This is a genomic window from Selenobaculum gibii, from assembly GCF_030273445.1.
Taxonomy (GTDB): Bacteria; Bacillota; Negativicutes; order ICN-92133; family ICN-92133; genus Selenobaculum; species Selenobaculum gibii.
In genome coordinates, this window is record NZ_CP120678.1 from 828,186 (window position 1) to 885,856 (window position 57,671).

Sequence of the window (57,671 nt, forward strand, 5' to 3'; positions counted from 1 at the left end):
AAAAGAATTTCACCCATTACAACATGCTTTCTTTTCTAAAATACAACAATTGGAAGAGACTGCCGAAAATCTCTTTGATTTATTGCATGACTCAGATGAGAAGGATATTGCCAAGGTTAAGTCTGTAAGCAAATTAAATAAAGAGGGCTTGCTTATAGTTATTATTAAAGACATCTATGAGATTGTAATAGCGAGTAACGATGAATATAAATTCTTTGATAAAGATTCATTTTTAAAATTATGTCCTAATTTTAAAAATGTTGAAGATGGGAGAAAGATTATTTCTGGGCAATATACAAATTCCTATTTAGATTCCATATTCTATCAGCATATGTTAGAGGCATGTTTATTTACTACTCTATGTAGTTTTATTAATTCAAGTAAACGAAAAGCGGGTTTATCGATTCAAAAGACTCTTGAGGAATATTACCAACCTAAAAGAGATACTGGGGTTAAGTTCAAGCCTGTTATTGAAGAATGTGAAAAAGAAAACATAAGAAAAATGAAACAAAGATTATTTTCGAAAAGGGGTTCATATAATAAACGTTCTGAGTGGTCAGCAATTCCATTGGATTCAGCAAATGAACTTGCATCTACTTATGAGTTGAGGTTTTATGATTTTCTAAAAAAAGAATTTGATAATAGAGAATTACCGGATAAAAAATTAGCAAACGTGTTTAAAAGGATCGGCAATTTAAATAATGAGATAGAAAAAGTGCTTACTCAACCTTATGAGGATTATTCTCACGAGGCGTTGAGCGAAGCACTTAAGAAATTTTTATCAAAAATAAAGAAAATAAGCTACGCAGACTACTTAGCACTTAACAAATATATTTTGTCAAAAATATGTGAAAATAGAGAGAATTACGGTATAAACCTCTACAGATTTGAAAAGAGTTTAAAATTTTATGCGATGATAAATGATGTGAATTTATTATTAAATTGCTCTGATAAAGAAAAAGAAGATATTATTTTCCAGAATATTTTTCATCTAAGAGACATTCCGTTTCCTAAACTGTATCAATGTTTTTGTTATATTGAAAGTCCTGCTAATTTTATTAAATGTCTTAAAGCATTTTACTCTATCAGAGATAATGTAGTGTGGACTAGTCGTTTAGTCCTTGATAAACTCGTTGAAAATGGCCATTTTGGCGATGGCGACAAATGGTATTACTTTTTTCTCGAAATGATAAACAACATGGCAGAACAGATACTTTATGATCCTGCGAAGATTGATTATTCAATTGAACCTGGATCACAAACTAAATTTGAACAAGTGCTATCCGCTCCACTTCGTTACTTTGAGGAGTATGCTAAATGAAGTCGATTTATTAAAGCGTTTGTAATTTTTCATTCAGTAATTGTATGAGGTGAATTTATATATATATATTCTTATATGGTAACGTAACAATCCCCATGCTAACTACGGCATGGGGATTCATTTTATATTAGGGGTTAGGAAATGGTAATAGTAGGACGGTATATCAACGACATTACTATCATAATTCGCTGCTGTATAAAGGAAACTCAAAGATACAAACAAAAAAAGCACTGCTCCCCTTAGTTGGGGTGGGTGCTTTCCTTATTGAAGGTAATAAAAGCTCCGTTCTCAGAGCCTAAATAAGGTGATATTTATTCTTTCCCCAAAAGAACGTTTTATGGAGATTAAAAAAATCCTGTTTAGTATTTGAATTGGGGATTTTTGCATTGTTATAATTTTAGTAGTCTTTATGAAGGGAGGGTAATCGGATGATTAACATTGATTTTGATAATATCAATGATGATCTTGTGTATAAGGTTTTTGGTATTGAAGGTAATGAGGCTGATGCACTTAATGATAGTTACTTGGAATTGTTTGAACTTATCGGACGTGATGCAATGCTTAAACTCTTCAAGCATTTTCGCGGTGATAAGATAGATTGCCCTATGCGCTTATATCGCCCGGAATATATTGCTGACCTTGCTAAGCCGGTATCAGATAGGCGTGAGCGTGCTAAAATTGCTAGAGCTGGTGGATATTCAGCCAAGGTAATAGAAGGGATATTGAACAAACGCAGGAAAGAAAACGAGGCAGAGTCACAAATAAGAGAGGGGTGATGTAGTGGAAACAATAATATTTTTAATTTATGTTGTAATAGCTTGGAATTCAATAAACTATTTACAAAATAGAATTGGTTTAAAATTCTTTATGAATTTGCGAGGTTTTGCGCAACTGCTGTTTTACAAAGTATTTGCAGCCATTCTGTTAGGATGGCTGATCATTCCTATTGCATTGATACATAAAGCAATTAAGCGATAATCAATATAATTTATAAATTTATAGAGGGGCTTGCTAGTCAAAGTAGCCAAGCTCCTATTATTTAGTATCATCAAAATAAATATAATTTAATGTGGAGGCGTAAATATGTTTTGTTCAAAAAGAGTTGAAAATTTAGAAAAAGAAAATGCAGAATTCACCAATAATAAACAAATAAAGAAAAAGAAATTTAATAAATTGAAATTTGTATTATACAGCATAGTTGCTATTGTAGTTATGCTTACTATTGCGGCAAATTGGGAAGGTAGTACAAATTATATAGCTACGGTAGAAAAACATAAACCTCTTTTAGAGAGTCAAGGAATAACGCTTACTTATGCTAATGTATTAAACAAGTATATTGAATCCCCAAAATGGGAATCACGCGAATCAGGGGATATTGGGTATGTTGATATAAGTGGAACAATAAAGGGATCAAATAAAAAAATAGGTGTGAAAATTAAAGTTTCACCTATGGCCAATGACTCAAAACGTGTTTCGATAAAGCCGGAATCTATAACGCTTAACGGCAATTCACCTTCTACTCAAGCAGCAGCTGAACAAATTTTATTATATATGTTTTTAGCAAGTCAACGAGGAGAAGCTGATGTTGCTTATTATTTCGATTAAATCACTAGTTTCTAAAAAATCTATTAAAAATAATTAGGTTCATGCGTATGGGGTTGTGATATAAATTCCATACGCATATTACTTTTCTTATGTAAATATTTTCATTTGTATGGCAATGCAGTTACGTTATAACTAGTATTAAATTATTAATGATTTGATAGAAATACAGTAATCAAAAAGCAATATTATGAAGGGTTTGGTGATTAAATTTGAAACAATTATGTCTAGGATTGTTGACAGCTATTTTAATTTTATGTTCGGCATGTTCAAGTGGCGATAATACCAGTAATTCAATTAATCTTTCCCAAACATATAAAAACGAAACAGAAGGTTTCGCTTTCAAATATCCGAATGAGTGGCAGACTAAGGAACCTAATACTATGCTTGAAATTATCAAGATTCAATCTCCCGATGGAAACGCAAAGTTTTCGGTTATGAAGATAGTAACAGATCCATTTGGAATTCTCACGGAGGATCAGGTATCAGTAGAAAACGCTGTTAATAAAATGCATAAATTTATTACTTTTAGGGAGACAACGATAGGTGAAATACCTGTGAAAGAATTGATATATCAAACAAATGGGCTTAAAGGTGATGATATATCAAAAAATTTCTGGTATGTTCTAGGCGGGGCTGTTTATCAAATAAATTGTTCATTTAAAATGAACCAGAGAGAAATATATGAACCAATTCTTAACGCAATAATGGAAAGTTACACAATTACTCGTTCGGCTAATGAACTAAATAAGGCTTCGAATATAAATTCAGACTTAACGGTGAGTGATGCAAAGCAGATTCTTCAAACATGGATAGATACTCATAAATTCCCAACTTCCGTTTCTATTACGGATGGTGACGGGAATACGCATAAGCGGTCTGGATCAGATGCAGAATACTATGTGTTCCAATTACAAGGATTGCATCGAATTTATGATATTCTAGTAGAGCCAAAAACTGGAGAATTATTTGTGCATGACACTGGTAAGCCCGAAACATTGGAGCCATGGTATCAGAAATATATTGCCCCATATAATAATGCCAATACTACCAAAGAGGATGTCAGTAATTACATTGATAAGAATTTCATATGGATTGAAAAACCTAGAGTAAACAATGGTAATATCATTGGCAAAATAAAAAATATATCCAATGAAGAACGTCGTAAAATTTCTATTAGATTTATTTTATACGATTATCAAGGCAATCAAATTGGTACTACTATTGATGTTAATCCAATTTTAAAGTCAGGAAATACTTGGAGTTTTAAAGCTCAGATACAAAATGCTAAAGTAACTGATTATGCATTTACAGAAATAAATTATCAATAAATTTAAGAAAGAAAACTATATGAGGATATAATGACTAAAACAATCGAACACTTGTATCTTTCAATTATATATTATGAATTTAATATATGGAGAAGGAGGCATTTTATTGTCGAAGAAAAAAATCATTGAGTATATATTAATTGCAGCTTCCGTGATACTTACTACCGTAAAATCTATTATCGAACAAGAAAAATCACAAAAGGATAATGATGAAACTTCATAATTGTCGAAAGAAAGGGCTTCCTGTGCGGAAGTCCTTTCAGTATTTTTAAGAGTTATTTATATTAGGCAACAATAAAATTATATAAAGTTTAAAGGAGATGTTATCAATGTCAGCAAACGTAGAAACAATGTTTTACACGAGGGTAGCCCCTTGGCACGGTCTGGGTATTCGTGTCGAATCAGCTTTAAGCTCAACCGAAGCCATTGAGCAATCGGGACTGAACTGGAATGTCATTCAACGTCCTATCATGACCAGCAACTATACTCCTATCCCCGGCTACAAAGCAAATATCCGGGATATTGATGAAAAAGTTCTCGGCGTGGTCACTGACCGTTATAAAGTTGTTCAGAATTCAGAAGCCTTCGCTTTTACAGACTCTTTATTAGGTGAGGGGGTTCGTTATGAAACGGCTGGGTCTTTGCAGGACGGCCGGAAAATTTGGCTGCTTGCCAAACTTCCAGATAAATATATCATTGAAGGTGAACAAATTGAGCCTTACCTAGTATTCAGCAGTTCTCATGACGGCAACGGCGCGATCAAGGTAGCAATGACTCCGGTGCGTGTAGTCTGCCAAAACACTCTTAATATTGCTCTGTCCACAGCGAAGCGTATTTGGTCAACCGTTCATGTAGGTGACTTGAATCGCAAGATGGATGAAGCGCATAATACGTTATTGTTAGCTGAAAAATATATGGGCAAATTGGGTGCAGAGTTTTCTCGGCTATCTAAAATCAAACTGACCGATGCTAAGGTGATGGAGTACATTGACATGCTGCTGCCGATGAATGACAACCCTACAGATATTCACAAGAAAAATATAATCCGAATCCGGGAGGATATGAAGCTTCGCTATTTCGATGCTCCTGACCTTAAGGGGCATGTTGGCAAGAATGCTTATCGGTTTATCTGCGCGGTCTCAGACTTTGCTACGCATGGCAAGCCGCTTCGGGAGACTAGTAGCTACAGGGAAAACGTGTTCGCCAAAACTGTGGAGGGTAACCCGCTGATTGATAAAGCCTATGAACTCGTGCAAGTAGCGGCATAATACCATCTATAGAAGCAGATTTAGTACAGGGTATGTGGTGAAATTACTGCATACCCTTCATTATGTAAAGTGGGGTGCAAATATATGGCAGTTATTTTAGCGTCAACTGAAAATATGCCCTATGATGAGTGGCTTGACTGGCGCAAAAAAGGTATTGGAGGATCTGATGCTTCTGTAGTCTGTGGAATCAACCGCTACAAATCTCCAGTGGAACTCTGGATGGACAAAACGAATCAGTTACCTTATCAAGAGGCCGGAGAAGCTGCTTATTGGGGAACACAGCTTGAAGATTTAGTAAGAAATGAATTCACTAAACGAACAGGCATTAAAGTTAAGCAGACTAATCAACTTTTACAAAGTGAAGACTATCCATTTATGCTAGCTAATCTTGATGGTGAATGTATTCATCCAGTCTATGGAAAATGTATATTTGAAGCAAAAACAGCTTCGGCATATAAAGCTGGAGAATGGGATGATGCCATACCGGATGAGTACATTTTACAGGTTCAACATTATATGGCTGTTACTGGCTATAAAGGGACTTATATCACTGTTTTGATTGGTGGCAATACCTTCCGCTGGAAATTTATAGAGCGAGATGAAGAGATAATTTCAATGTTGATTCAATTGGAAGGAGACTTTTGGAATTATGTTCAAGCTATGGTTCCTCCTCAGCTGGATGGTTCAGAAGCAGCGGCTAAATTTCTCAGCGAACGTTTTCCCAATAGCGTACCTAAGTCGAAGATTAAATTACCAGATACCGCTGTTGAACTCATCCAACAATATGAAGACGCCTGTGACGATGTCAATCAGTATACCGAACAGAAGCAGGAAGCGGAGAATCTGTTAAAGCAAATGCTAGGGGATAACGAAATCGGTACTGTTGATGATAGGCTTGTCACTTGGAAAAGCGTATCTCAGGAACGCTTGGATGGAAAGACGTTGAAAGCTGAACATCCAACTCTCTATAAAAAATATGCAAATCAAACATCTTATCGTCGCTTCTCCATAAAGACGGCTATGTGAACAGGAGGTTTACATGAATACAGAAAAACTAAAAAACCGACTAGGTGGTAAATTACAGGCCATGCAAGAATCTAAGGAAGAAAGGAAGGTTTTAACTATGCCTAAAACAGCGTTAGCTCCAGTCAATTCTAATTATATCGCGCTAACAAACAATGCACTTGATATTATCCGGGAAAATTTAAAGAATCAGCCATTGTCATTTCAACTCTTCGATATTGTTAAGTCCCCGTCTGGCGGGGCAATAGCCTTTACTGTTCCAGGACTGTCTGGAGATGAAATATATAAAGAATTGACAGGGATTGTGCTTGATTATGCTACACCTCGTGCTTACTGGGATACTCCTGATCCGGTGGAGGGTACGCCTCCGGTATGTTACAGCCCTGATAGTTTGATATCGCATGAGGGAAAACCCTGCAGCCGTTGTCCGTTCAATGATTTTGGCTCAAAAGATGGCGAGTCCAATGCAAAGGCTTGTAAAGAATCCGTGACAATTTTCCTTCTCCGACCAGATAACATTATGCCGATTATTATTCGGGTCCCGGTATCGAGTAAGTTGATCTTCCAGCGGTATATGACAAGGTTAATCGGAAAAATGATGCCGCTCTGTGGTGTAGTTACAAAGATAACGTTAGAGAAAACAACCAATAAAACAGGACAGTCTTATTCGCTGTATAACTTTGAGGCGGTCAGCATTCTCAGCCCAGAAGAAACTACAAAAGCTAGAACTTTTGGTCAGCAATTTATGGATGTAGTTAATGCTGCTGAACTAAATATTCAGGAAGCTGTGTAAGTAAATGAGTCTTGTTTATGTATATCAAAAAATCTGTTCCCATTTTAATTTAAAGAGTAAAATATTGCGGCCGGGAGTTATTACTTCCGGTTGCATACTTCTTGAGACAGGAGAAAAAATTATGTTTGCCAATAAACGATATATTACTTGCGGAATTTCGCACGCAATTACCAAAGAGATCCAACTTGCGCTGTGGACTATGATTGATAACCTTAGAGCTAGCACTGATATCGAAGTAGACTATTTGCATGTTTTTAGGTTATCTATTCAGGGTGGTAAGCAAAAAATAATACACAGGCAAGAACAGCCTGCGTATTGTAATGAAATCCTTGTTGCGTTTATATGGAATCCTGTAGAAAATGCAAAAATATTTGTTATTGATGATGGCACACATTCTACTATGATGTTAGCTGAAGAGTATTAAAAGAAGCCAGCCTTGTAATTCATGGCTGGCAATTTATTTTGTGAGGAGTGTATGAATATGGAAGGAATGAGAACTTTATTAGCTGGTTGTTTGCGAGAAAGTGCCAATGGGTATGTTGTAGATGCGTTGATTGAGAAGTACCCGAATGTTAGCGAATTAATGAACGCCAGCGAAAAAGAAATCACCAGTATTAAGGGGATTGGCCTAGTAAAAGCGAAACAACTTAGCGCGATACTGGAATTTGCTCGTAAGGTATATACGCCAGACAAAAATAAGCGCATTTTTATTAAAAGTCCCAAAGACGTATTTAATTTAGTGCGAGCCGATATGGAATTTTTACAGGTTGAGCATTTTGATGTGATTGGTTTATCGACCAAGAATCACGTTCTTTTCAAAGAAAATATTTCGATTGGTTCATTAAATGCTAGCATCGTACACCCTCGTGAAGCATTTAAGGGTTTGATTCGAAGATCATGCGCTGCTTGTATTTTTGTTCACAACCATCCAAGTTCAGATCCTTTGCCGAGTGATGAAGATATTTTGCTCACGAAGAAATTAGTTGAATGTGGCAAACTTATTGGCATTGAAGTTCTTGACCATATTATTGTAGGTGCTACTGGTGGCGGCTATATTAGCCTTAAGGAGCAGGGCAAGATGTAATTTAAAGATATACTATTATCAAAAAATAGATGGGTTAGTCCCTTCTATTTTTATCTTGGGTTGCCAGTGCCAAATAAAGATCTCTATAAAATTTATTGAGCGGTATAACATAGCTGGCTATTGTTAAAAGTTTTCTGCCTAACTCTACAGGAAGCTTTTTTCCTCGAAATATAATAAATTTCAAAATAACATCCCCCCCAGTAACAATTATTTCCATTTATATCTATCATAATATATTATTTTAGAAGTAAAAGATACGAGGAGATTAAAACTAGGAATAATATTTATTTTGCGGATTATAAAGGTGTGAAATGAACAAAAAAATTTAATCATTTTACCAATAGGGTTGTCCTTAGTAATGACACATGCCAAAAAACCAAAAACAACTCTATTGGGATACTTTTTCAATGTGCCGTTAGGCTGTGACCTAATGGCTTATTTTAATGGAGGGATTTGTATGAAAATAGGATATATTCGTGTAAGTACAGCAGAACAAAATACGATACGGCAAGAGGTTCTGTTAAAAGAGTTTGGCGTTGATGAAATGTTTATTGATAAAGCTAGTGGTAAAAATACCGATAGACCAGAACTGAAAAGGATGCTCACCTATGTTAGGCAGGGAGATATCGTTATTGTTGAATCCATTAGCCGCTTTGCCCGCAATACACGAGACTTACTTGACCTCATTGCTCAGCTGACGGATAAGCAGGTAGAATTTATTTCTAAGAAAGAAGCTATAGATACAACAACACCGACAGGGAGATTTATGCTAACGATTTTTGGAGCCGTAGCAGAATTAGAACGTGAGTACATCCTGCAACGGCAGAATGAAGGAATAGCTATTGCTAAAGAATTAGGAAAATACAAGGGGCGTAAGCCTATTTGTCGCCCAGAATTTGACAAGGTCGTGACTATATGGAAATCTGGCAACATGACGGCGGTTGAGGCTATGCGGAGGCTAAATATGAAACCTTCTACATTTTATAGGAAAGTAAGAGAATCTATTAGATAAGTTCTAACGTAAAATCTTAAAATATTAGGTGTTTGTCGAGATTTTTCCAAATTTGAATCATACTTTAAAATAGAGAGAAAAAATAAAAATTGAAATATAGAGTTTCTTGTTAAAGACAGATTGTAAAATGAAGTGCGACAACCGAACGGGATAAAAATAATAGCCCGTTCGGTTCTTTATAGTACTGCGTTTAAAACAGTTACATCAGGCCGTGGGAAAGAAGTTGATTGCTATGAAGTGAAGTATTCCAAAAAATTTGAGTTTACCACTTTATTGCTTAACAATAGAATTAGAAAATGTTTAGCCTGGAAATTTCCTATTTAAGTTTTTTACACGATGTGTCGCACTTGGATTGATAATCTATCTGAAATAAACAAAATTTTGCAAAAAGTAGTATAATGAAAATAGTTTGTGCTTAGTAAGTGAAATATTTAGTAAAAAAGTGTGTTGTTGATAAATTCTGAAAGATTCATAGCTATGAATCTTTTTCTTGTTATTTTCTTTTTTGATATAAAGAGGATTGTTAACACTATGTGTAGCGCAGCTTTTGCTTCTGATAATACTTGTTAAAACAACCATCAGTTGTAGTAGTGAGTCAAGGTTTAGCTTGCTCTATTAAAATAAATATTAATTTATGTTTTAATGAATAGAAAAGGAGAATATGCAATGAAGGTTGTTGAAACTGGTTATAAGTTAGATTTACACATACACTCGGTCTATTCTAAAGGAAAAGATGGAGATAAAGTGGATTTTAATACTCATGCAAATATCGGCATACTGGCTGAAAAATTGAACGAACAGGGTGTTCAGATGTGTGCGATTACAGATCATGATATTTTTAGCTATGATATGTATATAGCGTTGAAAAAATATGAGCAACAAGATAGTAGTTCTATTGTAAAAGTATTTCCAGGAGTAGAGTTTTCTGTTGAATTTCAAGGAGATGAAGGTTCATCAGTAGTACATGTAATTGCAATATTCAATGATCATCCAGAAGAACAATGCCAAAAGATTTCGGAGGCTCTTCTCGATGAAAATGAAAATATAGCATATGATCGTTGTATGGCCTTTTCGGAAGAAAAATTTCTAGCTATTCTTAGACAAATTAATTTAGATACTATTTTGATTGCCCATCAAAAAAATTCATTGACTAGCAAGCAGGAGAGAAAGAGTGATGCGAATACAGTTGGAGCGAGTAAATTCCACGAATTCATATATACGGATTATTTTGAGGCCTATGAGTTTAAAAATAAGAAAAACGAAGTGTTTAATAAAAATTATTTAGCAAAAACAGGAATGGAGGAATCTGTTCGATTTATTACTGGTTCGGATTGTCATGATTGGCGTGTGTATCCTAAAGAAACAAGTGAAGATAATACTGAGTTCATATATACATATGTAAAATGCTTGCCATCATTTAGAGGGCTTGTTATGGCGATTACTGATTATAGACGAATTAAAACTGTAAATAGTTTCTTCAATCCTTCGGCGATTTATCTTCCATATATTGAAATTGCAATAAATGGAGTGGAAACTAATATTCCTCTTTCTAGAGGCTTGAATGTCATCATTGGCGATAACTCTATTGGAAAATCACTATTACTTCACAAGTTGACTGGGTATAGCAAAAAACAAAGTAGACAAATAAAACAAAATTTAGTTGCAAGCTATGACCGATATCTTCGTAATAATGGAGTCGCTATTCAGACAAGTCTTACAGAGGATCAAATTCTTGGATTTGATATGCAGGGGGAAGTACGAGAAAAATTTGAAGAATCAAAGATTAAATCAGATGAGTTCCTTAGAAAATTTTATCCTGAACCAATTAACCCAGAACCATATCGTCAGGTTGTGCAGAGAGAGCTAAATAAAATTTTTGGTTATCTGGAAGAAAAGTTTATTCTTGATGAGATTGAGAAAAGCATGGGTGCATTACAAATTGTTGATTTAGATGGAATTTTAGCAGAAAGTTTGACATTTGTTGGACAACCATCAAGAGATAATAAAACAGCACAGGGATTAGGAGAAATCAGTAGTAGTGTGAGAACAATCGTCGAATCGGTTAAGACTATTGAAGGAAACCAATGGATTGAAGACTTTGATGTAAAAACCCTGCAGGAAGTAGAATCTGTTTTAGAGGAATTGGCAAAAAAATATGATGGCAAGAAGGCCGTTGTGGATGGTGAGAATGCAAAGATCAGTGCTTTTCAATCGGTAATGAATGATTTCAAACAACGATATTCATCAAATGTTTCAGATTCACAAAAGAGATTATCTTCATATAATGAAGAACTTGAAAGAACGATTGCTCGTGTGGTTGAACTTACTTTGAGAAGAAGGAGAAACTTAAAACCTAATATAGAGCTTGAAAAAAAAGATATTGATATACAAACAAATCGAGTGTTTGAGTATGAATTTAACAGCAGGTTATGTGTTCTAACAGTGGATAATGAATATATTAAATCATTATTTGAACGAGTGTTCAAAAAAGGCACTAATATTTCTCCTGTTGATATGACAATGGAACAGTTAGCTGACTATTTGCTGAGATTTGACGGATCTCCAACTGAGGCATTGCAAAGATTAAAGGACAATATTAAAGAACTACTGGATGATGATTTTAAAGAAAAATACACAATAACACAGCGTGGCACGGATAAAACTCAAGAACTTTCGGCAGGGTTTAATGCAAAGATTTATTTTGATCTTCTTTCATATGAAAGCGATCATTATGGAATTTACTTGATTGATCAGCCAGAAGACAATATATCTCAAAAGGCGATTAAAGAATATCTATTGAATAGATTCAAGGTAATGGGTGAAAAACGGCAAGTGATAATTGTTACGCATAATCCGCAGTTTATTGTAAATCTTGATGTTGACAATGTAATTTATATTGGAAAAACCAATGCTGGTATGGTTGTGCAATCGGGAGCTCTTGAATACACAGATACTGAATATAATGTACTTGATATTATTTCAACCCATATTGATGGCGGACTTGATACATTGAAGAGGAGATGGAAACGATATGAAAAGAATAATCGAATTTCAGATATCTGATGATAAATATGTTTTTTTAGAAAACCAAAAGAATATCTTTGAAATCAGAAATGATGATTTGCAAGTAGATGTAAAGAAATTTTATAATGCTTTCTTTGAAAATAATCTGGATTATTCGGATATTGAATTACATAACTCTAATCCAGGTGATAAAACTGGCGGGAGAGTGTTTGGATGTATTAAACAGCTCATAGATGAAGTTTCGACCCGATTAATCGAAGAGTTTCAAAATCAAAAATGTGAAGATACCGTTGAAACGATTAAATAGACCACATATTATACCAAATTAAATTTCACTTAATGTTTATAATCAACAACATTTGTTTGAATGCAAGGTTAGATTTGGAAGAAAAAATATATCAATATGTTAGATTGATGCGGATGTACTTAGATGTTATGGGCTATACATAGAAACGCTCTGACTGGGGATTTGTTGGTGTTTATGCCGAGATTACCGTCATGAACAGTATGGATTTTAATCGGATTGAGGACTTTATGGTAGGTGGATTTGACAGGATGATCACCAAATCGATCTTCCAATTTGCATATAGTAATGTGTTAAGGATGGTAATGATTTATGCCAAATTATTTAGAATATCAAAAATCTGTCGCCGCTGAGTTTAAAGCATATGAATGTAGAGTGCGTAACCTCATAGATGGTGCAAATTGGGCGGAAGAGGGTCGATATAAAGAGATAATACTGATGAATTATCTCAAAAGAATTCTTCCTCAGAATATTTCCGTGGGAACAGGCTTTGTAAGAAGTGGAGAAAAGATAACAAAACAAATTGATATTATAATCTACGACAATACTTATCCGCTTTTATTTTCTGCAGATGATTTTATTGTTGCTTGCGGAGAAAGTGTACTTGGATTTATTGAGGTAAAAACAGATATAGCTCCTGGTAAAATCGTCGAATATATCGACAAAGCTTGTTTTAACGAAGCAGTTATCAGAGATACTGTTCGACAACCTAGATTCACTTTTAATGGGATCTTTTCTTATAATCTTAGATCGGATATTAAGAGATATTATGATAGATTATCAAAAGTAACTTATCTAAAAGAAGATGATAATTCCTTCAAGTATTCGGTTAATCATATCTGTCTTGGAAATAATTATTTTATCAAGCTTTGGGGCGGTAGACTTGCACGTAACTGTGTTAATGAGCAACCTCGTTATAGTATTTATGAAATGGACCAAGGAAATTCAGGGTTGGCTTTTGCATATTTCTTTTCAAATCTATTAGAAGATGTTTATATAGCTAATAATAATTTTATGAATGGAATACCTACCGAACTTAAAGATTTACTTTATCCTATAGAAGAAGGTAAGGAGGTTACAAAGATTAAAGATATAGATATTAATCCATGAAAAAAGAGGAGTTGCAATCGCGTCAAGATACTTCGAATATTTTTATTGTGAATTTAAAGGGAGATGTATATTAAATTATACAAAATAGCTGCCGATACTGTAGCTAGGAGGTCGTTTTCTTTATCGGCAAAAATATGAGGTGCAAATTTACTGACCAAACATCTATAGGATGTGTTCGTGCCTAAAAATCCAAATATTGTTACACCATTGGCCCAGCGATGATGCATTACCAAGCCAAGAAGATAATGCTATTACTATTCTGAATAATAGCATTATCAGCAAATGACAATTCGAAAGCTTTAAGGAAAATAAGGTATTGTAGTTTGATAGTGCAACAGGTCTGAATTTATTGGATTATCTAATTAAAGAAAATACAGTAGTCATGATGGATGCTGTATTTTTTATGGTATTAATAACTCAAAATCGGTACAATACCACTTGTACCATCTACATCACCATTGCCAGCAAATACATGTTTATCGGTAGTAAGCTCTTGTGTTTGAAACATTAGTGCATTGCATCAATCACAGATAATGAATATCAGGAGTTAATTTACTGTAAAAAGCCATGTTTTATTCATTTCAAGGTTATTCATATTTAATATGAATACAGGGATTACGAATGCTTGTTTGTTGCTATTATTTTCATTATTACATACGCAGTTTCTGGAAATAACCTTTAGATCAAAAATACATCTGAGATACGGATAATTATGCATAGAGACAATGAAATCATGTTTCTATATTTTATATAAATTTAATTTAATTATAATATATAGGCTACTTCATAGTAATGAAGTCTATTACTATGAAATGAGGTGTATTGTATTATATGCATTCTTCGATTGGGATTCATACGGCAAATATTTTCAAGAAAACGACATGGAAAGAATCAACCTCGTTATATGATGATTTTAAGAAATTTGAAAATGAAACAAAAGAGCTTAGGACTCGCCCGCTTCACATAAACGAAATATCCTCTGACTCTGATGAATGTATTAAGCGCCTATATGCCGGCTTACCTAAATATTATAGGATGGAATACGCTCGTAAAGATAAAGGAATAAGATGGGAAATGAGGCGTAACAAAATTTCTCCTGGTTACATCAAAAAAGAGAATGGTGAAGATAAACCATGTAGCATTAAGGCCAAAATAACGCCTAAAGTCCTCAATGGTGAAAATGATTACGTAGCAGCCGCCACTGAAGATATATTTAGAGATGTTGAAAATTCATTCAATATTGAGGCAGAACGGATTTCGCCTTTGTTGGGAAATTTTGATTTGTTTTCCTATAATCGGATTGACTACTGTTTTAACGGCGATACTCAAGAATTAAAGGTTGGCTGTACTGCTGAACAAATGATGAAACTTATAAAAAGGGCTAATATTCCGAGTAGCTTTACTGAACGGGCCAAATATAACAAACGTTCTAATAGAAAAAAGCCAGAAAAGCATAGTTTTTATTTGAAGACTAAGGGCAATTCTGTAGTGATAAACTGTTACTGGAAGGGGGCCCAGTTGGCAGAAGAGTACCCAGATAACCCAAGTTTAGAAGATTCTCGTCATGTTATACGATTTGAGGTTCAATGTAAATATCCTAAAGTCCATTTAATGTCATCAAATATCAAAAGAAGAGCAGGCGACTCTGATTTGATGATAATGAAGGAGATGTGGTCCGATAAAGTTTGTGAGGATGTCGTTACAAAGTACTTTAATAAGGTTGTACGGAAAGGCGATTATTTTACTTTAGCTGGCGCGAGATGGATGGTGGAAGCATATAATTTTAGACAAGATAAAGAAGAACGATTGATTTATGCTTTGGAATTAATCAACGAATGCCGCGGAATCGCTAAAGCTAAATCCAAACTTTTGGGCATAGATTTGCAAGATTTTAAACGATCATTAAAGGATTTGGATGATATATTAGTCAATCCGGTCACAATTCCGCGAGAATGGAATATAGACTATATACCTAACCTTCTTTGGGCATATTATGATTCGATTTATGATGAGCAGTTAATAACTTTAAAGGAGCTTAAGGCTAAGAAATACGTATCTGAATATCTTACAAGACATTGGTCATAAATATTAATCATTGTAAAACTTATTCGCACGAACAGGTTATGGTACCTTTCGTTCATAATAGCAAAAAGGATGGTAATTAGAGACACAACGGGTCGTTACTTAACAGAAATAGCCCGTGGATGCATAGGATAAATTTATGAAAGGATTTCCCGGCTATATTGTCGAAATAATGATTATTATAAAGTCCGAACGAGATTATGAGAGTACGTAGACAATAAATTTCAATTTGACTAGGAAGTGTTAATGTTGAATGTTTTTTCGATTGGTAATGGAAAAGATTATGAGTTAACAAGAGAAAATTTTATACAAAAAACACATAAACAGTTTCCATTTTATCAAGATGCTAAGAAGTATGAAAATCCATATTTTGCAATTTGTCCAGCATGTAATAATCCAATTCAAATAATAAATTTGTTTGGAGCACAGTACAGGGAAGAAACGACAGGGAAAACTAATATGCATGGCAGACATTTTCTGCGAGATATAAAAGGCTTACCAAAGTATAATCAACTAAATTATGATGGTTGTCCATTACATAAACCTACGGCTTTTAAAATAGCTAAAATTAGGGAAAACAAACTCGTTAATGAGGAAATAAAAAAGTTAATTGAAGATAATAGAAGGAAACTTGCATCAGATATTAGAGATATAACGGGAATTCTCTTGAAAAACGAAAGAATCTATCAAATGATAGATGATTATATAGTTGCTAAGGATTACTGCTATACACATACCAATAAATATAATATTCCATATAGTATATTATATACAAGGAAGGCTATTAAGTTATTTGGACAAAGAATTGGTTCGACGGAGTTAGGAGAAAAAATTCATTTGGCTATAAAGGAGAACAGCGAGAATTTTGACGTGAAAGAAAGGCGCATAATTAAAAAGGTAGACGAATTTGTTTTACCGTATTTATTGGTTTCAAATCATAGAATTAATGGTAGTAAACAGTATATGACAATATGTATTGAGGAAAATAGTGAGCATAATGATACTCGTTGTATATTTCGAGAAGAAATAGAAATGAAACAATACATTTACCTATTAAAAAAGGATACAGAATAATAAAACGCTTTTAATCATTGCTTCGGTAATGACTAAAAGCGTTTTAAGTGTTTGCCTTACATGGGGAGTAACTCAGAGGTGGAAGTCCGCTATGGACTTTAGTGGAACCCATTGTTAGAAAATAATAGAGTGAAAGCAGACGTGTAAGCAGGTCGCAAAGCAACAAGATAGGGTTAATCTTAAATTCAATGGTGTAAAGAAATTAGGAATTTTAAAATTGATATTGTTTATTATAATGCATTAATGAAAAGTTCAAAATAAGTACTAGTGTAAACTAATTCAAAAACTAAGGAGAGCTTATATGTATATTTCAAAAATTAATATAAATAATTATCGCTTACTTAAAAGCACAAGTATAGACTGTGAAAGAGAATTGTCACTTATAATCGGAAAAAACAATTGTGGAAAAACATCTCTATTATCTGCATTAAATAAGTGCATTGGCAGTAAATCTGAAAATGGAAATTTTGAATATTTTGATTTCAGCACATCCTTCCAAAATAAACTTTATAATTTGGTGAGTACATCAGGTGAATTTTCAGAGGATGAATTAAAAGGTATACAGGTGGACTTATATATCGTATATGATGAGAATGATAATTTGACTAACATAAGCAAACTCTTGTTGGATTTAGATCCCGATAACAAAACTGTGATTCTTAGGTTTTTATATTCATTAAAGGAAAATATTGATAAATTGAAAGAAGATTTTACTAAATATAATATAGAAAGAAGCAGTTTGAAAGATAAAGAAACGTTTATTAAGTTCATGCAAAAAAAGCATAAACAATATTTTGGGTTTAAAAGATATAGTGTTCTATACGATTATAAGGAAAATAAAGTAAATAATGAAATGTATAAATTTCTTGACAGTAAAGACGTCGATATATCAAAACTTATTGCATTTAATTATATTGGAGCTAAAAGGAGTGTTTCAAATTCAACAGAAACTGAGCTTTCGGCACTTGCCAGCAGCTATTACGATAAATCTAAAAATCCTGATGAAAATGGTTCAACAACTCAACAGTTTGAAAATGCGGTAGACGAAACAGATAGTGCATTTAATTCTATATATGGTAATATTTTCAAACCATTAACCGATAAGATATCTAAATTTGGTGGGATTAGAAAAAATGAAACTACATTAAAAGTTGTTTCTCAGATTCAAGCTATGAAGTTACTAAAAGACAATACGACAGTTGTCTATGATGATCAAACTAACTTTCTACCGGAAAATTATAATGGACTCGGATATTTGAATTTATTTAGCATTATTATGAATATTGAGATTAAACTAAATGATTTTAGAAAGGATTCAAAAAAAGATGAACTACCTGCGGATATAAATATTTTGTTTATTGAAGAACCAGAAGCACATACGCATCCGCAAATGCAATATATATTTATAAAAAATATAAAAGATTTGTTAGAAGAAGGAAAAAAAACTGAAGGTAGTAATAGAAAAATAAACTTACAAACGCTAATGACTACACACTCGTCACACATTGTAGCTGAAAGTAATTTTGATGATATTAAGTATTTTGTCAAAAATATAGATGGTAATGAATATAATATAATATCCAAAAACTTAAAAGAATTGGAAATAATTTATCAAAAAGAAGGCGGAAAGTCTAACAATCGTTTTAAATTTCTTAAACAATATTTGACGTTAAATAGATCTGAGGTGTTTTTTGCAGATAAAATTATTCTAATTGAGGGTGATACTGAAAGAATTTTGCTTCCGGCTATGATCAAAAAATTAGACCAAGAAAACAACTATGAAACACCGCTACTCTCGCAGAATATTTCAATAATTGAGGTTGGAAATTATTCTGAAATTTATTCTGAATTTATTCGTTTTATAGATACTAAAACACTAATTATTACTGATGTTGATACGGAAAAATATTGCGATGCAACCGATAGAGATGGAAACCTCAAAAAAGATAAAGATGGACAAGTAATAAAAGTATTATCTGCATGTCGAGTGATCGATGGAACTCATACAAGTAATAGTTCATTAAAATATTATTTGAAAGAAAAATTGAAAGCTGAAACTGATACTAATACACAAAAAGAGATATTAACAAAATTATCTATTGAAGATAAAACCGTTAAATATGATGATACTAATCCAAAATGGATAGCTGATAAAAATGGTAGGGTCTTAATCGTTTATCAAACAAACCAATCTAATTCTGATGGTATTTCTTATAATGCTAGAAGCTTTGAAGATGCTTTTTTCCATATTAATAAAAAGTTTTTCACACACTTAGGTGGTGCTAATATTGATGACAACAAAAAAATGTGTGCTGAAAAGTTTCAAGGATTAAAAAGTGTTCATCTCTTGTTTGACGATACCCAAGATAGCTATTTTTTAGCTGAAAAGTGTGTTAATAAAAAGCCATCTTTGGCAATGGATATTCTTCTGAATAGTGAAAATATAGAGGGCAAAGATTTTGCCAATTGGGAAACTCCTGCATATATTAGGGAGGGCTTAGAATGGTTACAGAAAAATTAGAAAAAGAAGTAATAGAAGTATTTAAGCTTATAGATGAAAAGAAAAACTTTGTTTTAAGTGGAGGAGCCGGTAGTGGTAAAACATATTCTTTAGTTGCCGTGATTAACGAAATTTATTCAAGAAATCCTGCTGCAAAAATTGCTTGTATAACTTACACAAATGCAGCAGTCCATGAAATTGAAAATAGAGTTGCAAATAACAAACTTAGAATATCAACTATTCATGATTTTTTATGGGATAATATATCTTCTTTTCAAAGTGAATTAAAATCAACTTTAATTGAAGGTATAAACAATTCTGAAGTAAAATATAAAAACATAAAAGTAGAGACGCCATATATCAATACATTTGAAGGTGGAATAAAATACACTGAATATCTTCGCTTGGCAACAGGTAATATATCACATGATGAAGTTATTACATTGGCAAATCAGATGTTTAAAAAATATCCTAAACTCTGTGACATATTAAATAATAAATATGACTACATTTTGGTAGATGAATATCAAGATACTTTTCCTAAAGTAGTAGAAATATTATTGGATTTTTTACCCAGTAGCAAGACAACTACTAAAGGTATAATCGGTTTCTTTGGAGATTCAATGCAATCAATATATGATGATGGTATTGGAGATCTAAATAAATACATAGAATCAAGTTTTGTTGTAGAGATTCAGAAAAAGCAAAACAGGAGAAATCCACAGTCAGTAATTACTTTAAGCAATAAACTTCGTACTGATGGATTAAAACAGGAGCCTTCTAAAGATGGGAAAGCCCCTAATATGGAAAACGATGTAATTAAGCAAGGTAGTATAAAATTTTTATACGGAAGTATTTTTCTTGATGAATTAAAGAATAAAGATTACTTTAAAGGGTGGAATTTTGATAATCCAAAAGAAACAAAAGAACTTCGATTAACACATAATCTAATAGCTGCTACAGCTGGATTTCCCATATTAATGGAAATATATGACAAAGATCCACTTTTAAAACTTAAAGGAGATTTTTTAGCCTATATTAAAAAAGAAGGAATAGAAATTAATGAAGATCAAACCTTTGATGCGGTTATGCTGTCAATTGATTGGAGATTCTCAAATAAAGTAAGAACTGTCGAAAATCGAGGACGAAAGCAAATTGAAGTATTTTTAGAGAATAATGAAAATAGCATACTTTACGATATAATTAAAAACATGGCTTTTTCTGATGTAAAAAGAATATACTTTGATAAAGATAATTTAATTTCAGATAAAAAAGAAATTGATGAAAAAGCTTCGACTCAATCCAAAAGAGATAAATTAATACGGCATTTATTTAAAATTCAATCAGTCATAAAAAGTTATGAGGATAAAGAGTATAATGAATTCTTACGTAAGACTTCATTTAAAATTGGAAATATTGCTGATAAGAGAAAGATAAAACAAAAGCTTGATACTCTTGTCAATATGAAAGAAAATACAATAGCCGAGGTCATATCCTATGCCGATGAAAGTGGCCTATGCTTGAAAGATGATAATATAAATCTGTTTATAAAAGAAAATGAGTATCTTTTTAAGCGAGTTTCTGGAGTTAAATATGATGAATTTATACATTTATATGACTATTTAGAAGGTTTTTCACCTTTGTCTACACAACATAAAATCAAAGGTGCAGAATTTAATAATGTATTAGTTATATTAGATAATGGAAAATGGAATGATTACAATTTTGAGTATTTATTTAATCCTACTCACGAAAAATGTAATAAAAATGTTTTGGCCAGAACAAATAAGCTATTTTATGTTTGCTGTACACGTGCTATGGATAACTTAGTTGTCTATTGTGAAAATCCAAGTAGTCCTATGATTATTACGGCTGAAGATTGGTTTGGTAAAGAGAATTGTATTCCAATGTGAAATGTAATTAAGGTTCATGGAGATAATTCTAATTACTATTTACAATGATTAATTTTTTATATATAGTAAATTACCTAAAAATAGTTTAGATCAGAAACTTAATAAGTTTCGCCTAATGTTTATATCAACAGCATTTTTTTATTAGATAGATCTACTCAATGCCAGTTGTCATATAGATAACATTTGCGAGTGTAGTTAATGGATGCATACATTGGTGAAGCAGTTATAATTTCGCGTGGTATTTAATGTTTTTGGTTGGCTTTCTAAAACAAAGGGTGGCGACGTTTTGAAAACCGAAGCATCCATGATATCATAAATATTAGAAGAAGCATTAAATGCCTTTAGTCATTACTGAAGTAACGACTAAAGGCATTTAAATTATATCCCCCCAATAGGCACAATTAAATTCTGGCTATCAAAGGTTGACAGGCTGTCAGTCGTATAAATAATATATACCGTGAATAAGGAGTTTCCAGCGTTTATCGCTGGAAACTCCTTTCGCTAATGTTTTGGTTGACTATTCGAAGCGTGCAGCTACGAAGTGCTGGTCAACTAATACGAAGTGTATATTAAAAAACGGCCGGAATGGGATTGATATCTATGCTGACGAAGTGCGTTACTGGTACCAATCCAAAAATACGCAGCGATTTTTATCGAATGTTAGACGATTGTCTCTTGGTGAAATTTACATAATTATCAATAAATTCATTTTCGGTTCGTGCGTACACCCTGAGTGTCTGCAGTATGTAAGAATGTTGAAGGATAAAGTGAGAGACGTATACTATGAAAATGAAACACCGACAATTGAAAAGAGTCGAAGATACGGCATTTAGTGTCATAAATTTATTAAACGAAACTGAATGAAAGTATGGGAATGAATAATCTTTGAAAGAAAAAGGGGGAATTTGTGTAAAAGTATAGAATAGTAATATATTAAACATTTTTGATGGTTAGGGAGTTATTTGTTGCCAATGATATTTCTATGATTGAAGATAAAAAATATCAGCGATAGATATTAAAGACAAGTTGCTGAAACATGGCTTTGGAGTTTCTCGGAAACAGCACCACTGGAGCTAAGATTAGGGAAGGCGATAGAGTTTTAATTTATCTTGCTGGTCCAGTTTGAAGAGAGTTTGTTGCTGGTGCTACAATAGCTAATGATGCAGAGAATTTAGTGAGTGGATCTGAGGGGAAAAAGATATTGTCAGTGCATGGAATAGATTTTTAAAATATAAGGTAAAACTCAAAAATGACGTAAATTTTCCTAATGCTATTAAAATTATACACTTGATCGATAAGATTAATTTTATAGTTGGCAAGAAAAATTACGGATTATATCTTCGATTACCGATTGTTCGAATCAATTCGAACGACATTGAATTGATTTTAACTCATGGTGGATTTTGATAATTAATTGGCAATGTAGGTATTTTGGTAATTAAATTGTGCGTGCGATATGTCGGACATATGTTAACCTCCTGGTATAGAAGATATCATTGAATATATTGATTACATGATTCCAAGTAAATTTACTAAAGAAAACACAATAATTCATATGGAGGGTATATCGTGAATATTCAAGAATTAGTTGAAAAATATAAGTCTGACAGAAATACACATATGAAATCTACATACAACGAAACACAATTACGAAATGATTTTATCGATCCCTTTCTTAAGTGTTTAGGGTGGGACGTTGATAATGATAAAGGTAAAACTCATTTTCTAAGAGATGTAATTCAAGAAGAGTATATAGAAGTTGAGGATGAAGATACTAAGAAAAATCCTGATTATACACTTCGTATTAATGGGAGCAGAAAATTATTTGTTGAGGTGAAAAAACCTTCGGTAAAGATATTGAGCTCTGCTAAAGCTGCTTTTCAAACAAGAAGATATGGGTGGAGTGCAAATTTAGGTATATCAATACTAACAAATTTTGAGCATCTCATTATTTATGATTGCAGACATAAACCGGACAGTTCTGATAATGAACATATCGCTAGATATAAAGTATTTTCGTATGAAGATTATGAACAGGCAATCGATGAAATTAATAGTCTAATTTCATATGATGCAGCTAATTCTGGTATATTGGATGGAATGTTTAATGTAGATGAAAGAGAAGGTGAGACCTTCGATGAGTATTTCTTGCAGCAAATAGAAGGCTGGCGTGAAAAATTAGCTGCAAGTGCGATTAGAAATAACACTGAACTCAATGAAGAAGACATAAATTACATTATTCAGAGACTATTGAATAGGATAATCTTTCTAAGAATCTGTGAAGATCGAACAATTGAAAAATATGAAACAATTAAATCCGTTAAAAATTATGATGAGCTAAAAGAACTTTTTCATAAATCAGATAAAAAATTCAACTCAGGGCTTTTCGACTTTATTGAAGACGCGTTATCACTTGAGGTCAATATTGATTCCGATGTGTTAATTGATATTTTTAATGAATTGTATTTCCCACAAAGTCCCTATGATTTTTCTGTAGTTGATCCAACAATATTAAGTCAGATTTATGAACGTTTCTTGGGACGCAAAATAACAATTGATGCTGGTCGGACATTCAATATTATGGAAGCACCAGAAGTTTCAGCATCAGCGGGTGTTGTTCCAACACCAAAGATGATAGTAGAACAAGTAGTAAAGGATACTTTATCACCATTGGTAGAAGGAAAAAATTTTAATGAGTTAAGTCAACTTAGAATTGCAGATATTTGTTGTGGATCAGGTACCTTCTTAATATCTGCATTCGATTTTCTTTTAGAAAAAAAGCTGGTGAAGATTATTGAAGAGGGGATAGAAGACCCCAACTTGGTTTATAATGTTGATGGTGTAGGATTAACTTTTACATTAAGAGGTAAAAGGGATATATTGGAAAATAACCTATATGGGGTGGATATAAACCCTTACGCTGCTGAGGTGACAGAGTTTAGCTTGCTGTTAAAGCTATTAGAAGGAGAAAATGAAGCAACAATTAATAATTTTATTCATCAACATTCCGGTAAAATTCTGCCTAATCTTAAATCAAACATTAAATCCGGGAACTCATTAGTGGATAGCAAATTCTTTAATTTCATGCCTGCCGCTCTAGAGGATGATAAGATTCTCTTTGCTGTTAAACCTTTTGACTGGAATGAGGAGTTTAATGATATAATGGCTAGTGGAGGATTTGATGCGATTATTGGTAATCCACCTTATGTTCGTATACAAAACATGCAGAAATATAGCCCACATGAAATCAAGTACTACCAATCTACGGACTCGCAATATACTGTAGCAAAAAAAGCAACTATCGATAAATATTTTGTCTTTATCCAAAGGGCCATACATCTACTGAATCCAACAGGGATATTAGGGTATATAGTTCCACATAAGTTTTTTCTAACAACAGGAGGAAAAGAACTTAGGAGTTTTATAACAGAAAACCATCAAATATCAAAGATTATTCATTTTGGAGTAACTCAAGTTTTTCCGGAAAGATCAACTTATACTGCGATTTTGATTTTGCAAGCTAATAGAATGGATGAATTTGAGTTTAAGAAGGTAAGCAAGATTTCAGCAGAATCTTTGTCTTCCAATGCTGATACTAGAAAATATAAAACGGATAAATACAATGCTGATCCGTGGGTGTTTTTGTCACCTGAAACAGAAGATATATTTGATAGGTTTAAAGGTGAAGAATATGAAAGACTTGGAGATATTACGGATATAACCGTAGGCTTACAAACAAGTGCCGATAAAATTTACATATTTGCTCCTGAAGAAGAAAATGAGAGTACCTTTGCGTTTACTTATAAAGGGCAAAAATATGAGGTTGAGAAAGAAATATGTAAGCCGGCAATTTACGATTTATCTTTTAGTAGTTTTGAGAGTATTGAAGGAAATGCTCAGATGATATTTCCTTATAAAATTGCAAGTGATGAAGTGAGACTAATTGATGAAGAAACTATGGAAAGAGACTATCCTCTAACATGGAAGTATTTATCTGACAATAAAGTAGTACTTGAGAAAAGAAGTTTACAGGGAAGCACTCCTAAATGGTATCAGTTTGGTCGCTCTCAGAGCCTTGTCAAGTTTCATAATGCTGAAAAACTTGTTTGGTCAGTACTTGCCACTCGGTCGCCATATGTGCTTGATACAAATAATTTATTATTTACAGGTGGAGGAAATGGTCCATACTATGGACTACTAAATAAATCAAATTATTCTTTACTTTACTTTCTGGGAATTCTATCGCATCCTGTAATAGAAAATATGGTCAAAGCAGGTGCAAGTGAATTTATGGGTTCTTATTATTCTCATGGCAAGCAATTTATTGAGAAACTACCAGTTAAAAAAATAGATTTTTCAAATGAAGATGAGTTAGAAAAGTATAATAAGGTTGTCAAAATAGTTAGAAACTTAATCAATACAACTTCACAAGCTAAAGCCGAGAAAAATAGCTCACGTAAGAAGGTCTTAGACCGAAAACTAGGAACTCTATTTAATCAGCTTATTAAAGTGATTAATGATCTTTACCAAATAAATGATGAAGAATTTGCAACAGTAATGAATGATGAAATGTTAACGGGTATGACAGGAGATGAATAATGGGTCAATTGAACGAAACCTTAAGTAAGCAAAAACTAAGGGGTGGTTATTATACACCCCAGGTTATTTCTGACTTTTTATGCAAGTGGAGTATTAATTTGAAAACAAATAGCGTTCTAGAACCGAGTTGCGGAGATGGAAGTTTCATTGAGTCAGCAATAAATAGATATAAGGAATTAAATATTGATGTACGTGAAATTGAAGAAAGAATTACTGGTGTTGAATTAATTGATGAAGAAGCTGGTAAAGCAAAAGAGCGTGCTAAGATTTTAGAACTAAAAAAAAGTCCTATTATTAACGGTGATTTCTTCGGTTTTATAAAGAAAAATAGAGATAAGAAGTATGATGTAGTTATTGGAAATCCGCCGTTTATACGGTATCAAAATTTTCCGGAGGAGCACCGTAAAATAGCCATCGAAATGATGCAAAACTTAGGTTTGAAACCGAATAGGTTAACAAATATCTGGGTTCCATTCCTTGTAGTATCAGCATCATTGCTAAATGAAAACGGAAAGCTAGCAATGGTAATACCAGCGGAATTATTCCAAGTGAAATATGCGGCAGAAACTAGAATATTCTTATCTCAATTCTTCGAACGCATCACAATAGTTACATTCAAAAAATTAGTTTTTGAGAGAATACAACAAGAAGTGGTTTTGTTACTATGCGAAAAAAGAGTAAGTCATGGAAGCGGTATTCGTGTTATTGAATGTGAAAGTTTAGATGATTTAAACACGATTGACTTTGTATCTATTAATGGATCAAATGTAAAACCAGTAGATCATAGCGCAGAAAAATGGACCAAATATTTCTTAAATGAAGAAGAAATACTACTTTTAAGAAGATTGAAAAACGACAGGAGAATTATGGCTTGCAAGGAGATCTTTGATACCGAAGTTGGGTTAGTAACTGGCAGAAATGAATTCTTTATGATGAAAGAAAACCAGACAAAAGAATGGAATTTAGAAGAATACACAATCCCTGTTGTAAGTAAATCAAATCAACTTAAGGGAATTAATTTTTCAGATAAAGATTTCCACGATAATTCTACAGCACAAAAAGCAACTCACCTATTTTTACCACCCGATGAAGACTTTGATCAACTACCAGATGTATGCCAAAAATATATTAAATATGGTGAGGAGAATGGATTCCATCAAGGTTATAAAACTCGGATTAGGAAACGCTGGTATATAACTCCATCAAGATGGGTTCCGGATGCTTTTGCGTTAAGGCAGGTTGGCGAGTATCCGAAAATTATTCTAAATGAAACAGGAGCTTCATCAACAGATACAATTCATAGAGTCAGATTTAAGGAGGGTGTCAACAAAAAGTTAGCAGTTGTTTCATTCTTAAATTCATTAACTTTTGCATTCTCAGAGGTAACTGGTCGAAGTTATGGTGGAGGAGTTATGACATTTGAACCATCTGAAACTGTAGAAATCAGGATTCCAAAATTTGATGGTTTTACAATAGATTTTAATGAGATCGATACTTTAATAAGAAAAAGAGAAATCGAAAAAGTGTTAGATATTGTAGATGAAGCATTGTTGATTAAGCATCATGGCTTTAGTAGAGACGAAGTTGAACAGATGCGTGGAATTTGGAAAAAGTTATCTCAGCGAAGAGCCAATAGAAAAAAATAATAGTTTCTGATATGTTTGTTTCTTTTAATATAAAGAAGTATAGTTGATTTAATGCGAAGCAGTTCAATAAAACTAAAGGCTAGGATAATCAAGAATGGCTGTTAAATAGCTGGTAAAGACGAGTCGCCAATCCAAATTTGGATTGGCGATTTATCTTTTGTCCTGTTTATATTGTAGACGCTGTGTTATAATAAACAACAATACATAACACAAAAGGCTGGTGCGATAAATTGAAGCAATCAAAAGAAAATATACAGCAAATTGCCATCTATTCTCGTAAATCTAAATTTACAGGTAAGGGTGAAAGTATAGAAAATCAAATAGAGCTTTGCAAACAGTATATCCGTACCCATTACCAAAATTGCAACGACGAAGGTATCCTGATATATGAAGATGAAGGATTTTCGGGAAAAAATACAGAGCGTCCTAAGTTTAAAAAGATGATGAGTGATGCAAGGGCAAAGAAGTTTTCTGCGATTGTCTGCTATCGCCTTGACCGTATAAGCCGTAATATTGGTGACTTTGCTAAGTTGATTGAAGAATTGGACGGGTTGAAAGTTTCTTTTGTTTCTATTAAAGAGCAATTTGACACTTCATCACCTATGGGTAGGGCCATGATGTATATTTCCTCTGTGTTTTCACAACTGGAGCGTGAAACGATAGCCGAACGCATACGTGATAATATGCATGAGTTATCCAAAACCGGCCGTTGGCTTGGTGGCGTATCGCCTACAGGTTATGTTTCTGAACAGGTGGAGAATGTAACAATAGACGGGAAAACCAAAAAAGCTTGTAAGTTGAAACTTATTCCCGAAGAAGCAGAAACTGTTCAAGAGATTTACAGAGTGTTTTTGGAAGCCAATTCATTAACGAAAACCGAAACTTACTTTATTCAAAACGGTTATAAAACGAAAAATAAGAAACTATTTACCCGCTTTGCACTCCGTAATATCCTTACCAATCCTGTATATATGATTGCTGACGAGGATGCTCATCATTACTTAATCGAAAATGAGGTAGACTTGTTTTCTGAACAAAAAGATTTTGATGGCAAGCATGGTGTTATGGCATATAACCGTACAATTCAAAAAACAGGTAAGACGAATCAAATACGCCCGATGAACGAGTGGATTGTATCTGTGGGTAAACATATGGGACTGATTAAAGGAGCGGAATGGATAAAGGTGCAGGAATATTTAGATCAAAATCGGTCGAAGTCTTTCCGCAAGCCTCGTAGTAATGTTGCACTTCTTTCTGGCCTTTTATTTTGCACTTGCGGCGACTATATGCGGCCTAAACTTAGCCAACGGAAGAATGCGCAAGGCGAGCTTATTTATTCTTATCTTTGTGCCATGAAAGAAAAGAGCCGTTCTTATGTCTGCCAGATGAAGAACGCCAACGGAAATTTGCTGGATCGAGTTGTTTGTGAAGAAATAAAAAGACTTGGCTCAGATAGTTCAGAATTTATCCATGAACTTGAACTTGGGAAAAAACAATTGGAAGGCAATCGTGAAAAATATGACGATAATCTAGATCGATTGCGTGGTTCAATTGCGGAAGTTGAAAAAGAGATTAACGCATTGGTATCGTCTTTATCCAAAGCGACAGGTACAGCAGCCGAAGGCTATATCGTTAAACAAATTGATGAGCTGCACGGTAAGGGCGAAATTATGAAAAGTCGTATTGCTGAGATGGAGAGTCTCACAGCCAATCATGCTCTATCTGATATTGAGTTTGATATTATTCGTCAGATGCTAACAAATTTTCGGGATACGATAGACGATATGAGCGTTGAACAAAAACGCGCCGCCCTACGCACCTTTGTGAAAAAGGTAGTTTGGGACGGCGAGAATGTTCATGTGTATTTATTTGGTTCTGATGACAGCAGCGGTATCGAATTGCCGCCGGATGACTTCCTTTTAAATCACAACGGAAGTGCCGAAAATGTGGGGAATATTACTGAGCCGTTATGTGAGGATAGCAAATGAGATTTTAATGCATTTGCGTAGCACCAGACGGGTTCGTAGTGAAGTGAGTCTTTATGATCCAATCGGAGTAGATAAAGAGGGTAATGAAATAGTTTTACTTGATATTCTTGGAACAGAAGCTGATGTAGTTGCAGAAACGGTAGAAAATAAATGTGAAAATGAACGACTAGCAAAGCAAATGGATTTGTTAACGAAACGCGAACGGATGGTTTTAAATTTACGGTTTGGTATCCCAAATGGCGCTCGTAAAACGCAGCGTGATATTGCCAAAATGCTTGGAATATCACGTAGCTATGTATCACGTATTGAAAAAAAAGCTGTGGAACGAATTGGGAAACGGTTAAATAATGATGAAAAAGTCTAAAATACATATCGCCTAATGATTAGCGTACTTTAGAGTTCTGACTCATTAGGAGGAAAGATATATTTGGTAAGAGTCTGGATAAATGCGGCTAGGATTCAGATGGAGTAAAAAACTCTACTTGATTTAAGTCTATTTTATCATAACAAGATAAAACAATTTTTTCCAAAGAGGAAAGTTCATTTGTTTATTGACAAATGAACTTTTTTATGTTTAAGTAATAATATAATACCCCACCCCGTGGGGGTATTATATTATTACTTAAACGAGAGCATATTACTAGATAAGAATTATAGGTAAAAAAGGATGAATATGATGAAAAAAATTTTTAATGTCATTGGCATGTCTTGTTCGGCCTGTTCGTCAAGTATAGGGAAGACAGTACGTAGATTAGAAGGGGTAAAAGCGGTCAATGTAAATTTATTAACGAATACAATGCAGGTTGAATTTGATGAAAATGTTATTACAACGGGTGCGATTTGCCAGGCTGTGAAAGAAAGTGGGTATGGAGCAAATCTAGCAGATGGAAAAAAGTCAGCAAAAAATGAGAATACAGAAAAAGATATAGTAGAACAAATGTGGTTTCGATTAAAAAATTCTTTTTTATTCATGATTCCACTTATGTATATTTCTATGCATCATATGTTTACTTACCCACTTCCAGCGATATTTCATGGCACTGAGAATGCAATTACGTATGCATTTTCACAATTTTTATTAACGTTACCAATTCTTTATGTAAATCGTAAATACTATATTGTTGGTTTTAAATCGCTACTAAGTGGACACCCCAATATGGACTCATTAATCGCTATTGGATCAGGTGCAGCATTTATCTATGGAGTTGGAGCAATTTTTGCAATTGGACATGGTCTGGGGATTGGAGATTTTGAATATGTAAAACAATATATGGGGGATTTATACTTTGAATCTGCCGCGATGATTTTGACTTTAATTACTTTAGGAAAATATTTAGAGACAAAATCAAAGCGCAAAACCTCTGAGGCAATTGAAAAACTATTGCAGTTGACACCGAAGCAAGCAACGGTTATTCGGGATGGAAAAGAAGTGGATTTATCTGTAGAGGAAATTATTGTCGGTGATATTGTGATTGTAAAGCCTGGACAAAGTATTGCTGTAGATGGAGTAATAACAAGTGGAACTTCATTTGTCGATGAATCTATGCTTACTGGAGAAAGCCTTCCTGTTGAAAAGAATGTTGGAGACTTAGTAATTGCAGCTACTTTAAATAAATCTGGTGTATTTGAATTTAAAGCAACAAAAGTAGGAAAAGATACAACATTGGCACAGATTATTCAATTGGTTGAGTCTGCGAGTGCAAGCAAAGCGCCTATTGCACGTTTAGCTGATAAAGTAAGCGGGATTTTTGTACCTGTTGTTATTGGTATTGCTATTTTATCCGCAGCAATATGGATTTTAGTTGGTGAGAGTATTACTTTTGCCTTATCGATAGGGATTGCTGTACTCGTTATTTCCTGCCCTTGTGCTTTAGGGCTTGCAACTCCTGTTGCAATTATGGTTGGTACAGGAAAAGGTGCGGAAAATGGAATTTTAATAAAATCAGCAGAAAGCCTTGAATTGGCGCATAAAGTGTGTACAGTTGTACTTGATAAGACGGGGACAATTACGGAAGGAAAGCCCAGTATAACAGATATTGTTACTTTTGGCTTCATGACAAAAATGGATTTATTGACGTTAGCCGCTAGTTTGGAGAAGAATTCAGAGCATCCACTTGCTCGAGCAATTTTAGAGTATGCTGAAGACTGGGCAATGCCGATAAACTCAGTGGAAAACTTCATGGCAATTTCTGGGTATGGTGTGAGTGGAAAAATAAAAGGCAAAATTTTTTATGGAGGAAATTTACGGCTATTGAAAGAAAAAAGTATTTTTCAAGATGCTTTTGCCAAAGAAGGCGAAAAATTTGCTAAACAAGGCAAGACGCCATTATATTTCTTTGATGATCATACGTTATTAGGGATTATTGCAGTTGCAGATGTAGTAAAGCCAAATAGTAAAATGGCAATTGATTCTTTAGTTAAATCGGGAATTGAAGTCATTATGCTGACTGGTGATAATCAATCCACCGCAAAGGCGATTCAGTCGATCGTAGGTGTGCCAAAAGTTATTGCTGAAGTTTTGCCCCAAGATAAGGAAAAAGTAATCCGAGATTTACAAGCGGAAGGAAAAGTTGTCGCAATGGTAGGTGATGGAATCAATGACGCACCTGCACTAACACGTGCTGACGTTGGCATTGCAATTGGTGCGGGGACGGATATTGCCGTAGAGTCGGCAGACATTGTGTTAATGAAAAATGATTTACTTGATGTAGTGAATGCCATTGCGCTGAGTAAAGCGGTAATTAAAAATATTAAACAAAATTTATTTTGGGCGTTTTTCTACAATTGTATTGGAATTCCACTTGCAGCGGGTGTATTTTTCACTTTGTGGGGACTAAAGTTAAATCCAATGTTTGGAGCGGCTGCGATGAGCTTAAGTTCTGTATGTGTAGTAAGTAACGCACTTAGATTAAAATTATTTAAATTTCAGGTAACAGAAAAAATTTCTGTTTATCATATGAAAAATGAAAAGCCACGCGTAAAAAAAGGAGCGATACAAATGAAAAAAGTAATCACAATTGAAGGAATGATGTGCAAACATTGTCAAGGAAAAGTTGAAAAAATTCTCAAAGAAATTGATGGTGTAACAAACGTTGAAGTGAATTTAGAAGAAAAGACAGCGACGGTTATGATGGATAAGGTGATTGATGATCGATTATTGACTGAACCAATTGTCGATGCCGATTATGAAGTTTTAAACATTCAAGAAAAATAAGCAGATTTGGTTTGAGGAGTCAATTATGCAGGCAGATGCAGAGAAAATTATGCGGTTATTGAAAACTGCACGTGGACAAATGGATGGGATTATCCGAATGGTTGAAGAAAATCGTTATTGTGTCGATATTTCTAATCAGGTGTTAGCGACACGAGCTTTGCTCCATACCGTGAATAAAGAAATTGTTAAAGCACATATGGAGCATTGTATAAAACAAGCTTTTCAAACAGACAAAGAAGAAGAAAAGATTGAAGAGTTTTTGGTGATGATGGATAAAATGATGAAGTAATGTGAGTTTTATGGGCAGATGTATTGCGGAGCGATACATCTGTGTTTTTTTAGAAAAAGGCTAAAATAAGTGAGGCATTATTAGTATATATAGGGTATAATGGTAAGGGTTTTGTTTATATTTTTATTAGTGAGAATTATTAAGTACTGGTAAGCTCGTTAATTAAATGAGTAATTTCTAGGGAGGTCGGAAAGTTTGAAAGAAATTATGTTTAAAGGTGCTGGGGTAGCTATTATTACTCCTTTTAATGAAACTGGAATTGATTTTAATGAACTTGCGCGGTTAATTGATTTCAACATTGAAAATGGAACAGATGCTATCATTATTACGGGAACAACGGGTGAGTCAGCAACGATGACCGATGAAGAACATAAAGAGGCCATAAAATTTACTATAAATCATGTAAATAAAAGAATTCCTGTAATCGCTGGTACTGGATCTAATGATACTGCATATGCTATGCAATTATCGAAATATGCTCAGGAAGTTGGTGCAGATGGATTACTTCTTGTAACACCATATTATAATAAATGTTCACAAAAAGGACTAATTAAACACTTCACTTATATTGCGGATCATACAAATATTCCGATTATTTTATATAATGTACCTTCACGTACTGGAGTAAACATCGCGCTTGATACTTATATTGAACTTGCAAAACATCCGCGAATTGTAGCGGTAAAGGAAGCGAGCGGAGATTTATCAGCAATTATTAAAATAAAAGAAGCTTGTGGTGATAATCTTCATATCTATTCTGGTAACGATGATCAGATTGTACCAATTTTATCGATTGGCGGTATAGGCGTTATTTCTGTATTATCTAATGTTATGCCAAAAGAAGCGCATGATATTTGTCAGCTTTATTTTGATGGCAAAGTAAAAGAAAGTGCCGAGTTACAAATTAAATTATTAACGTTAATCAATACACTTTTTATTGAAGTGAATCCTATTCCAGTAAAAACTGCATTAGGTTTAATGGGGTACAAGGTTGGCGATTTGCGGATGCCACTTTGTGAAATGGCAGAAGGAAACCTTGCAAAATTAAAAGAAGTACTTTCTACGCATAAATTGATATAAGGTCTGTAGAGAATCTAAAAAATATTATTAGATGAGTAATATTTTATATAAGATAAATTAACTTTTGTAAAAATTTTTTAGGGGTAGATAAAAAATACCGTAGGTATTGCTTATCTACCCCTATATCGTGATATAATATAAGTTATTATTACTATTTGACAATTTAGTTAATCTAAAGACTAATTCGCTTTAAGTATCCCATTTTCTATAAGTGAGAGCTGTAACTATAGGGCATAGACAAGCGGCTAAGTCTCTAGATAAGGTGGCTTGCATCAGATGGAATAAAACTCCACTTGAGAAAAGTCTAATTTATCAAATTTTTATACTAAATTGTATAGACTAAAACTGGATGGTGAAAAAATGAAAATTACGCGTAATGATGTAGAAAACGTGGCGTTATTATCACGTCTTGAGATTCCTGAGGAACAAGTTGAGAAATACACTGGCCATTTAAATGCGTTTTTAGAATATGCAGATGTGCTTACAAGTCTTGATACTAAAGGGGTACAACCAACAGCACATGTACTTCCATTAAAAAATGTATTCCGTAAAGACGAAGAACATACTTCCCTTGATCGTGAACTTGCTTTATCTAATGCACCAGAAAAAGAAAATGGCTACTTTAAAGTGCCAAAAATTGTAGAAGGTTAGGAGGAAAATTGAGTGAAGTTATACAATCAGCCAGCACACGTGCTTCATGATATGCTAGTGAATAAAGAAATTACGGCAGTAGAATTAGTAGATAGTTTATTTGCTCGTATGGATGAAGTTGAAGGCAAGGTAAAAGCATATTTAACACAAACGAGAGAAACTGCATTAGCAAAGGCGAAAGCAGTGGATGAAAAAATTGCTCGCGGGGAAGAAATTTCATTTTTAGAAGGGATTCCTGGCGCGATTAAAGATAATATTTGTACAAAAGGCACAAAAACAACTTGTGCATCTAAAATGTTAGAAAATTTTGTGCCGCCATATGATGCAACTGTGATGGAAAAATTACAGGCGCAAAATCCTACAATTTTAGGTAAAACGAATATGGATGAGTTTGCAATGGGTGGTTCAACAGAAAATTCCGCGTTCTATCCAACGCATAATCCGTGGAATATAGACTGTGTACCTGGAGGTTCAAGTGGTGGTTCAGCGGCTGCTGTGGGCGCAGGAACTGCGATTTGGGCACTAGGATCAGATACAGGTGGATCTATCCGTCAGCCGGCATCATTTTGTGGTGTTGTAGGCATGAAGCCAACTTATGGACGCGTATCGCGCTATGGTTTAGTTGCGTTTGCATCTTCACTTGATCAAATTGGGCCTGTGACACGCGATGTAACAGACTGTGCGCATTTGATGAATATTATTTCTGGTTATGACAAACGTGATTCTACTTCTATTAATGCAGAAGTTCCTGATTATACGAAATCACTTGTAAAAGATGTAAAAGGCTTAAAAATTGGTTTACCAAAAGAGTACTTTGTTGAAGGTATGGACGAAGATGTTGAAAAAGCTGTACGTGCGGCAATCAAGCAATTTGAAGATTTAGGGGCAGAAGTTGTTGAAGTATCTATGCCACATACGAAGTATGCAGTATCCGCTTATTATTTAATTGCGCCAGCTGAAGCAAGTTCAAACCTTGCGCGTTATGACGGTGTTAGTTATGGTGCTAGAGTAGAAGGTACCGATATTGTAGATATGTATAAGAAAACTCGTAGTGAAAAATTTGGTGAGGAAGTACAGCGTCGTATTATGCTTGGTACATATGCATTAAGTGCAGGTTATTATGATGCTTATTATTTACAGGCACTAAAAGTTCGGACTTTAGTAAAACAAGACTTTGATAAAGCATTTGAAAAAGTAGATGTATTAATTACGCCAACAGCACCAACTCCTGCATATAAAATTGGAGATATGATTAGTGATCCAATGAAAATGTATCTGCAAGATATCTGTACAATTCCTGTAAATTTAGCTGGAGTGCCAGGAATTTCTCTTCCATGTGGATTTAGTAATTCTGGTATGCCAATTGGGCTTCAGATTATCGGTAAACCTTTAGGTGAAGAAACATTGATTCGCGCTGCGTATACTTTTGAACAAAACAATGAATATCATAAGAGTATTGCACCAGTGGGGGAGGCTGAATAATGAGCTACGAAGCAGTCATTGGGCTTGAAGTCCATAGTGAATTAAAAACGAATACAAAAATATTCTGCGGTTGCAGTACAAAATTTGGCGCAGAACAAAATACACAAGTTTGCCCAGTTTGTTTAGGATTACCAGGTGTACTTCCAGTAATTAATGAACGGGTTGTAGAGTTTGCCATTAAAGCAGGACTGGCTTTAAATTGTAAAATTAATAATTTTAGTAAATTTGATAGGAAAAATTATTATTATCCTGACCTACCTAAAAACTTTCAAACTTCACAATATGATTTACCGATTGCGGAACATGGCTATTTAGATATTGAAGTTGATGGAAAAACGAAAAGAATTGGGATTACAAGAATTCATATGGAAGAAGATGCAGGAAAATTAGTACATTCGGGAACAACAATCAATGATTCTGATTCTGCATGTGTAGATTATAACCGTACGGGTGTACCTCTAATTGAAATTGTTTCTGAGCCAGACATGTCTACACCAGAAGAAGCTAGAGCTTATATGGAAAAGATTAAATCTATTTTAGAATATATTGATGTATCTCATTGTAAAATGGAAGAAGGTAATTTAAGAGCTGATGTAAACGTATCTTTACGCAAAGTCGGTGTAAAAGAACTTGGCACAAAGGCGGAGATGAAAAACTTAAATTCCTTTAAGATGATTCAAAGCGCTTTAGAATATGAAATTGAACGCCAAGCGGAAATCTTAGATGATGGTGGTCATATTGTCCAAGAAACTCGCACATGGGATGACGCAAAAGGTATGACTGTTTCTATGCGGACAAAAGAAGCTGCGCATGATTATCGTTATTTGCCTGAGCCTGATTTAGTTCCCATCATTACAAGTGATGAACAAATTGAAGAAATACGTCAATTACTCCCTGAGCTTCCTGATGCTCGTCGCAAACGCATGATGGAAGATTGCGGACTTTCTGCCTATGATGCAGGTGTTTTAACGGCTACACGCCAGATGGCTGAATATTTTGATGAAGCGGTAAAAGATAAAGCTGATGCAAAATTAGTTGCAAATTGGATGATGGGGGATTTAGCGAAAAATCTAAATGCAGAAGGAAAATCCATCACGGAAAGCCCTGTAACTGCTGCAAATTTAGCTGAACTTGTTAATTTAATCAGCAAAGGTACAATTTCCAGTAAAATTGCAAAAACCGTGTTCGAAGAAATGTGGAAAACCGGTAAACAAGCTGAAGTTATCGTAAAAGAAAAAGGATTAGTACAAATTACTGATACAAAAGAGATCGAAGCGATTGTTGATGTTGTACTTGCAGCAAATCAAAAAGCTGTAGATGATTATAAGGGTGGCAATGCAAAAGCCATAGGTGCTTTGGTTGGACAAGTGATGAAACAAAGTAAAGGTAAAGCAAATCCAGGGATGGTAAACGAATTACTTAAGAAAAAATTAGATGCATAAAAAATTAGAACAGAGCTTTTGCTCTGTTCTAATTTTTCCTTGAGAGGGAGGAGAAAAGATGAGAGTTGTACCTTTAATTGAAAATGATGTACCAAACATGTCTTTCTAAATCAAATGGAAAGGAATGCTCTCCATTTGATGTTGCATTTTAAATATGGAGAGGAAACATGTTTAGTATGAAAAATAAATGGTTAGGTTCAATTTATTTAACTTTAGCGGCAAGTATTTGGGGAGGAATGTTTGTCGTTGTCAAAATCGTAGTACCTGTAATTTTGCCAATTGAGTTAGTTTGGCTGCGTTACTTGGTTGCGGGCCTAGTGTTATTGCTTTGGGGTGTAGTTACCAAGCAGAAATGGCGAATTGACAAACGAGATTGGAAATGGATTTTTCTTATTGGTCTGATTGGAAATACAATTTCGATTGTTACGCAAGAATATGGAACACTTTTTTCTTCTGCGCAGACTGGAGCCATTGTAACGTCTGCTACACCCGCGTTTATGTTGATTTTTGCAAAGGTTTTACTAAAAGAAAAATTAACGAAACGAAAAGTAGTCTCAGTTGTTTTAGCAACATTAGGTGTTTTTCTGATTGTTGGTATTAATCGTGTAGATTTGTCACATCAATTAGGTGGCATATTTCTTTTTATTGCTGCACTAACATGGGCTTTAATGTCAATCCTAATAAAGTTAGTACCTTCAAAATATTCGATATATTTGATTACAAACTATGCAATTTGGGTAGCGGTTACTTTATTGACACCATTTGTAATTGCTTATTTTCAGCAAATTGCGTGGAATCGATTACAGGAACCGATGATTGGTGGCGGAATTCTGTATTTAGGTGCAGTATCAACAGCTGGGGCTTTTATTCTATGGAATAAAGGGATACAGATGATGGATTGCGCGACAAGTGGTTTATTCTTTTTCTTTCAACCTTTAGTAGGAACTTTTTTAGGGTGGTTAATTTTGCATGAACCACTTACGATTTGGTTTTGGATAGGATCACTTCTCATTTTCGCGAGCGTACTATTAATTACGTTAAAAAGAAAATAAAGTAAGTTTGGATTCCGATGGATTTATAATTTTATTCGAATCTTTAGCTATGAAGAAGCAAAGAAACCAGATGATCTTGTATTTAAGATTATCTGGTTTCTTTTTGTTTAATTTTTTCCCAATAAATGATTGATATATTGTTGTGCTGTACGACCGGAACGTCCGGAATGGGAGACTTCCCAAGCAATTGCACCAGCCCTGAGTTCTTCAGCAGATATATTCAAATTGTACTTTTTTGCTAAACCTAAAACAATATCTAAATACTCTTCCTGATTTGGAGATAGATAACTAATGGTAATCCCAAAGCGGTCAGATAGAGAAATTGTTTCATTTACTGTATCTGCACGATGGATATCATCGTTTTCAGCACCTCGATCTTTCCATGTTTCTTTGATTAAATGACGACGATTAGAAGTTGCATAGATTAATACATTATCTGGTTTGGACTCTACGCCACCTTCGATATTAGATTTCAAATATTTGTACTCAACTTCGAAATCTTCAAAGGATAAATCATCGAGAAAAATGATAAACTTTTTGCTGCTGCTCTGACGGAGCGTCTCCATGATCTGCGGTAAGCTAACCAATTGATTTTTCGTAATTTCGACTAATCTTAGTCCATGGGAAAAATATTTGTTTGCTAAAGCTTTTACAGATGAGGATTTTCCTGTTCCTCTTGCACCTACTAATAACGCATTATTTGCAGGTCTACCGTTGACAAACGCTTCTGTGTTTGCGAGTAAAACTGATTTTTGATATTCATAACCGATAATCTCATCAATAGACATTTTATCAAAATGTCTTATTCCAATTAATTTTTTCGTATCATTCCAACGGAATGCACGAAAGTTAGCAATATCACCAAAGCCATATGTACGATAATAATCAATAAAAGTATCTGCTAAAAATTTTGGATTTGTTGCGGTCTTTACTTTATCTTGTAAATCGATAATTGATAAGTTATTGCATTTTAAGGTAGAGCGATAATCATCAAGTAAAGAGGTATCGAAGTAGGTACTGGGGCTTGCCTTTAAAAGGGGATAAATGATTTCCATATCATTGATAAAAGCACGATAAAGGCTGTTGCCAATGGTACCTTGTGATTTTTCTGTCATGACAGCAGCGATGTTTTTCCCTTGAGCCATTAAGTAAACGATATAACTACTTAAAAGATTACCCGAAAGATTTAATGATTCAGCTTTATCAATTAGCTCGTAAATAAGCGCATTTTTTAAGTCAGAATGATTATTTCCTTTAAGAAGTGTGATAAATTTTTTTATAATTCCATCTTCTAATAAGGAACGGCAAACAATTAAATTTTGTATATTTGGAATTATAGACACGACAGCTTTCCCTCCTATGGACTTTAAATAAAAGACGAAACCAACCGCCTTCACGGTGATTTCGTCTCTTTCATTCTCTTTTTATTATAGGATTAATTTTGTTTTGATGCGTTCAATTGCTTTTTCTGTATTTTCTCTATTTCCAAAAGCAGTTAAACGGAAATAGCCTTCACCAGATGGACCAAATCCAGCTCCAGGTGTTCCTACAATATGCACTTCTTTTAACAGTTTATCAAAGAATCCCCATGAATCAATGCCTTCTGGAGTTTTTAGCCAAATATAAGGGGCATTTACGCCACCAAAGGCTTGTAATCCTGCCGTAATAAGACCTTCACGAATGATTTTAGCGTTTGTCATATAGTAATCGACTGTTGCCTTAATTTGAGCTTGTCCTTCTGGTGTATAAATTGCAGCTGCACCACGTTGGACAATGTAAGGAGTTCCATTAAATTTAGTCGTATGACGACGATTCCATAATTGGTTAAGTGAATGCTCTTTCCCTTCTGAATCTTTTCCCATTACTGTCTTTGGAACAACAGTATAAGCGCAACGTGTACCAGTAAAACCGGCCGTTTTTGAAAATGAACGAAACTCGATAGCTACATCTCTTGAACCTTCAATTTCATAAATAGAACGGGGCACATCGGCTTCAGTAATATAAGCGGCATAAGCTGCATCAAAGAGGATGATAGAATCATTTGATTTTGCATAATCTACCCATTTTTTTAATTCTTTTTTAGATAATGTTGTTCCTGTTGGGTTGTTTGGGCAGCATAAATAAATCATATCTACTTTATTTGTTGGTAGGGCTGGAGTAAAGCTGTTTTCAGCGTTACATGGTAGATATACAACTTGTTCAAAGGTTCCATTATTTTGTAAAGTCCCCGTTCTGCCAGCCATTACATTGGTATCCAAATATACAGGATAAACTGGGTCTGTAATTGCAACCGTATTGTTCACACCGAAGATTTCTTGAATATTTCCAACATCACTTTTAGATCCGTCACTGACAAATACTTCATCCATCTCAACGCCAAGGGATTTGTAGTTTGTTTCGATAATTTTTTCAATAAGAAAATCGTACCCTTGTTCGGGACCATAGCCGCGGAATGTTGCTTGGTTTGCCATTTCATCAACAGCATCATGCATCGCTTTGATTGAAGCAGGGGCAAGTGGTTGTGTTACATCACCAATACCTAAACGGATAATATCTGCAGATGGATTTTCTGCTTTGAATGTACTTACACGGCGTGCTATTTCGGCAAATAAATAGCTGCCAGGTAATTTTAGGTAATTTTCATTAATTAAAGCCATATATATGAGCCCTCCTATTACAATATTAGTTAAGTAGATTCATTTTAAGTCTTAACTAATAATTTATTATACAGTAAGTTAACAAATTATAATAGATATTATGCAAAAAGTTATCACTTTCGTTATGGTGCGTTTAAAATAAGAAGAATATTGTCGAATGATAATAGTCAAACACTTTGCTTTTTGATGAATAGCTTATTTCATTGGGGAGTTAGTCTTCGGATAAAAAGGGGATTTTAAATTTGAATCGAATATAATAATTCTAGTATTGGCTAAATAGAAAAGAGGTTTTTAGGTGAAAAAATATTTTATTTTAGTATTAACAACTTTATTGATTTGTATAGGAACAATATCGGCATTAGCAAATCCAAAGACAATGCAAATTGAACTCATACATGATAACTTTATTTTTACTGCAGATGATCTTGCTTATGTTGATGAAAATGAAGTATTTGTGCCTGGGAGCTTTTTGCAAAAAAATATTTATCAAATGACATACGAGGAGGGTTCTAGACAATTACATGGGCAGTTTTCTATGCCGAAGATTAGATTAAATGCAAATAAAGCAGATGATTTACTTTTTAAGGGCTTTGAAATAAATTTGCCAACAAAAGTAATTTCAAATAAACCCTACGTTAATATTTATGGAATGGATAAGCTCTTTGGATCTGAATTATTAGTTAATGATAAAGAAGAAAAAGTAATAATTACTTTAAAAAAGTATACTTTTTTCAATCCAGCGAATTTGTCTATATCAAATAAAAAAGTAAGTAGAAATGAAAAGATAAGCTTAGTCTGGCAGCCTACCTTTGAAGATGAAAATAATCTTGCGAAAATAGATAAAATTCAAGGGGTAAATGTAGTTTCACCATGTTGGTTTAGTATTGACAATCAATGGGGGCTTGTGAAAAATCAAGCAGATATTGCATATGTGAAAGCGGCAAAGGAAAAAGGATACAGTGTTTGGCCTTTAATTACAAATAGTTTCGATCCAGATTTAACGAAAAGTATTGTACATAATCCGAATGCGAGAAAAAATGTAATTAAGCAATTATTGCTTTACGTTGCTTTATATAATTTAGATGGGATTAACCTTGATTTTGAAAATATTTATGAAGAGGATAGAGAAGCAGTTTCTGTCTTTGTACAAGAGATTTCTGATGCATTACATGAATTAAATGTTATTGTTTCCATTGATGTTACTGTTCCTTCAAACGTTTCGCAATGGTCTTTATCGTATGACCGTAAAGCTTATAGTAAGTCTGTTGATTATGTGATGTTAATGGCATATGATGAGCATTGGCGTACAAGTCCTGTTAGTGGATCAGTAGCATCCATCGGCTGGGTAGAACAAGGTGTTGAAAATACATTGAAAGAAGTTCCGGCAGATAAGCTTATTTTAGGTATTCCTTTATATATGCGGGAGTGGAAAGAAACAAATCAATCAGGAAAAACAAAAGTTGAAGCAAAGACTTTGAGCATGATGCAATCAGATGAATTGATAAAAAAACATAAAGTGAAATTGAATTGGCTCGCTGATAAAGGGCAAAATTATTTTGAATTCACCGCCAATAATGCAAAATATCGTGTATGGGTAGAAGATGAACGATCTATTCAGATGAAATTGGATCTTGTCCATCAATATAAGTTAGCAGGTGTTGCAGGCTGGCGTAAAGGATTTGAAAAATCGGAAATATGGAAAACTGTAAACGAGACATTGTTTAAACAATAAATATAAAATCCCAGCTTTATAGCTGGGATTTTATATTTATTCGATGACTAAAGAATTGTCAAATTGCAAATATTTTTAGTGAAATCGATCTTTTTTAAGTTGTCTGTTTATAAATTTTTCTTGCAAAAGTCAATAAAAGATTGTGCGGCACGTGAAATATAACGATCCTTTTTCCAAGTAAGCCCTAAATCTACATAAAGAGGTTCAGCAAAAGGAATTGCTTTCACCGTAGGATCATCCTTAACGATTACATCTAAAAGAAAAGCAATTCCAACATTACTTGCAACAAGCCCTTTTATTGTTTCAATTTGATTAGATTCCAAAACAGTTTTAGGCTTTGTATTATCTTTTTTAAATTCTTTTGTTACTAATTGACGGATATAAGATCCTTCTTTTAGCATAATTAAATCGCAATCTTCTAATTGGCTCATTGATAAACTTTTTTGATTTGCAAGAGGATGAGCAGGAGGAACACAAGCTAAAATTTGATTTTTACTCATAGGAAGAAGCTGAAGGTTGGATGATGCATCAGTTAAAATGACAATGCCGAAGTCAAGTTCATCTCTTTCTAATTGCTCGCGTATAGCAATGGAACCTTCTTCATAAAGGTAAATATCAAGATGTGAATGCTCTTTTTGGAAGTTAGAAAATATTTTGGGAAATAAGTATGCACCCATCATGGCAGGAATTCCTATTTTAATTGTACCTTTTTGTAATTGTTTATAATCGTTGACTTCGAGAACCGCATCCTCTATGTTTCTAAGTGCCATTTCAATTCGATTTAAAAAGACTGTACCTTCAGGGGTAAGAGAAAGCTGCTTTTGACTTCGATCAAATAATTGAATACCAAGTTCTGCTTCTAATTTTTTTATTGCAACTGTAATATTAGGTTGTGATACACGAAGCCTCTCTGCAGCGCGAGTGATATTTTTTAGTCGGCTGGCCATTTGAAAATACTCTAATTGTCGTAATTCCATATTCATTCTCCAAAAAATAAATTTTATTTGATGACGGACAGCGCCATCTAAAGAAAAAAAGATTTATGCAAAAGTGAATTTCCGATTTGTACTTTATTAAACCGTGATTTTACATGCAAAATCATAGACTCTATAAGTCAAATCGGACCACTTAGAGAACTTAGCATAGAAGTATTTTTCTTTCTAAAGAAAAAGAGAAAATCAAATAAATAATGATTATCTAGAGTAATTATATCATATTTTTAACTTATAGGATGGAATATATAAATAAAATTTATAAAATTTTATTTATATATCATTAACTGGAGAAATATTGATATATGTTCTGATATATTTATTATTGGCTAGGGTTTTACAATTTTATTTGATAATATCTTTTTTTTGCAGGATAATTATTTAAAATCGCGTATATTTACTACTATATTACATTGTTTTTTTAGGGTAGGTTGAATTTCCTATTTTTAAGATAGTAACATAGACAAGAATGTATAATAAATGTTAAAATTCAATTATCGGTTGTTTAAAGGGAGGCATTTATTTTGGAAAAGTCGACACTTATAGGGGTAATTTTAGGGATAATTGCGGTTTTTGTTGGGATGGTTCTTAAAGGCGCTCCGATTACGGCACTCAATAATCCAGCAGCGTTTTTAATTATCATTGGCGGAACCGGGGCTTGTCTATTCACGGCATTTACAATGACTCAGTTAAAGAATTTGCCTGTGTTGTTTAAAAAGACATTTAAGGCGCCGCCATTACGAGCAAAGGCAGACTTATTACGATTGTTTGTAGAGTTATCCCAAGTTGCACGTAGAGAAGGCATTTTAGCATTAGAAAATCGAGTTGATCAAATTGAAGATCCTTTCTTTAAATCGGGGTTAAATATGGTTATCGATGGTATGGATCCGGAATTTGTTGGTGATGTTTTAGAAGCGGAATTAGAGGTAATGGAGTCGCGTCATCAAGAAGGTATGGCGATTTTTGTACAAGCTGGTACATACGCACCGACTCTTGGGGTTTTAGGAGCGGTTGTTGGTCTTATTGCAGCCTTGGGGAGTTTAAATGATATTGAGAAACTTGGGCATTCTATTGCAGCAGCGTTTGTTGCTACGATGTTAGGGATTTATACTGGATATGTAATCTGGCATCCGTTAGCAAATAAATTAAAAATGTTATCAAAATTAGAGGTTGCAGAAAAACGAATGATTATTGAAGGGGTGTTGTCATTGCAAGCTGGTGATTCACCTACGGCAATTGAAGCAAAATTGATGGTATTTATCCCTCAATCCGAGCGTGCATTTTTAAAAGATAAAGATAGGGATTAATCATGAGAGGTAAGGGAAAAGGGGGATATGCATGGCTAGAAGAAAGAGACAACCTGCCCATGATGAACATCCAAGTGAAGCTTGGTTAATTCCATATGCGGACATATTGACGTTATTATTGGCGTTATTTATTGTATTATTTGCAGTCTCTCAAACAGATCAGAAAAAAATGCAAGAGATGGCGCAAGCTTTTGCAGCGGCGTTTCAGACAGGTGGACCATCTTTTTTTGATAAAGCAGGACAATCTGATTATCAATCAGCGCAAATGCCAACGACTGATTCAGCAAATAATTTAGCTTATCTGCAAGAAAGTACTCAGTTACTTGAAACACAACAACAGTTAGATCAGTATATTAAAGAGGGTGGCTGGGAAGACTCTTTAACTACCGCATTAAGTGAAGATGGTTTATTAATTCGCATTAAGGAAAAAGCGTTATTTCCATCCGGAAGTGCGGATTTATTGCCACAATCACAGGCTATTGGAAAGCCTGTGGCTGATTTGTTAGCAACGATTCCACAAAAAGTAGTAATATCTGGTCATACAGATAATGTTCCAATTGCAACATCAAAGTTTCCTTCTAATTGGGATTTAAGTGTAGAACGGTCATTGAATTTTATGAAATTTATTTTAGCGCAAAATAATAAACTAGATCCAGCTAGATTTAGTACTACAGGGAATGCCGAATATCGTCCGGTTGCTCCGAATGATACAGAAGAAGGCAGAGCACAAAATCGTCGTGTGGAAATTTTGATTATGCGTACATATCAAGATCGTATTCCAACAACAAATTGGTAATACTATGGATATCATAGAATCGACCTTACTTTAAGGTCGATTTTTTAATATGGAGGGAAAAATGGTTATTGGAATTGGCATTGACATCATAGAAATTGAAAGGGTAAAAAAAGCAATAACTAAGGAAAATTTCTTAAAAAGGGTGTTCACTCCCAAAGAGATTGCCTATTGTGAGGGACGAGGTGCACAAAAAGCAGCTTCTTATGCAGCAAGATTTGCGGGTAAAGAAGCTGTATTAAAGGCGTTTGGTACAGGTCTAATTGGTGGGATTTTATTGGAGATAGAGATATTAAATGATGAATTAGGTGCACCAAAAGTTTATTTATCGGGTTTTTTTGCCAGATTGGCAAAAGAAAAAGAAATTCAAAGGATTCATTTATCATTAAGTCATGCGCATTTATATGCGGTTGCTCATACTGTTTTTGAGGGGGATTAAGATGAAAGTCGTTACAGCAGAAAAAATGCAAGAAATTGATAAAGGTGCAATACAAAAGTACGGAATTCCAGAAGTAATCTTAATGGAGAATGCTGGAATTGAGGTAACGAATGTAGCAAAAACGATACTGACATCCTTAGAAGGAAAAAAAGTTTGTATTTTCGCTGGCAAAGGAAATAATGGTGGAGATGGTTTTGTTGTCGCAAGGCAGATGTTTTACCAAGGCGCAAAAGTAAAAGTTTTTATTTTAGGAGGGCTGGAGTCAATTCAGCATTCTGCAAAAGTTAATTTAAATATTTTGCAGAATATGAATATTGATATTGTGCCTATAAAAAGTGAGCGGGATTGGGATAAAGTAAAAGTAACTTTAGCTTTTTCTGACTGTGTGATAGACGCTTTATTGGGAACTGGTTTCAGGGCTCCTTTGCAAGAATCTATGAAAAATTTAATTGAAACTATAAACTTTTCAGGAAAGCCAATTATTGCAATTGATATTCCTAGTGGTGTTGATGCAAGCACTGGACAGATTGATACAATTGCAATTTGTGCGACAGCAACAGTTACTTTTGGATTATTGAAAATAGGGCTTATTTTTTATCCTGGTGCTGACTACACGGGTGAGGTATTTATAAAAAATATTGGATTTCCTTACAGTTTATTGCAGGATGAATGTATAAAACAGACAATTATTACGAATAGTATTGTAAGGAGTCAACTTCCGGAAAGGAATGGCGACGTTCATAAGGGGCTATGTGGTAGAGTTTTAGTAATTGCTGGATCTAAAGGAATGACGGGAGCGGCTGCATTAGCATCTCTGGCTTGCTTGAGAGCCGGTGCAGGATTGGTAACTTTAGCAGTTAGTGAAAGTGTACATGATATTTTATCAAGTAAATTAACAGAAGTTATCATAAAAACCTTACCGGAAGAGAATGAAGAGTTGATTTATGAAGAATCTTTGAAGACTTTAATGGATTTAGCGAATAAAAATGACGTTGTCGTTATTGGACCTGGACTTGGTCGTAATCCATCGACTGTTCAAATCATACAAAAATTTATTGAACAAACGGATAAACAGCTTGTGATAGATGCGGACGCATTATATGCATTAAGTAAAAATACTAATGTATTAGAGGAAAAGAGCAGAATGCCGATTTTAACACCTCATTTAGGTGAAATGGCACGTTTAATTAACAAAAGCACTGATGAGATTAAGAATAATTTAATTTCGATTGCACGTGAGACGGCAGAACTTTTCCAAAGCATAATTGTCTTAAAAAATTCTAGAACAGTAGTTGCATATCCAGATGGTAATGTATATATTAATACAAGAGGTAATGCAGGTATGGCGACGGCTGGCAGTGGTGATGTTCTTGCTGGCATAATTGGTGCATTGGCTGCGCAACATAATAATTCAAACTTCGATTCGGCTGTTTGTGGGGTGTATCTACATAGTATGGCTGGGGATATTGCTGCAAGTGCAGGGATGATTGGCTTAATAGCCAGTGATATTGTTCAAGCAATTCCATCGGCTAGGTATGGTATTCAAGAGTAAAATTTTACATATTAAAAAGTGATGTAAAAAAATTGACTTTTTGATATAAAAAAATTATACTATGTGTATACTTTTATTTGGGACTGCGGAGGTGTAAGTGTGGCAGAATTGAAACGGATTATGATTAGTATTCCTAATAGCCTATTAAAGGAAGTTGATGGTATCGCAGCCATGGAAAAACTTAGCCGCAGCCAATTTGTGCGTGATGCTATGTGCTCTTATATTGAAGAACGTAAACGTAAGGCGATAAGAGATAATATGAGAAAGGGATATCAAGAAATGGCAGCAATTAATTTGACTTTAGCTGAAGAAGGTCTTTATGCTGATGCTGACATTGTTGATGTGCCGAGCTTGTTAGTGGAGCGTGAATAGCGATGGTGGTTAAACGAGGAGATGTGTATTATGCCAATCTGAGCCCTGTAGTGGGTTCAGAGCAGGGGGGACTCAGACCTGTTCTTGTCATTCAAAATGATGTTGGCAATAAATATAGTCCAACGGTTATCGTTGCGGCAATTACTTCTCAAATAAGCAAAGGAAAACTTCCTACCCATATTGAGTTAATGGCAAAAGAATGCAGATTAGAGAAAGATTCAGTTGTTTTATTAGAGCAACTTCGCACGATAGATAAACGTAGATTAAAAGAGAAGATTACTCATTTGTCAGAAGAGTATATGACAAATGTTGATGATGCAATTAGAATTAGTGTTGGATTAGTTCAATTGTAATTTAATGAAATACTGTTTTCAGGTTATGTGAGGATAAAAAATTTAATGAAGGTTTTACGAAATTTAATAGCGATTGGATTAGTTTTTTTAGTTATTTTGAGCAGTGGATGTTCTATAAAAAGTACGAATGAAAATGTGCCCAGTAGCTCTAATTTGACCGTGAAAATGTTGGATGTAGGGCAAGGTGATGCTTTTTTGATTAAAACATCGCAGCAAGTTATTTTACTGGACACAGGCGATATTGATGCTCGAGATTTATTAGTAAATAAATTAAAAGCTGAGGGCATAACAAAAATTGATAAACTTATTATTACGCATCCACATGCAGATCATTTAGGTGGTGCAATGGGGGTGTTAATGAATTTTGATGTAAAGAGTGTTTATGATAATGGTCAAATCACGACAACATCAACCTATCGTAAGTACATAAAAAAAGTAACTGATAGTAAGATTCCCTATAAACAGTTGCTTGCAGGTGAGCATTTAGAGTTTGGAGATGGAATTAAGTTTATTGTTTATAGCCCGACTAAAAGAATGATTGATACGGAAGAAGATTTAAACAATAACTCAATTGTAGGAAAGCTAAAGTACGGAGATTTTTCAATTTTATTTACAGGTGACAGTGAATCTGCTATTGAAAAAGAGTTATTGAATAAATATAAGGATGAATTGAAAAGTACAATATTAAAAAGTCCACATCATGGTAGCAAAACATCTTCTAATAATGCTTATTTAAAAGCTATTTCTCCGGAATGTGTACTAATATCAGTTGGTGCTGGAAACGATTATAAACATCCACATGAAACAACATTAAATAAATATAAAAAATTGAATTTTAAAATTTATCGTACCGATTTCGATGGGACGGTTACAATTACGTCAGATGGGCATGGATATAATGTTCTAAAGGAGAAAGTACAATGATATCTGTAGTCATAGATCGTTTTGAAAATGATAAAGCTATTTTATTATTTGAGGATGAAGAAAAGAGTGTAATATTTCCCAAGAAATATTTGCCGAGGGACGTTGATGAAGGAGATTATTTACGGATTAATATAGTAGCGGACAAAGAGGCAACGAATGCAGCAAGAAAAGAAGCGCAAGAATTATTAGAAAAACTAAAAAAGCAGAATAAATAATAGTAAGCTGTGCACTAGGCACAGCTTACTATTATTTATCGTTTAATTTTTTAAATTTTCATTTAGCGAATATTTAAAAATACGAGAAAAGCAAGATCGTGAACCTGCTTTTCGTTATTGGGGAAAATTACTTAATTTATTGCCAGTTGGACCTGATTTACCGGGCATATATGGCATATAATCAAAAAGTAGTCATTGCAACAATGGATGGTATGATAAGTTTAGTAAAAGAAGTTGACTTATTTAAAGATATGAGTAGAATAGAAATCGATGCTTTATTGAAGAATGCAAAAGGTAAATATTATTTAGAAAATGATGTTATTTTATCCGAAGGTATGATGCAAAAATGTCTATACATTGTTATGTAAGGAAATGTAGAGGTTAGCCGCAAAGCAAGTAACGGATGGACGAGTAGTTTGGGGATTATAGGTGAAAAAGGGATTATTAATTATAATGCGGTTAATGATGATGAAGAAAGCTGTATCCGAGTAGAAGTTGTGGAAGGAGATGTAGTTGTAGTAAGAATTCCAATTTTGAACCTAAAAAATTGGTTAGTAGTAATGAAAAGATTATGTGGAAGTTTATTAATCACCTAACAAAAGAAGTAGATAAATATCAAAAGTTATGGATTAATGAATAACTGGATAAGTGAAAAAGGGTGATTTTTTGAAATATAAATGGATGATTGTCTTATGTTTATGCTTATTATTGCCACAAATTGTATTTGCTGCGAGTATTAAATCTCATAGATTTGAATCGTTTCAATATGAAGTAATTGCAGCAAATAATAATTCACCACAAATTTTAAGAATTGAAATTGGTTTAAATTCAGAAATAGATGATTATGAAGTGAAAACAAAAAGTTCATATGCAACAGATTTAATCATAGAGTTTCCTAATACAAAATTAGGAAGGTTAAAGAAACCATTAGCCATTCAAAGTGATTTAGTGAAAATTGCTAAATTTAATCAAGAGAATAAAGATACAGCAACGGTGAGTTTGACACTTCCTGTAAAAACAGATAATATTAATTATAAAATTTATACGTTGCCTAAAGATCGTAAAGCTCGTAAACCATTTCGTGTAGTAATTGATATTCTCGGGGAAAAATCATATAATTTTAATGTTAATGGTGTTGCGGGAAAATCAATTATTATTGATCCGGGACATGGTGGCAGTGATTCTGGAGCGGTAGGTGTTACGGGAGTAAAAGAAAAGGATGTAAATTTTGCGGTTGCATTAAAAGTAAGAGATATATTAACTCATGCGGGTGCTGAGGTCATTATGACACGCTTAAATGATCGTGATGTATATGGCCCTAATGCCACCGATAAACAAGAATTAGATGCAAGAGCAGATTTTAGCCGACGTTATCATGCGGATGCTTTTTTAAGTATACATTCGAATTCTTTTGTGAATTCGAAGGCGAATGGAACAGAGACTTATTATTATAATAAAACAATTTATGATAAGATATTAGCAGAGAATTTGCAGCGCTCGTTAATTGATTCTGGACAAAGGATGGATAGAGGCGCTTTGACCGCAAATTTTTATGTGTTGAAAAACTCTACTGTTCCGGCTGCATTGGTTGAACTAGGTTTTTTATCAAATCCTGATGAAGAGGAATTGCTAAACTCTGATGATTTTCAGACAAAATTGGCAGGAGGCATTAGTGTAGGATTAAGTAAATTCTTTTATGAGATGTCAGGGAAAGGGAGTAATTATTTATGATTAAGCAAATAAAAATTTTATGTGCTTTAGTAGGCGTTTTGATGCTGGTTTTTATCGCTGGTTGTACATCAGATTCAAAAGGATCTGTTACAAATGAGAAAGAGGTTCCTACTAATGTTGAGGCAGCTGAAAATGCAGAAAATGACACGGGGACGAATGAAAATAAAGTAAAAGTAAAAATTTATTTTTCGAATCAAGACGCAACCAAACTTATAGCAGAGGAAAGAGAGATTAGCAGTGAAGACAAATATACAGCTGTTATTCAGGAATTAATAAAAGGAACTGTACATGAACATTCTGTATCGCTTATTCCGAAGGCTACGATTTTAAGGTCAGTAAAAGTTGCCGATGGAATTGCGTACGTTGATTTTAATGATGCTATTGTTAGAAATTTTAATGGAGGGTCGGGTGCGGAGATTATCTTAGTCGCATCTATTGTTGATACTTTGACCGAGTTTCCAGAGGTGCAACAAGTACAAATTCTTTTAAATGGTTCAACGATGGAAACGATTACTGGACATTTAGATACAAGTAAGCCATTTAAAAGAATAACGGATGTACTTTAATTGGGGGTATACATTTCTTTTTTATTTTGATAAAATGAATATATAGAAATTTTATGAAATCCACTAGGGGGGCTTTTGCTGAGAGGTCATTTATAATGACCGACCCTTGGAACCTGTATGGTTAAGACCAGCGTAGGAAAGTGGTAAGTAGCTTTTAATATTGAAAGGCCATTTAACATTGTTATGCGTTAAATGGCTTTATTTTTTTATATTTGGAGGTATTAAAATGGCAACACAATTAGAATTAGCTCGCCAAGGCAAAATTACAGAAGCGATGGAAATTGTAGCAAAGCAAGAGAAGATGGATGTTAATCTGATTAGAGAACGTGTAGCAGAAGGGACAATTACGATTTGTGCAAATGTAAATCATACGTCCTTGATTCCTCGTGGCGTAGGTAAAGGCTTATCGACAAAAGTAAATGCCAATATTGGGACGTCTAGTGCATATCCAGATATTGAACCAGAATTAATTAAGCTCCAAGCGGCGATTGATGCTGGAGCTGATGCAGTTATGGATTTAAGCACAGGAGATAATATTGATATGTCCAGACGTGCCATTATTGAAAAATCTACAGTTATGGTTGGTACGGTACCAATTTATCAAGCGACTGTAGACGCAATAAAAAAACACGGTGCAGTAGTTGATATGACAGCAGATGATTTATTACATGCAATTGCTGTGCAAGCAAAAGATGGCGCAGATTTTATGACGATCCATTGCGGAGTAACGCGTGAAGTTATTCAAAGAATGCGCAAACAAGGCAGAATTGCGGATGTTGTTAGTCGCGGCGGCTCATTCATCACAGGATGGATGTTACATAATCAAAAAGAAAATCCATTATACGAAAGATATGATGATATTTTAGATATTTGTCGGCAATATGATGTAACGATTAGTCTTGGGGACGGTCTTCGTCCAGGATGTTTAGCTGATGCTACAGACAGAGCGCAAATCCAAGAGTTGATTATTCTTGGCGAATTGGTTGACCGTGCGTGGGCAAAAGGTGTACAAGTTTTGGTTGAAGGCCCGGGACACGTCCCATTTGATCAAATTGCTGCCAATATGAAATTACAAAAGCAGCTTTGTAAAGGTGCACCTTTTTATGTATTAGGACCTCTTGTGACTGATGTTGCTCCAGGATATGATCATATTACTTCAGCTATCGGTGGTACTTTAGCCGCGGCGAATGGTGCAGACTTTTTATGTTATGTTACACCAGCTGAACATTTAGCATTGCCGACCATAGAAGATGTTCATGAGGGTGTTATTGCTTCAAGAATTGCTGCGCATGCAGCGGATATCGTTAAAGGAATTCCTGGTGCAAAAGACTGGGACTTAAAAATGGCCAAGGCACGTAAAGCTTTGGATTGGCAGGAACAATTAAAACTTGCCATTGACCCTAAAAAAGCAGAGAGATATCGCAATGCGCGAAATACGCCAAATACAGAAGCCTGCTCAATGTGTGGCGATTATTGTGCGATGAAAATTGTTGGTGAATATTTAAATAAACCGATGGATTTGTGTGACTAATTTCGCATAAAGGATAGAGTGTATGGACACCTTACATAAGCTAAGGTGTCTTTTCTTTTGCAAAAGTAACTTGCGAATGAATGAATCTATGTTAAAATTTAAAATAGTTTAAAATAATTTTACGATGAGGGAAGCTCAATGGATATAAAAGAGTGTGGAGAGTTTGGATTAATAGATTTAATCAAAGAGAATTGTATCGTAGAGCCTAAAAGCGTAGCAGTTGGCATTGGTGATGATGCCGCTGTTTTAATACCAACCCACAATATGCTGCAATTGGTTAGTGCTGATATGTTGGTAGAAGGTGTCCATTTTGATTTATCCTTTATTTCTCCATTTCAATTAGGCTATAAATCATTGGCGGTAAATTTAAGTGATATTGCGGCGATGGGGGGGATACCTAAACATGTGGTTCTTTCTATTGCTTTACCGAAAAAAATAAATGTAGATTTTGTAAAAGAATTATATCGGGGAATGAAGAATATTGCGCAATCTTTTTGTGTGAACATTGTCGGTGGGGATACTGTTTCAACGCATGATAAAATTGTCATTAATGTAACGGTTTTGGGGGAAGTTGAGCCGGAAAAATTGCAAAAAAGAAATGGTGCAAAGCCTGGAGATTTTATTGTAGTTACAGGGACTCTAGGAGATTCTGCCGCGGGCTTAGATATTTTGTTAAATAAAAAAGATAATTTTGATTTTGCTGAACCACTGATTAAGGCGCATTTAATGCCTTTCCCACAAGTTGAATTAGGAAGAATAATTGCAAAGTATGCAAGCAGTATGAATGATATTAGTGATGGACTAGCAAGTGAAGCAAAAGAAATCGCCTTGGCAAGTAGTGTGGATGTCATGCTAGATGCAGGTAAAGTTCCATTTAGCACTGAACTTCTTCAAAGAGCCAATTTTTTTCGAAAAACCCCTTTAGAATATGCTTTGTTTGGCGGTGAAGATTATCAATTACTCTTTACGATTTCAAAAGAAAAGTATATATTATTGCAAAAAGAATTAAGCAATTGCAATATTAAAGTCGTTGGTGAAGTAAAGCAGGGGACAGGTAATGTATTTTTAAAAGAGTATAACGGAAAATTTGTGAATTTAGAGCCGAAGGGTTATAATCATTTTAGATAACTTATGAGGTGTTAATATGATAAAGATAAAGACGAATTCGCCGGAAGAAACTTTTGCCTTTGCAAAAGGGCTGGCAGACTTATTGAAAAATGGTGTAGTCTTATGCTTAAAAGGAGATTTAGGTGCTGGCAAGACTTTATTTGTTCAAGGGCTAGCAAAAGGTTTTCAAGTAGAAGAGGAAGTAACAAGCCCAACCTTTTCTCTGATGAATGTTTATCACGGTCGTAGGGCGATATATCATTTTGATTTGTATCGGCTAGAGAGTGCTGAAGAATTATATGATATTGGATTTTATGAATATACGACATTAGAGGATTCTATTGTCATTATTGAATGGCCGGATAAATTTCCTGAAGAACTTCCCGAGGAATATCTTTGGCTTGAAATTACACGTACTGAAAATATAGATGAACGTTTAATCACGATTCAATTAAAGGGTGAATCGTATCGACAGATTTATGAGGAGTTGAAACAAAATTGCCAATTTTAGCAATTGATACAGCAACTTTAGTTTCTGGTGTTGCTGTTGCTACTGAAAAAAAACTATTAGCGGAATTGACATTACAGACGAAGTTAACGCACTCGGAAGTTTTAATGCCGCATATAAAACAAATTTTAGATATGACTAATTTAAAAAAGAGTGATTTAGAGGCAGTTGCAATTAGTATTGGCCCAGGTTCTTTCACTGGACTTAGAATTGGTTTAGCAACGGCAAAAAGTATTGCTTATGCACTTAATATTCCAATTATCGGTGTATCTACATTAGCTGCTTTAGCGTATCATTATCCAGTCGGAGATGTTTATATTGCACCTATGTTAGATGCACAAAAAGGCAATATATATATATCTCTTTACCAATGGAAAGAAGGTAAACTTTGTCAGGTTTATGAACCTACGGTGAAAAGTTTTACTGAAGTGTTAGAAGCTGGACAGAGATTAGATAAACCTGTTGTTTTCTTAGGTGAGAAGGCCGTACAAAAAGCAGAAGAAATTCAAGCAGTAGGCGGAAATATTATTATGGCAATGCCGCATATGACGATGCCTCGTGCTGCTAATGTAGCTATGCTCGGATGGAATTTGCTGCAAAATGGAAAAGCAGATGATGTAATGAGTTTAGAGCCACTTTATATTAGACGGTCAGAAGCAGAAGTTTTATGGGAAAAGCGAAACGGAGTAAAAGAATGAGTGAAGTTGTTTTTCGTAAAATGATCGTCGATGATATCGATGCTGTTTTTGAAATTGAAACTACATCTTTTTCACATCCGTGGTCAAGACAATCTTTTTGTGATGAGATGGAAAATGAGCGTGCTTTATACATAGTTGCAGTAGCAGAAGATAAGCCAATTGCTTATATGGGAACATGGCTTATCTTTGACGAAGCACATGTTACAAATGTAGCGGTTTTACCTCAGTATCGTCGTTTGGGGATTGGGCAAAAGCTACTAAGGCATATGATTGATATCCTAAAACACAAGGGAATATGTAGTATGACCTTAGAAGTGCGCGAATCGAATTTCCCAGCTCAGGCAATGTATCAAAAGCTTGGCTTTGAAGCAGCTGGAATAAGAAAGAATTACTATGAAGATACAAAAGAAAATGCCATTATCATGTGGCTTAATGATATAGGATAAAAAAAAGTGAGCCGACGAAGCGGCTCATATAGGGTGATTGGTAATATAGCGTATGATTATTAGGGATAAAGTGTTACTAATCTAGCATAAATAAATGGAGGTTTAGTTTTGAGTATAGAAGAAAGATGTTTAACTTTAGCAATTGAAACAAGTTGTGATGAGACATCCGCGGCAGTATTAGTAAACGGACGCGAAATTTTAGCGAATATTATTTCATCTCAAGTACCTGTGCATCAAAAGTTTGGCGGAGTCGTACCTGAAATTGCATCAAGAAAACATATTGAAAATGTAATTCCTGTTGTTGATGCTTGTTTGAAGGAAGCAAATGTTAAACTTGAAGACATTAATCATATCGGAGTTACCTATGGACCTGGATTAGTCGGAGCTTTATTGGTCGGGGTTGCAGCTGCAAAATCTTTATCGTATATATTAGACGTACCTTTAATTGGGGTAAATCATTTAGAAGGACATATTTTTGCTAACTTTCTTGCACATCCGGAATTAAAGCCTCCTTTTGTGGCACTTGTTGTATCTGGAGGACATACTTCGCTTGTTCATGTTAAAGACTATAATGATTTTGAGCTAATTGGGCAGACACGTGATGATGCAGCAGGCGAAGCTTTCGATAAAGTAGCGAGAGTTATGGGATTGCCATATCCGGGCGGTCCACAAATTGATCGATTGGCAAAAGCGGGGAACCCGGAAGCGATTGATTTTCCGCAAGCCTTACACGAAAAAGGGAACTTTGAATTTAGTTTTAGTGGGTTAAAATCAGCGGTATTAAATTATCTGAACAGTGCAAAACAAAAAGGAGAAGAAATCAATCAAGCCGATGTTGCAGCAAGTTTCCAACGCGCTGTTATT

At 34.3% G+C, this 57,671-nt stretch carries 52 protein-coding genes and 1 riboswitch (2 of these 53 cut by a window edge); of the genes, 48 read left to right on the forward strand and 4 right to left on the reverse strand.

Features of this window, described 5'->3' with window-relative positions; translation table 11 throughout:
* The 10 genes from P3F81_RS03890 to radC all read left to right on the forward strand — a co-directional run.
* Positions 1–1,321, forward strand: the 3' portion of a protein-coding gene (locus tag P3F81_RS03890) for a hypothetical protein (RefSeq protein ID WP_309320643.1). 77 nt of this gene lie to the left of the window's left edge; the window shows 1,321 of its 1,398 coding nt (coding positions 78–1,398); its start codon lies beyond the left edge, outside the window; its stop codon occupies positions 1,319–1,321.
* A 428-nt stretch (positions 1,322–1,749) separates the two neighbouring features.
* Positions 1,750–2,097 (forward strand): hypothetical protein, encoded by a 348-nt coding sequence (locus tag P3F81_RS03895; protein ID WP_309320644.1) that lies wholly within the window; start codon positions 1,750–1,752, stop codon positions 2,095–2,097.
* Between the two features lie 4 nt (positions 2,098–2,101).
* On the forward strand, positions 2,102–2,299 hold the full coding sequence (locus P3F81_RS03900; protein ID WP_309320645.1) for a hypothetical protein: 198 nt from the start codon (positions 2,102–2,104) through the stop codon (positions 2,297–2,299).
* A gap of 105 nt (positions 2,300–2,404) precedes the next feature.
* Positions 2,405–2,926 (forward strand): hypothetical protein, encoded by a 522-nt coding sequence (locus P3F81_RS03905; protein ID WP_309320646.1) that lies wholly within the window; start codon positions 2,405–2,407, stop codon positions 2,924–2,926.
* A gap of 209 nt (positions 2,927–3,135) precedes the next feature.
* On the forward strand, positions 3,136–4,254 hold the full coding sequence (locus tag P3F81_RS03910; protein WP_309320648.1) for an FxLYD domain-containing protein: 1,119 nt from the start codon (positions 3,136–3,138) through the stop codon (positions 4,252–4,254).
* Positions 4,255–4,583: 329 nt separating this feature from the next.
* Entirely contained in the window at positions 4,584–5,522 is a 939-nt protein-coding gene (locus P3F81_RS03915) for a DUF932 domain-containing protein (protein WP_309320649.1), read from the forward strand.
* An 84-nt stretch (positions 5,523–5,606) separates the two neighbouring features.
* On the forward strand, positions 5,607–6,548 hold the full coding sequence (locus P3F81_RS03920) for a YqaJ viral recombinase family nuclease (RefSeq protein WP_309320650.1): 942 nt from the start codon (positions 5,607–5,609) through the stop codon (positions 6,546–6,548).
* A gap of 61 nt (positions 6,549–6,609) precedes the next feature.
* Entirely contained in the window at positions 6,610–7,338 is a 729-nt protein-coding gene (locus P3F81_RS03925; protein ID WP_309320651.1) for a hypothetical protein, read from the forward strand.
* A gap of 121 nt (positions 7,339–7,459) precedes the next feature.
* Positions 7,460–7,762: a DUF960 domain-containing protein gene (locus tag P3F81_RS03930; RefSeq protein WP_309320652.1), complete on the forward strand. Its 303-nt coding sequence runs from the start codon at positions 7,460–7,462 to the stop codon at positions 7,760–7,762.
* Positions 7,763–7,819: 57 nt separating this feature from the next.
* On the forward strand, positions 7,820–8,422 hold the full coding sequence (gene radC, locus P3F81_RS03935; protein WP_309320653.1) for a RadC family protein: 603 nt from the start codon (positions 7,820–7,822) through the stop codon (positions 8,420–8,422).
* Between the two features lie 34 nt (positions 8,423–8,456).
* Here the strand turns inward: radC and P3F81_RS03940 are convergent, their stop codons facing one another.
* Entirely contained in the window at positions 8,457–8,639 is a 183-nt protein-coding gene (locus P3F81_RS03940) for a hypothetical protein (RefSeq protein ID WP_309320655.1), read from the reverse strand.
* Positions 8,640–8,879: 240 nt separating this feature from the next.
* Between P3F81_RS03940 and P3F81_RS03945 the strand changes: the two genes are divergently transcribed.
* From P3F81_RS03945 to P3F81_RS04035, 19 genes are all read left to right on the forward strand, one after another.
* Positions 8,880–9,434 carry a recombinase family protein gene (locus P3F81_RS03945; RefSeq protein ID WP_309320656.1) on the forward strand — a complete coding sequence of 185 codons (555 nt, stop codon included), beginning with the start codon at positions 8,880–8,882 and terminating at the stop codon, positions 9,432–9,434.
* A gap of 666 nt (positions 9,435–10,100) precedes the next feature.
* On the forward strand, positions 10,101–12,497 hold the full coding sequence (locus P3F81_RS03950) for a hypothetical protein (protein WP_309320658.1): 2,397 nt from the start codon (positions 10,101–10,103) through the stop codon (positions 12,495–12,497).
* Entirely contained in the window at positions 12,466–12,765 is a 300-nt protein-coding gene (locus P3F81_RS03955; protein WP_309320659.1) for a hypothetical protein, read from the forward strand. The genes P3F81_RS03950 and P3F81_RS03955 overlap by 32 nt, the downstream gene beginning before the upstream one ends.
* A gap of 309 nt (positions 12,766–13,074) precedes the next feature.
* Complete coding sequence (locus tag P3F81_RS03960) at positions 13,075–13,872, forward strand: DUF6602 domain-containing protein (RefSeq protein WP_309320662.1); 798 nt, start codon at positions 13,075–13,077, stop codon at positions 13,870–13,872.
* Between the two features lie 831 nt (positions 13,873–14,703).
* Positions 14,704–15,957, forward strand: coding sequence for a hypothetical protein (locus P3F81_RS03965; RefSeq protein ID WP_309320664.1), 1,254 nt, complete (start codon positions 14,704–14,706; stop codon positions 15,955–15,957).
* 243 nt (positions 15,958–16,200) lie between these two features.
* A complete protein-coding gene (locus P3F81_RS03970; protein ID WP_309320665.1) occupies positions 16,201–17,028 on the forward strand; it encodes a hypothetical protein in 828 nt (275 codons plus the stop codon).
* Positions 17,029–17,329: 301 nt separating this feature from the next.
* Positions 17,330–19,549, forward strand: coding sequence for an ATP-dependent nuclease (locus P3F81_RS03975; protein WP_309320667.1), 2,220 nt, complete (start codon positions 17,330–17,332; stop codon positions 19,547–19,549).
* The gene (locus P3F81_RS03980; RefSeq protein WP_309320668.1) at positions 19,531–21,441 is read left to right on the forward strand and encodes a UvrD-helicase domain-containing protein; all 1,911 of its coding nucleotides are present in this window, start codon (positions 19,531–19,533) and stop codon (positions 21,439–21,441) included. The genes P3F81_RS03975 and P3F81_RS03980 overlap by 19 nt, the downstream gene beginning before the upstream one ends.
* A gap of 1,569 nt (positions 21,442–23,010) precedes the next feature.
* Entirely contained in the window at positions 23,011–26,040 is a 3,030-nt protein-coding gene (locus P3F81_RS03985; protein WP_309320669.1) for an Eco57I restriction-modification methylase domain-containing protein, read from the forward strand.
* On the forward strand, positions 26,040–27,686 hold the full coding sequence (locus P3F81_RS03990; protein ID WP_309320670.1) for an Eco57I restriction-modification methylase domain-containing protein: 1,647 nt from the start codon (positions 26,040–26,042) through the stop codon (positions 27,684–27,686). Before P3F81_RS03985 ends, P3F81_RS03990 begins: the two co-directional genes overlap by 1 nt.
* 230 nt (positions 27,687–27,916) lie before the next feature.
* Positions 27,917–29,674: a recombinase family protein gene (locus P3F81_RS03995; RefSeq protein ID WP_309320672.1), complete on the forward strand. Its 1,758-nt coding sequence runs from the start codon at positions 27,917–27,919 to the stop codon at positions 29,672–29,674.
* Positions 29,631–30,038, forward strand: coding sequence for a sigma-70 family RNA polymerase sigma factor (locus P3F81_RS04000; protein WP_309320673.1), 408 nt, complete (start codon positions 29,631–29,633; stop codon positions 30,036–30,038). The genes P3F81_RS03995 and P3F81_RS04000 overlap by 44 nt, the downstream gene beginning before the upstream one ends.
* A 312-nt stretch (positions 30,039–30,350) precedes the next feature.
* A complete protein-coding gene (locus tag P3F81_RS04005) occupies positions 30,351–32,888 on the forward strand; it encodes a heavy metal translocating P-type ATPase (protein WP_309320674.1) in 2,538 nt (845 codons plus the stop codon).
* A 25-nt stretch (positions 32,889–32,913) separates the two neighbouring features.
* The gene (locus tag P3F81_RS04010) at positions 32,914–33,177 is read left to right on the forward strand and encodes a metal-sensing transcriptional repressor (protein WP_147667766.1); all 264 of its coding nucleotides are present in this window, start codon (positions 32,914–32,916) and stop codon (positions 33,175–33,177) included.
* Positions 33,178–33,372: 195 nt separating this feature from the next.
* Positions 33,373–34,257: a 4-hydroxy-tetrahydrodipicolinate synthase gene (gene dapA, locus P3F81_RS04015; protein WP_147667767.1), complete on the forward strand. Its 885-nt coding sequence runs from the start codon at positions 33,373–33,375 to the stop codon at positions 34,255–34,257.
* 360 nt (positions 34,258–34,617) lie between these two features.
* Positions 34,618–34,908 (forward strand): Asp-tRNA(Asn)/Glu-tRNA(Gln) amidotransferase subunit GatC, encoded by a 291-nt coding sequence (gene gatC, locus P3F81_RS04020; RefSeq protein WP_147667768.1) that lies wholly within the window; start codon positions 34,618–34,620, stop codon positions 34,906–34,908.
* Positions 34,909–34,920: 12 nt separating this feature from the next.
* Positions 34,921–36,390, forward strand: a complete 1,470-nt coding sequence (gene gatA, locus P3F81_RS04025; protein WP_147667769.1) for an Asp-tRNA(Asn)/Glu-tRNA(Gln) amidotransferase subunit GatA — start codon at positions 34,921–34,923, stop codon at positions 36,388–36,390.
* The gene (gene gatB, locus P3F81_RS04030) at positions 36,390–37,832 is read left to right on the forward strand and encodes an Asp-tRNA(Asn)/Glu-tRNA(Gln) amidotransferase subunit GatB (protein WP_147667770.1); all 1,443 of its coding nucleotides are present in this window, start codon (positions 36,390–36,392) and stop codon (positions 37,830–37,832) included. The genes gatA and gatB overlap by 1 nt, the downstream gene beginning before the upstream one ends.
* Positions 37,833–37,999: 167 nt before the next feature.
* The gene (locus P3F81_RS04035) at positions 38,000–38,884 is read left to right on the forward strand and encodes a DMT family transporter (protein ID WP_309320675.1); all 885 of its coding nucleotides are present in this window, start codon (positions 38,000–38,002) and stop codon (positions 38,882–38,884) included.
* 107 nt (positions 38,885–38,991) lie between these two features.
* Here the strand turns inward: P3F81_RS04035 and P3F81_RS04040 are convergent, their stop codons facing one another.
* Both P3F81_RS04040 and P3F81_RS04045 read right to left on the reverse strand, forming a co-directional pair.
* Positions 38,992–40,227 carry an ATP-binding protein gene (locus P3F81_RS04040; protein ID WP_309320676.1) on the reverse strand — a complete coding sequence of 412 codons (1,236 nt, stop codon included), beginning with the start codon at positions 40,225–40,227 and terminating at the stop codon, positions 38,992–38,994.
* 84 nt (positions 40,228–40,311) lie between these two features.
* On the reverse strand, positions 40,312–41,541 hold the full coding sequence (locus P3F81_RS04045; protein WP_147667771.1) for an LL-diaminopimelate aminotransferase: 1,230 nt from the start codon (positions 41,539–41,541) through the stop codon (positions 40,312–40,314).
* 295 nt (positions 41,542–41,836) lie between these two features.
* Here P3F81_RS04045 and P3F81_RS04050 point away from each other — a divergent pair, with 295 nt between their 5' ends.
* Positions 41,837–43,273, forward strand: a complete 1,437-nt coding sequence (locus tag P3F81_RS04050; protein WP_309320678.1) for a glycosyl hydrolase family 18 protein — start codon at positions 41,837–41,839, stop codon at positions 43,271–43,273.
* Positions 43,274–43,380: 107 nt separating this feature from the next.
* Here the strand turns inward: P3F81_RS04050 and P3F81_RS04055 are convergent, their stop codons facing one another.
* On the reverse strand, positions 43,381–44,250 hold the full coding sequence (locus P3F81_RS04055; protein ID WP_147667772.1) for a LysR family transcriptional regulator: 870 nt from the start codon (positions 44,248–44,250) through the stop codon (positions 43,381–43,383).
* A gap of 539 nt (positions 44,251–44,789) precedes the next feature.
* Between P3F81_RS04055 and motA the strand changes: the two genes are divergently transcribed.
* From motA to tsaD, 18 genes are all read left to right on the forward strand, one after another.
* Positions 44,790–45,572, forward strand: coding sequence for a flagellar motor stator protein MotA (gene motA, locus P3F81_RS04060; RefSeq protein WP_147667773.1), 783 nt, complete (start codon positions 44,790–44,792; stop codon positions 45,570–45,572).
* 31 nt (positions 45,573–45,603) lie between these two features.
* On the forward strand, positions 45,604–46,368 hold the full coding sequence (locus P3F81_RS04065; protein ID WP_147667774.1) for a flagellar motor protein MotB: 765 nt from the start codon (positions 45,604–45,606) through the stop codon (positions 46,366–46,368).
* Positions 46,369–46,429: 61 nt separating this feature from the next.
* The gene (gene acpS / locus P3F81_RS04070; RefSeq protein ID WP_147667775.1) at positions 46,430–46,804 is read left to right on the forward strand and encodes a holo-ACP synthase; all 375 of its coding nucleotides are present in this window, start codon (positions 46,430–46,432) and stop codon (positions 46,802–46,804) included.
* Between the two features lies 1 nt (position 46,805).
* Positions 46,806–48,356, forward strand: a complete 1,551-nt coding sequence (locus P3F81_RS04075; protein WP_147667776.1) for an NAD(P)H-hydrate dehydratase — start codon at positions 46,806–46,808, stop codon at positions 48,354–48,356.
* Positions 48,357–48,455: 99 nt separating this feature from the next.
* A complete protein-coding gene (locus P3F81_RS04080) occupies positions 48,456–48,728 on the forward strand; it encodes a CopG family ribbon-helix-helix protein (protein ID WP_177504199.1) in 273 nt (90 codons plus the stop codon).
* Positions 48,729–48,730: 2 nt separating this feature from the next.
* On the forward strand, positions 48,731–49,081 hold the full coding sequence (locus P3F81_RS04085) for a type II toxin-antitoxin system PemK/MazF family toxin (RefSeq protein WP_147667777.1): 351 nt from the start codon (positions 48,731–48,733) through the stop codon (positions 49,079–49,081).
* Positions 49,082–49,126: 45 nt separating this feature from the next.
* Complete coding sequence (locus P3F81_RS04090; protein ID WP_147667778.1) at positions 49,127–50,005, forward strand: ComEC/Rec2 family competence protein; 879 nt, start codon at positions 49,127–49,129, stop codon at positions 50,003–50,005.
* Complete coding sequence (locus P3F81_RS04095; RefSeq protein ID WP_147667779.1) at positions 50,002–50,220, forward strand: DUF3006 domain-containing protein; 219 nt, start codon at positions 50,002–50,004, stop codon at positions 50,218–50,220. Before P3F81_RS04090 ends, P3F81_RS04095 begins: the two co-directional genes overlap by 4 nt.
* 170 nt (positions 50,221–50,390) lie before the next feature.
* Positions 50,391–50,588, forward strand: coding sequence for a hypothetical protein (locus tag P3F81_RS04100; protein WP_147667780.1), 198 nt, complete (start codon positions 50,391–50,393; stop codon positions 50,586–50,588).
* Between the two features lie 48 nt (positions 50,589–50,636).
* Positions 50,637–50,816, forward strand: a complete 180-nt coding sequence (locus P3F81_RS04105; RefSeq protein ID WP_147667781.1) for a hypothetical protein — start codon at positions 50,637–50,639, stop codon at positions 50,814–50,816.
* 70 nt (positions 50,817–50,886) lie between these two features.
* Complete coding sequence (locus tag P3F81_RS04110; protein ID WP_147667782.1) at positions 50,887–51,951, forward strand: N-acetylmuramoyl-L-alanine amidase; 1,065 nt, start codon at positions 50,887–50,889, stop codon at positions 51,949–51,951.
* On the forward strand, positions 51,948–52,517 hold the full coding sequence (locus P3F81_RS04115; protein WP_147667783.1) for a GerMN domain-containing protein: 570 nt from the start codon (positions 51,948–51,950) through the stop codon (positions 52,515–52,517). The genes P3F81_RS04110 and P3F81_RS04115 overlap by 4 nt, the downstream gene beginning before the upstream one ends.
* Before the next feature lie 55 nt (positions 52,518–52,572).
* A riboswitch (TPP riboswitch) is annotated at positions 52,573–52,673 on the forward strand.
* Positions 52,674–52,743: 70 nt separating this feature from the next.
* Positions 52,744–54,048, forward strand: a complete 1,305-nt coding sequence (gene thiC / locus P3F81_RS04120) for a phosphomethylpyrimidine synthase ThiC (RefSeq protein ID WP_147667784.1) — start codon at positions 52,744–52,746, stop codon at positions 54,046–54,048.
* Between the two features lie 138 nt (positions 54,049–54,186).
* A complete protein-coding gene (gene thiL, locus P3F81_RS04125) occupies positions 54,187–55,176 on the forward strand; it encodes a thiamine-phosphate kinase (RefSeq protein WP_147667785.1) in 990 nt (329 codons plus the stop codon).
* Between the two features lie 16 nt (positions 55,177–55,192).
* Positions 55,193–55,666, forward strand: a complete 474-nt coding sequence (gene tsaE, locus P3F81_RS04130; protein ID WP_147667786.1) for a tRNA (adenosine(37)-N6)-threonylcarbamoyltransferase complex ATPase subunit type 1 TsaE — start codon at positions 55,193–55,195, stop codon at positions 55,664–55,666.
* Positions 55,654–56,361, forward strand: a complete 708-nt coding sequence (gene tsaB / locus P3F81_RS04135; protein WP_147667787.1) for a tRNA (adenosine(37)-N6)-threonylcarbamoyltransferase complex dimerization subunit type 1 TsaB — start codon at positions 55,654–55,656, stop codon at positions 56,359–56,361. Before tsaE ends, tsaB begins: the two co-directional genes overlap by 13 nt.
* Entirely contained in the window at positions 56,358–56,807 is a 450-nt protein-coding gene (gene rimI, locus P3F81_RS04140) for a ribosomal protein S18-alanine N-acetyltransferase (protein ID WP_147667788.1), read from the forward strand. The genes tsaB and rimI overlap by 4 nt, the downstream gene beginning before the upstream one ends.
* Before the next feature lie 114 nt (positions 56,808–56,921).
* Positions 56,922–57,671 carry the 5' portion of a tRNA (adenosine(37)-N6)-threonylcarbamoyltransferase complex transferase subunit TsaD gene (gene tsaD / locus P3F81_RS04145; RefSeq protein ID WP_147668217.1) on the forward strand. Its footprint extends 285 nt past the window's final position, so 750 of the gene's 1,035 nt are visible here — the first part of the coding sequence; its start codon is at positions 56,922–56,924; the stop codon falls past the right edge of the window.

Coding starts and splice junctions, on each gene's coding strand:
- P3F81_RS03895 (WP_309320644.1), top strand. CDS start 1,750: ATGATTAACATTGATTTTGATAATATCAATGATGATCTTGTGTATAAG.
- P3F81_RS03905 (WP_309320646.1), top strand. CDS start 2,405: ATGTTTTGTTCAAAAAGAGTTGAAAATTTAGAAAAAGAAAATGCAGAA.
- P3F81_RS03915 (WP_309320649.1), top strand. CDS start 4,584: ATGTCAGCAAACGTAGAAACAATGTTTTACACGAGGGTAGCCCCTTGG.
- P3F81_RS03920 (WP_309320650.1), top strand. CDS start 5,607: ATGGCAGTTATTTTAGCGTCAACTGAAAATATGCCCTATGATGAGTGG.
- P3F81_RS03925 (WP_309320651.1), top strand. CDS start 6,610: ATGCAAGAATCTAAGGAAGAAAGGAAGGTTTTAACTATGCCTAAAACA.
- P3F81_RS03930 (WP_309320652.1), top strand. CDS start 7,460: ATGTTTGCCAATAAACGATATATTACTTGCGGAATTTCGCACGCAATT.
- radC (WP_309320653.1), top strand. CDS start 7,820: ATGGAAGGAATGAGAACTTTATTAGCTGGTTGTTTGCGAGAAAGTGCC.
- P3F81_RS03940 (WP_309320655.1), bottom strand. CDS start 8,639: ATGGAAATAATTGTTACTGGGGGGGATGTTATTTTGAAATTTATTATA.
- P3F81_RS03945 (WP_309320656.1), top strand. CDS start 8,880: ATGAAAATAGGATATATTCGTGTAAGTACAGCAGAACAAAATACGATA.
- P3F81_RS03950 (WP_309320658.1), top strand. CDS start 10,101: ATGAAGGTTGTTGAAACTGGTTATAAGTTAGATTTACACATACACTCG.
- P3F81_RS03955 (WP_309320659.1), top strand. CDS start 12,466: ATGAAAAGAATAATCGAATTTCAGATATCTGATGATAAATATGTTTTT.
- P3F81_RS03960 (WP_309320662.1), top strand. CDS start 13,075: ATGCCAAATTATTTAGAATATCAAAAATCTGTCGCCGCTGAGTTTAAA.
- P3F81_RS03965 (WP_309320664.1), top strand. CDS start 14,704: ATGCATTCTTCGATTGGGATTCATACGGCAAATATTTTCAAGAAAACG.
- P3F81_RS03970 (WP_309320665.1), top strand. CDS start 16,201: ATGTTGAATGTTTTTTCGATTGGTAATGGAAAAGATTATGAGTTAACA.
- P3F81_RS03975 (WP_309320667.1), top strand. CDS start 17,330: ATGTATATTTCAAAAATTAATATAAATAATTATCGCTTACTTAAAAGC.
- P3F81_RS03980 (WP_309320668.1), top strand. CDS start 19,531: ATGGTTACAGAAAAATTAGAAAAAGAAGTAATAGAAGTATTTAAGCTT.
- P3F81_RS03990 (WP_309320670.1), top strand. CDS start 26,040: ATGGGTCAATTGAACGAAACCTTAAGTAAGCAAAAACTAAGGGGTGGT.
- P3F81_RS04000 (WP_309320673.1), top strand. CDS start 29,631: ATGTGGGGAATATTACTGAGCCGTTATGTGAGGATAGCAAATGAGATT.
- P3F81_RS04005 (WP_309320674.1), top strand. CDS start 30,351: ATGAAAAAAATTTTTAATGTCATTGGCATGTCTTGTTCGGCCTGTTCG.
- P3F81_RS04010 (WP_147667766.1), top strand. CDS start 32,914: ATGCAGGCAGATGCAGAGAAAATTATGCGGTTATTGAAAACTGCACGT.
- gatC (WP_147667768.1), top strand. CDS start 34,618: ATGAAAATTACGCGTAATGATGTAGAAAACGTGGCGTTATTATCACGT.
- gatB (WP_147667770.1), top strand. CDS start 36,390: ATGAGCTACGAAGCAGTCATTGGGCTTGAAGTCCATAGTGAATTAAAA.
- P3F81_RS04035 (WP_309320675.1), top strand. CDS start 38,000: ATGTTTAGTATGAAAAATAAATGGTTAGGTTCAATTTATTTAACTTTA.
- P3F81_RS04045 (WP_147667771.1), bottom strand. CDS start 41,541: ATGGCTTTAATTAATGAAAATTACCTAAAATTACCTGGCAGCTATTTA.
- P3F81_RS04055 (WP_147667772.1), bottom strand. CDS start 44,250: ATGGAATTACGACAATTAGAGTATTTTCAAATGGCCAGCCGACTAAAA.
- P3F81_RS04065 (WP_147667774.1), top strand. CDS start 45,604: ATGGCTAGAAGAAAGAGACAACCTGCCCATGATGAACATCCAAGTGAA.
- acpS (WP_147667775.1), top strand. CDS start 46,430: ATGGTTATTGGAATTGGCATTGACATCATAGAAATTGAAAGGGTAAAA.
- P3F81_RS04075 (WP_147667776.1), top strand. CDS start 46,806: ATGAAAGTCGTTACAGCAGAAAAAATGCAAGAAATTGATAAAGGTGCA.
- P3F81_RS04085 (WP_147667777.1), top strand. CDS start 48,731: ATGGTGGTTAAACGAGGAGATGTGTATTATGCCAATCTGAGCCCTGTA.
- P3F81_RS04090 (WP_147667778.1), top strand. CDS start 49,127: ATGAAGGTTTTACGAAATTTAATAGCGATTGGATTAGTTTTTTTAGTT.
- P3F81_RS04095 (WP_147667779.1), top strand. CDS start 50,002: ATGATATCTGTAGTCATAGATCGTTTTGAAAATGATAAAGCTATTTTA.
- P3F81_RS04100 (WP_147667780.1), top strand. CDS start 50,391: ATGGCATATAATCAAAAAGTAGTCATTGCAACAATGGATGGTATGATA.
- P3F81_RS04115 (WP_147667783.1), top strand. CDS start 51,948: ATGATTAAGCAAATAAAAATTTTATGTGCTTTAGTAGGCGTTTTGATG.
- thiC (WP_147667784.1), top strand. CDS start 52,744: ATGGCAACACAATTAGAATTAGCTCGCCAAGGCAAAATTACAGAAGCG.
- thiL (WP_147667785.1), top strand. CDS start 54,187: ATGGATATAAAAGAGTGTGGAGAGTTTGGATTAATAGATTTAATCAAA.
- tsaE (WP_147667786.1), top strand. CDS start 55,193: ATGATAAAGATAAAGACGAATTCGCCGGAAGAAACTTTTGCCTTTGCA.
- rimI (WP_147667788.1), top strand. CDS start 56,358: ATGAGTGAAGTTGTTTTTCGTAAAATGATCGTCGATGATATCGATGCT.